Raw genomic sequence first — 57,671 nt, forward strand, 5'->3', positions numbered from 1 at the left:
GCCAAGCCGCTCGACGAGGAGCGCCTGACAGTGCTGGTCATCGGGCGTGACGGACGCGCGCGCGATCAGGTCTTCGGTGAGGAGGAGGGTGCCGGACATTATTCGAGCCAGTTTCAAATGAAAAATGCCGGCGCGGCGGCCGGCAGTCGGATTAATCAACGCAATCGCGCTTCAGTCGAACAACGTTTCGTACTGCTCGGCCGAGAAGCCGAGCGTCTTCACGCGTCCGTTCACGACGACGACCGGCCGCTTGATGATCGACGGCTTGTGGATCATCAGCGCGATCGCGCCGGCGGTCGTGCCGGCTTCGGCCTTGTAGGTGTCGGAGAGGCCGCGCCAGGTCGTGCCGCGCCGGTTGATGAGTTCGTCGAGCGACACGTCCTTCAGCCAGTCCTGCAACAGCGCGTTCGAGACGCCCGCTTTCTTGAAGTCGTGGAATTCGAACGGCACGCCGTGTTCTTCCAGCCACACGCGCGCTTTCTTCACGGTATCGCAGTTCGGGATGCCGTAGACGACCGTCTTCTTCGCCACGATCAGTCGCCTCGCAGGAGCTCGTTCAGGCCGACCTTCGCGCGCGTCTTGGCATCGACCTTCTTCACGATCACCGCGCAATAGAGGCTGTGCGTGCCGTCCTTCGACGGCAGGTTGCCCGCGACCACGACCGATCCCGCCGGAATGCGGCCATACGTGACCGAGCCGGTTTCGCGATCGTAGATTTTCGTGCTCTGGCCGAGATAAACGCCCATCGAAATGACCGAATTCTCCTCGACGATCACGCCTTCCACCACTTCCGAGCGCGCGCCGATGAAGCAGTTGTCCTCGATGATGACGGGGTTCGCCTGCAACGGCTCCAGCACGCCGCCGATGCCCACGCCGCCCGACAAATGCACATTCTTGCCGATCTGCGCGCACGAACCGACCGTCGCCCAGGTGTCGACCATCGTGCCTTCGTCGACATACGCGCCGATGTTCGTGTACGACGGCATCAGCACGACGTTCTTCGCGATGAACGAGCCGCGGCGTGCGATGGCCGGCGGTACGACGCGAAAACCGCCCGCGGCGAAGTCTTCGGCGGTGTAGTTCGCGAACTTCGACGGCACCTTGTCATAGAACTGCGTGTAATTGACGGACCCACCACCCGCCGGCATCGGCGCGTTGTCTTCCAGGCGGAACGACAGCAGCACGGCCTTCTTCAGCCACTGGTTGACGACCCAGTCGCCGTCCTTTTTCTCGGCGACGCGCAGTTGACCTTTGTCCAGTTGCTCGATCGCGTGAGCGACGGCGTCGCGCACTTCGGCGGGCGCGGCTTTCGGCGACAGCTCGGCGCGGTTTTCCCAGGCGTTATCGATGATCTGCTGAAGTTGTTGCGACATGTCGGTGGTATCGGTAAGGAAGGATGGATTTAGGCGGCACGCGCGAGCGTGCGGCAGAACTCGACGATGCGGCGCGCTCCCTCGACGCATTCGTCGACGTCGGCGACGAGCGCGATGCGCACGAACCCCTCGCCGGGATTCGTGCCGTGCGCGGTGCGCGCGAGAAAGGAGCCCGGCAGAACCGTCACATTATAGTCGGCGTAGAGACGCGCCGCGAACTCGGTATCCGAGAGGCCGGTGCGCGCGACGTTCGCCCAGAGATAGAACGCGGCGTCGGGCAGGCGCACGTCCAGCACGTCCGCGAGCATCGGCGTGACCGTCGTGAACTTTTGCAGATATTTCGCGCGGTTGTCACGCACGTGCGTTTCATCCTGCCAGGCGGCGATGCTCGCGCTCTGGAACACCGTGGAGAGCGCCGCGCCGTGGTAGGTGCGGTATAGCAGGAAGTCCTTGAGGATCGATGCATCGCCCGCGACGAAGCCCGAGCGCATGCCCGGCACGTTCGAGCGCTTCGAGAGGCTCGACAGCATCACGAGGCGCTCGAAGCCGCGCCCGAGCCGGTGCGCCGCTTCCAGGCCGCCGAGCGGCGGCGCGGCTTCGTCGAAGTAGATTTCGGAGTAGCACTCGTCCGAGGCGATGACGAAGCCATGCCGGTCCGACAGCGCGAAGAGTTCGCGCCAGTCGTCGAGCGTGAGCACGGCGCCTGTCGGGTTGCCCGGCGAGCAGACATAGAGCAGTTGCGTGCGCGCCCAGATGTCGGCGGGGACGGCCGAGTAATCGCAGGCGAAGTTGCGCGCCGGGTCGCTGTTCACGAAGTACGGTTGCGCCCCCGCGAGAAGCGCCGCGCCTTCGTAGATTTGGTAGAACGGGTTCGGACAGAGTACGATCGGCGGTTCGGCCGCGTTCGCCGACCGGCTGTCGATCACCGTTTGCGCGAGTGCGAAGAGCGCTTCGCGCGAGCCCGATACCGGCAGCACTTCGGTGGCGGCATCGACGGCGGGAAGGTGGTAGCGCGTTTTCACCCACGCCGCGATGGCCTGCCGCAGCGGCTCGCTGCCGAGCGTCGCCGGATACGACGACAAACCGCCGAGCGCATTCACGACGGCATCGCGAACGAGCGCGGGCGTCGGATGCTTCGGCTCGCCGATGCCGAAGCTGATCGGCTTGACGCCGGCACGCGGCTCGATGCCCTTGAAGAGCGCGCGCAGCTTTTCGAACGGATACGGCTGGAGTTTCTGCAGAAGAGGGTTCACGGCGAGGTCGTCGGACGGCGGCAAATGAGGACTTGGCACAGCTCGCTTGGGCGACGGCCGGAGCGGTGGGCGACCGGATGTCGCGGCACGGGACCGGGGAATCGGCGGCAGCGGGCCGCGGCTCGGGAATACCAGGAAAGCGCTCCCGCACATGACGCGGGAAAGCGTTCGATTATACAGCGGCGCATACGGGCGATTCGGACCATGCAGGCCGCCGGGCCGCGCAGAAAGCGGCTCGCCGACGTCGAGCGAGGTCCGCGGATGAATCATGGAGCAGTGAATGCAGTCGATTGAAACAGGAAGCATTGCGTCGCGGGCGGCGGTCGTGTCGGACGCGTGCGCGCACGCAGACCCGCGTCGCGGTTCTATAAACAAAAGCGAGTCGCGATGAGCCCGCGCCTCGCGAACACACTGCCCACGCTCGCGATCATGCTGGGCGCGTCCGTCTGGGGCCTCGTCTGGTATCCGATGCGCATGCTGGCCGCGCTCGGTCTCACCGGCACCGCCGCCAGCGCGACGACGAGCGCCGCCGCCTGTCTCTTCGTGCTGCTCGTGCGGCGCCGGGCGATCGCGTCGATGTCGTGGCACTGGCTGCTCGTCGCGCTCGCGCTCGCCGCCGGCGTGACGAACATCGGCTTCGTATGGGGCGCGATCCACGGGCAGGTGATGCGCGTGCTGCTGCTCTTCTACCTCACGCCCGCGTGGACCGCGCTCTTCGCGCATTTCATCCTGCACGAGCGGCTCACGCGATCGGGCGTCGCGCTGGCGGCGCTGTCGCTCGCGGGCGCGATGGCGATGCTCTGGTCCCCCGAGCTCGGCATGCCGCTGCCGGCGAATCTCGCCGAATGGGCGGGTCTCGTGGGCGGCATGGGCTTCGCGATGAGCAACGTGCTGATCGTCAAGGTGAGCCGCGTGCTGCCGGACCTGAAACCCGAAATGCGCACGGCGACCATCTTCGGCGGCGCGGCGCTCGTCGCCGCGTTCGCGACATGCTTCGAAGCGATGCCGACTCCGCCCGCCGCCTCGCAGATGGGCATGGTCGCGTTCATCGTGATCGGGCTCGGCGTCGTGCTCGCGTCGAACAACATGCTGGTGCAGATCGGTCTCGCGAAGGTGCCGGCCAATCGCGCGTCGATCATCATGCTGTTCGAACTCGTCGTGACGGCGCTTTCGGCATGGTTTTTCGCGGGCGAAGTGCCGGGCCCGCGCGAATGGGCGGGCGGCGCGTGCATCGTCGTGGCATGCGTGCTGTCGAGCTGGGTGCATCGCGACACTGCGCCCGTCGAGCCGTCTGGCGAAGCCGCCGCCAAAAAGAAATCGACACGCGCGATGGTATGATTGTGACCGCTCGCGAAGGCCGTGCCGACCCGTCAATCGGACGATTCCGCAAAGCGGTTCTAAGTCGTTGATTGCACGTGTTTCGCGCGACGGCAGCGTATTGATCGCAGCCTTGATCGCGCATCAGGCCCGAGAGCAATTCGACCGGCGACGGCCACGCCGCGCATGATCCAGAGCGCGCGAGAAGGCCCGCCGGCCCCGTATCAGAGATACGCCAAGCATTCTTTTCCAACAGCGATATCGCCGTGCGTCTGACCTCGATAAAACTCGCTGGCTTCAAGTCCTTCGTCGATCCCACGCATTTCCAGGTCCCCGGCCAGCTGGTCGGCGTCGTGGGTCCCAATGGCTGTGGCAAGTCCAACATCATCGATGCCGTGCGCTGGGTGCTCGGCGAATCGCGCGCCTCGGAGCTGCGCGGCGAATCGATGCAGGACGTGATCTTCAACGGCTCGACGGCGCGCAAGCCCGGCAGCCGGGCCAGCGTCGAACTGATCTTCGACAACGCCGACGGCCGCGCCGCCGGCCAGTGGAGCACCTACGGCGAAATCGCCGTGAAGCGCGTGCTCACGCGCGACGGCACCTCCAGCTATTACATCAACAATTTGCCCGCGCGCCGCCGCGACATCCAGGACATCTTCCTCGGCACGGGCCTCGGCCCGCGCGCCTACGCGATCATCGGGCAGGGCATGATCTCGCGGATCATCGAGGCGAAGCCGGAAGAACTGCGCGTGTTCCTCGAAGAAGCGGCGGGGGTGTCGAAGTACAAGGAACGGCGTCGCGAAACCGAGAATCGTCTGCATGACACGCGGGAAAATCTGACGCGCGTCGAAGATATCGTTCGTGAACTGAGCGCGAATCTCGAAAAGCTCGAAGGACAGGCGGTCGTCGCGACCAAATACAAGCAGTTGCAGGCCGAGGGCGAAGAGAAGCAGCGTCTGCTGTGGCTCTTGCGCAAAAACGAGGCGGGCAACGAAGCCGAGCGCCAGCAGCGCGCGATTCGCGACGCGCAGATCGAACTCGAAGCGCAGACCGCGCGTCTGCGTGAAGTGGAAGCGCAACTGGAGACGCTGCGCGTCGCGCATTACAGCGCGAGCGACGCGATGCAGGGCGCGCAGGGCGCGCTCTACGAGGCGAATTCGGAAGTGAGCCGCCTGGAGGCGGAGATCCGCTTCATCGTCGAGTCGCGCAATCGCGTGCAGGCGCAGATCGCGGCGCTCACGGCGCAGCGCGAGCAATGGCAGATCCAGGCCGAGCGCGCGCGCGGCGAAATCGAGGACGCTGAAGAAGCGCTGACCATCGGCGAGGAAAAGGCGGCCATCGCGCAGGAAACGGCGGCCGCCAAGCACGACGAATTGCCCGCGCTCGAAGGGCGCTGGCGCGACGCGCAGACGCAACTGAACGAAGAGCGCGGCGGCATCGCGCAGACCGAGCAGTCGCTGAAGCTCGAAGCGGCGCATCAGCGCAACGCCGACCAGCAGCTTCAGCAGTTGCAGCAGCGTCACGAGCGTCTGAAGACGGAAGCGGGCGGGCTCGACGCGCCCGACGAAGCGCAGCTCGAAGAGTTGCGCATGCAGCTTGCCGAACACGAAGAAATTCTCGCCGACGCCCAGGCGCGTCTCGCGGATGCACAGTCCACGCTGCCGCGTCTGGACGGCGAGCGCCGCGCGGCGCAGGAACGCGTGCAGGCCGAAAGCGCGCAGAACCATCAACTGGAAGCGCGGCTTGCCGCGCTGAAGCAGCTTCAGGAAAACGTCCAGACCGAAGGGAAGATCCAGCCGTGGCTCGACAAGCACGAGCTGGGCGGTCTGCCGCGCCTCTGGAAAAAGCTGCACATCGAAGCGGGCTGGGAGACGGCGCTCGAAGCCGCGCTGCGCGAGCGGATGACGGCGCTCGAAGTATCGAATCTCGACTGGGTCAAGGCGTTCGCCACCGACGCGCCGCCCGCCAAGCTCGCGTTTTACGCACCGCCGCCCGCCGGCCGGCCTTTGGAAACGCCGCAAGGCTTGCGGCCGCTCTTGTCGCTCGTGCGCATCGACGATCCGGGCATTCGCGCGGTGCTGAACGACTGGCTCGGCACGACGTTCATCGCCGAGGACATCGGCCAGGCGCTCGCCGCGCGTGCGCAACTGCCCGAAGGCGGCGCGTTCGTCGTGAAGGCGGGGCACATGGTTTCGCGCGTCGGCGTGGCGCTGTATGCGGCCGACTCGGAGCAGGCAGGCATGCTCGCGCGCCAGCAGGAAATCGAAAACCTCACGCGTCAGGTGCGCGCGCAGGCGCTGCTCGCCGACGAAGCGAAGGCCGCCGCCGTGCGCGCCGAGGCCGCGCACACGCAGGCCTCGCAGGCGCTCACCGATGCGCGCTCGGCCGCCGAGCGCGCGACGCAGCGCGTCCACGCGCTGCAACTCGACGTGCTGAAGCTCACGCAGGCGCACGAGCGTTACACGCAGCGCAGCACGCAGATCCGCGAGGAACTCGAAGAGATCAAGGCGCAAATCGACGAACAGCGCGCGCTCAGGGCGGACTCCGAAGCGAATTTCGAGCGTCACGACGCCGAACTCGCCGAACTGCAGGCGCGTTTCGAAGACAACCAGCTCGCATTCGAAGCGCTCGACGAGTCGCTCACGAACGCCCGTCAGGAAGCGCGCGATCTGGAACGCGCGGCGAGCGATGCGAGCTTCGCGGTGCGCGGCCTCGCGGCGAAGATCGAAGAATACAAGCGCAATATCGACACCGCGCACGACCAGAGCGAACGCGTCGCGGGCGCGCTCGAAGACGCGCGCGCCGAACTCGAAACGATCAACGAGCAGACCGCGCAAACCGGTCTGCAAGACGCGCTCGACATCCGCGCGGCAAAGGAAGAGACGCTGCACGCGGCGCGCATCGAACTCGACGACCTGACCGCGCGCCTGCGCCAGTCCGACGAAGCGCGCCTGAGCGTCGAGCGTTCGCTGCAGCCGCTGCGTGAGCGCATCAACGAATTGCAGTTGAAGGAGCAGGCGGCGCGCATCAGCGGCGAACAGTTCGTCGAGCAGTTGCAGGCGGCGGGCGTCGACGAAGCCGAGTTGCAGGCGAAGCTCACGCCGGACATGAAGCCGTCGTATCTGCAGGGCGAGGTCACGCGCCTGAACAATGCGATCGCGGCGCTCGGACCCGTCAACATGGCCGCGCTCGACGAACTTGCGGCGGCCACGCAGCGAAAGGAGTTCCTCGACGCCCAGTCGGCCGACCTGAACAACGCGATCAACACGCTGGAAGACGCGATCCACAAAATCGACCAGGAAACGCGCGCGCTGCTGCAAGGCACCTTCGACGAAGTGAACCGCCATTTCGGCGACCTGTTCCCGCGTCTTTTCGGCGGCGGTCAGGCGAAACTCATCATGACCGGCGACGAAATCCTCGACGCCGGCGTGCAGGTGATGGCGCAGCCGCCCGGCAAGAAGAATTCGACCATTCATCTGCTCTCGGGCGGCGAAAAGGCGCTGACGGCCACCGCGCTCGTCTTCGCGATGTTCCAGCTGAATCCGGCGCCGTTCTGCCTGCTCGACGAAGTGGACGCGCCGCTCGACGACGCGAACACGGAGCGTTTCGCGAACCTCGTGCGCGCGATGGCCGCCAAGACGCAGTTCCTGTTCATCTCGCACAACAAGATCGCGATGGAAATGGCCCAGCAACTGATCGGCGTGACGATGCAGGAGCAGGGCGTGTCGCGGATCGTTGCCGTGGACATGGAATCCGCGGCCGGATTCGCACAGAATGCTGGCTGAAAGACTTTGAACCCGAGCAGGCCGGAACCGCGTTCCGGCCTTACGCGCGAGGCGCGGAGTCGGCGCGCGTTGAAACCAGCGTGCGCGACAGATCGCGCGGCGCATCGCAACTAGAAAGAATGATGGAGCGTGCATGGACGAGTTGACACTCGGTTTGATCGGCGCCGGCGCCGTGGTGGTGGGCGGCGTGGTGGTTTACAACGCGTGGCAGAGCGCGAAGGTGCGTCGCAGGATGCCGCGCCCGATGCCCGAGGAAGCCGCGGATTCGCTCGCCCGTCAAGAGACGGACGAAGAACATCCGTTCATTGAGCCGGTACGGCCCGCGCGCCGCGAGCCCGCGATGGGAGAGGCCGCCGCCCACGAACAGAACGAAGCGCGCGTCGAGCCGAGTTTCGGCGGTGCGCCGATGCCCGGTGTCGCGCCGGCCGATACCGCGGTCGATCTCCAGGCCGAAGCGACGTCGACCAATGGCGAGCCGTCCGTCGAAACCGAAGGGCCGGAGTCGGAAGAGCCGATCGTGCCCGCCGCGACGACGTTCTCCTCGGCGCCGCCCGCGCTCGTGGATCGTCGAATCGACTGCGTCGTGCCGATCCGGCTGACCGCGCCGATCGCCGGCGACAAGCTCGTGCCGCTCGCGCAGCGCCTGCGCCGCGCGGGAACCAAGCCCGTGAACATCGAGGGCAAGCCCGAAGGCGAATCCGCCTGGGAGTTGCTGAAGAACGGCGCGCGCTACGAAGAACTGCGCGCGGCGGCGCAACTCGCGAACCGCAGCGGGCCGCTCAACGAACTGGAATTCTCCGAGTTCGTGACGGGCGTGCAGCGTTTCGCCGACGCCATCGACGGCGCGCCGGAATTTCCCGACATGCTGGAGACGGTCGGCATGGCGCGCGAACTCGACGCGTTCGCCGCCCAGTGCGACGCGCAGCTCTCGATCAACATCCTGTCGGACGGCGCGCCGTGGTCGGCGAACTACGTGCAGGCGGTGGCGTCGCAGGACGGCCTGCTGCTCTCGCGCGACGGCACGCGCTTCGTCAAGCTCGACGCGAAGCAGAACCCGGTCTTCATGCTCCAGTTCGGCGACACCAACTTCCTGCGCGACGACCTCACGTACAAGGGCGGTCAGATGATCACGCTCGTGCTCGACGTGCCGGTCGCGGATGAAGACATCCTCCCGTTCCGCCTGATGTGCGATTACGCGAAGTCGCTGTCCGAGCGCATCGGCGCGCGCGTCGTCGACGACCAGCGCCGCCCGCTGCCGGAATCGGCGCTGATCGCCATCGAAAAGCAGTTGATGACGCTTTACGCGAAGCTGGAGCAGGCGGGCATCCCGGCCGGCTCGCCCGCGACGCGGCGGCTCTTCAGCCAGTAAGCGTTAAGCGTCGGCGTCACTGTCGTCACCCGCCGGACCACGACATCGCGCTCCCGATCGGACTGAACCGGGAGCGCGATTTTTTGTGCGCGCGCGCACGGGCCCGCGCGGGTTGGCCGTCCGGCCGATGCCACGATTTACCGATCTTCTGAGACAATCGAACGACCGGATTTCTTCTCATTGCCACACACTCCGTCTTGCCACGCATGTCCGCCAAAACGAAAGCCGAATCCGCCGTCAAGTCGAAATCCGTGGCGCCCGTGCCGGGCGCCGAGCGGCCGGCGGAGCGCGCCGCCTGGCTGCGCGCCGAACTGGAGCGTGCGAACTACGCGTATTACGTGCTCGACCAGCCGGATCTGCCCGACGCCGAATACGACACGCTCTTCAAGGAATTGCAGCAGATCGAAGCCGACCAGCCCGATCTGATCACGCCCGATTCGCCCACGCAGCGCGTCGGCGGGCAGGTTGCGGCGGGCTTCGAGCCGGTCGTCCACGACGTGCCGATGCTCTCGCTCAACAACGGCTTCGCCGAGGAAGACATCGTCGCGTTCGACAAGCGCGTGTCCGACGCGCTCGGTTACGCGCCGGTGCAGTACGCGTGCGAGCTGAAATTCGACGGCCTCGCCATTTCGCTGCGCTACGACGACGGGCATCTGGTGCAGGCCGCCACGCGCGGCGACGGCGCGACGGGCGAAGACGTCACGGCCAACGTGCGCACGATCCGCTCGATTCCGCTGAAGCTGAAGGGCAAAAACGTGCCGAAGCGGCTCGACGTGCGCGGCGAGGCGCTGATGTTCAAGCGTGATTTCGACAAGCTCAACGCACGCCAGCGCGAGGCGGAGCAGCGCGAATTCGCGAATCCGCGCAACGCGGCGGCGGGCAGCCTTCGCCAGCTCGATCCGAAGATGACGGCGCAGCGTCCGCTGTCGTTTTTTGCGTACGGAATAGGCGTGCTGGAAGGCGCCGAGATGCCGCCGACGCACTCGGCGCTGCTCGACTGGTACGGCGAGATGGGCCTGCCGGTGAATTCGGAGCGCGGCGTGGTCGATGGCGCACAAGGGCTGCTCGATTTCTTCGGCAAGACGGGCGAGAAGCGCGACGGCCTGCCCTATGACATCGACGGCGTCGTCTACAAGGTGAACCGGCGCGAGGAGCAGGATAAGCTCGGCTTCGTCTCGCGCGCACCGCGCTTTGCGCTTGCGCACAAGTTTCCGGCGCAGGAAGCGCTCACGCAACTGCTCGCCATCGACGTGCAGGTCGGCCGCACGGGCGCGATCACGCCGGTGGCGCGGCTCGCACCGATCTTCGTCGGCGGCGCGACGGTCACGAACGCCACGCTGCACAACGAGGACGAGGTTCGCCGCAAGGACATCCGCATCGGCGACACGGTGATCGTGAGGCGCGCAGGCGACGTGATTCCGGAAGTGGTCGGCGCGATCCTGGACCGGCGTCCCGACGACGCCCGCGAGTTCGTGATGCCGACCGAATGCCCGGTATGCGGCTCGAAGATCGAGCGGCTGCCGGACGAAGCCATCGCGCGCTGCACGGGCGGCCTCTTTTGCCCCGCGCAACGCAAGCAGGCGCTCTGGCATTTCGCGCAGCGCCGCGCGCTCGACATCGACGGCCTCGGCGAAAAGATCATCGACCAACTGGTCGAGCAGAATCTCGTGCGCACGCCGGCCGATCTGTTCCATCTCGGCTTTTCGACGCTCGCCGCGCTCGACCGTTTCGGCGACAAATCCGCGCAGAACCTGCTGGATTCGCTCGAAAAGGCGCAGAAGACCACGCTTGCGCGCTTCATTTACGCGCTCGGCATCCGCCATGTAGGCGAATCGACGGCGAAAGACTTCGCGAAACATTTCGGCTCGCTCGATCCGATCATCGCGGCCACGGTCGAGGAATTGCTGGAAGTGAACGACGTCGGGCCGGTCGTCGCGGAATCGATCCACAATTTTTTCGCTGAAGAGCACAACCAGCACGTGATCGAGCAGTTGCGCGCGAAGGTGTCGTGGCCCGAAGCGCCCCCCGCGCCGAAGGCGCCGCAGGGCGCGCTGGCGGGCAAGACCGTCGTGCTGACGGGTACGCTCCCGGCGCTCTCGCGCGAGGAAGCGAAGGAAATGCTGGAATCGGCCGGAGCGAAGGTGGCCGGCTCGGTGTCCAAAAAGACCGATTACGTGGTGGCCGGGGCGGAGGCGGGCAGCAAGCTCGTCAAAGCCGAGGAACTCGGCATCCCCGTGCTCGACGAAGACGGTATGCGCAGGCTTTTGGAAGGAGTGACTCCATGATTCGCGAAATACTGAAGATGGGCGATCCGCGGCTCTTGCGCATCGCGCAACCGGTCGAGCATTTCGATACGCCGGAACTGCACGCGCTCGTGCAGGACATGTTCGACACGATGCGCGACGCGAACGGCGCGGGGCTCGCCGCGCCGCAGATCGGCGTCGACCTGCAGGTCGTGATCTTCGGTTTCGGCTATAACGAGCGCTATCCGGACGCGCCGTCCGTGCCGGAGACGGTGCTGATCAATCCGATCGTGACGCCGAATTCGCACGACATGGAGGAGGGCTGGGAGGGTTGCCTCTCCGTGCCCGGCCTGCGCGGCGCGGTGCAGCGTTACTCGATGATCCGCTATCAAGGCTTCGACCAGTTCGGCGGCGCGATCGAGCGGCTCGCGGAAGGTTTTCACGCGCGCGTCGTCCAGCACGAGTGCGATCACCTGATCGGCAAGCTTTATCCGATGCGCATCACGGACTTCTCGAAGTTCGGCTTCACCGAGGTGCTGTTCCCGGGACTCGACGCGCCGCGGGACGACTGAACGTCGCCGGAGCCTTCGGGCCGCCAGGAAAAACGCAGAAGGCCGCTCCAAAGAGCGGCCTTCGTCTTATGCGAATGTCTTTTTGCTGCCGACGTCCGGCTGGCGGAAGAGCTTGACGTGCTCCGGGTTCGCCGACGCCTGGAGCCGCCCGTCCGGCAGGCGCGCGATCACGACTTCGCCGATGCCGGGGCTCATCACGACGACTTCGTCGCGCAGCGCGAGCAGCGCGTCGAGCCGTCGTCGGCCGCTGATGATTTCGAGGCCGGTTTTCGTTTCGCGAACAATGATCTCAACTGACATGGCGGTTCTCCCCAATAACGTCTGAAGCATGAAAACGCGCCCTCCAGGCGGTAAAAAGGGCGTTACCTGCCTATCGGATGGATGACATATTTTCTTTAAACAAAATTCGAAAAAAAATCGACGCGCACGATTGGGGTGCATCCACGTCGATTTCGGTATTTGCGTCGTTTTTTCGCGACGTATTTTTGTCGGGCGGCGCGCGGTCGTTCGCGTCCTCCGCGCGGATCAGAACGTCTCGTCCGCTCCCAGATAGCGCCACTGGCCGGCGGGCAGCGCGCCGAGCGTGACGTGTCCCATGCGGATTCGCTTGAGCCCCACGACTTCGAGGCCGACCAGCTCGCACATGCGGCGGATCTGGCGTTTCTTGCCCTCGCGCAGCACGAAGCGCAGTTGTTCGCCGTTCTGCCAGCTCACCTGAGCGGTCTTGAGCGGCACGCCGTCCAGTTCCAGGCCGTGACGCAGGAGCGCGAGGCTTTCGTCGGGCAGATGCTGGTCGACGTCCACCGTGTGTTCGCCGAATTTCACGCGCACGAGATATTCCTTATCGACTTCCGAATGGCCGCCGATCAGTTGCTTCGCGACGCGGCCGTCCTGCGTGAGGACGAGAAGCCCGGTGGAATCGATGTCGAGGCGTCCGGCCGGAGCCAGCGTGCGCAGATGGTTCGGCGAAAAACGGATGCCGGAATGGTCTTCGGCCCAGTGATTCGACGGGTTGATCAGTGTGACCGCAGGTTGATAGCCGTCTTCGGCCTGGCCTGAGACATAGCCGACCGGCTTGTGCACGAGGATCGTCACCAGTTGCGACTGGATGGCGTGCGCCGCGGGCAGGATGTCGACGTTCTGGTCCGGGCGGATGCGCGTGCCGAGCGTGTCGATCACCACGCCGTCGACGAGCACCCAGCCTTTTTCGATCCACTCGTCGGCTTCGCGGCGCGAGCACAGGCCGAGTTCGGACATCACTTTCGACAGGCGCACGAGGCCTTCCTCGCCGGCGCGCGCCTGGCGGGCCGGAGAAGGGGACGTGTCGGCGGGTTTGGGCGTGGGTTTCGCCGACGGGCGGTCGTTGTCGCGACGCGGACGGTCGACGGACGGCCGCGGCGGGCGCGAATCGTCACCACGCGATTTGAACGGACGACGCTCGTCGGTATTTCCGGCGCGATCGCCGCGCGGCGCGCCACGGTCGCCGAACGACGGACGCGGACCGCGTTCACCGCCGCCAGCAGACCGCGAATCGTCACCACGCGATTTGAACGGACGACGCTCGTCGGTATTTCCGGCGCGATCGCCACGCGGCGCGCCACGGTCGCCGAACGACGGACGCAGACCGCGTTCGCCGCCGCCCGCAGACCGCGAATCGTCACCGCGCGATTTGAACGGACGACGCTCGTCGGTATTTCCGGCGCGATCGCCACGCGGCGCGCCACGGTCGCCGAACGACGGACGCGGACCGCGTTCGCCGCCGCCCGCAGACCGCGAATCGTCACCGCGCGATTTGAACGGACGACGCTCGTCGGAATTCCCGGCGCCATCGCCGCGCGGCGCGCCACGGTCGCCGAACGACGGACGCGGACCGCGTTCACCGCCGCCAGAGGATCGCGAATCATCACCGCGCGATTTGAACGGACGACGCTCGTCGGAATTCCCGGCGCGATCGCCGCGCGGCGCGCCACGGTCGCCGAACGACGGACGCGGACCGCGTTCACCGCCGCCCGCGGATCGCGAATCGTCACCGCGCGATTTGAACGGACGACGCTCATCCGTACTTCCGGCGCGATCGCCGCGCGGCGCGCCACGATCACCGAACGACGGACGCGGACCGCGTTCGCCGCCGGCCGGCCGCGAATCCGGCCGTCCCTCGCGCGGCGCGCCGGTCTTCGGTCCCGCGGGCCGCGGCCCGCCTGGTGCTTCCGCCCGCACGGGCTTGCGTCCGGCAGCGCTGCCGGAACGAACGGGGGAACGCGCCGGCGTCGCCGGGCGCGGATGTTTGGCTGTCAGTTTGACGCGCATAATTTCTCAGGCTGCGATCGCGCGCAGCAGTTCGGTTTCGACCTGAATCTGGGTCCGGTTGCTGGAAAGGCCACGGCCGTCGAGCAGGAACACGTCCTCGACGCGTTCGCCGAGCGTGTTGATCCGCGCCGCCTGCACGCCGATCCGGTGTTGCGCCAGAACCCGCGCGATCGAATAAAGGAGGCCCTGCCGGTCGTTCGCAGACACGGACAGGATGTAGTACTGGCCGCGCTCGTCGGGACGCAGGTCCACGCGCGGTGTGATCGGAAAAGTGCGCACGAGGCGCGAGAGCCGTCCCTTCGACGGCTCCGGCAAGATGCGTTCGGCCGTGAGCAGCGTGCCAAGCTGCTCCTCGACCAGATTCGCGATGTCGCGATAATGCCCGTCATGGTCCGGATGCGCGACCAGAAAGTTGTCGAGCGCGTAGCCGTGACGCGTCGTGCTCACGCGCGCGTCGAGCACGGACAGGCCGTTCTTGTCGAAATAGCCGCAGATCGCGGCAAAAAGATCCGGGCGATCCTTCACGTACACGAGCACCTGCAGGCCCGCGCCGATCGGCGACGGCCGCGCGCGCACGATCGGCTTGACGCTCTCGACGTGCTTGTAGAGCACGCGCGTCTGCCATGCGATATCGGCGGCGTCGTGACGCAGGAAATAGCCGACGTCGAGCTGGTCCCACAAGCGGCGCTGCGCGTTGTCGGGGACCGTTTCGAGCCGCAGAAGCGCAAGCGCCTCTTCCTGGCGCGATTTCAGTTCCGAATGCGCGTCGGGTTCGGCGCCGCCGAGCACGGCGCGCGTCGCGCGGTACAGGTCTTCGAGCAGCTTGCCTTTCCACGCGTTCCAGACCTTCGGGCTGGTGCCGCGAATATCGGCGACGGTCAAAAGATACAGCGCCGACAGCCGCCGCTCGGTTTTCACGAGCGCGGCAAACTGCTTGATCACTTCAGGATCGCTCGTGTCCTGCTTCTGCGCGACCTGGCTCATCGTCAGATGCTGCTCGACGAGCCAGACGATCAGCGCGCTGTCCTCGGGGCCGATGCCGTGCTCGCGGCAGAAGCGCCGCGCGTCGACCATGCCGAGCGTCGAGTGATCGCCGCCGCGGCCCTTCGCGATGTCGTGAAAGAGCGCGGCCACGTAGAGCACCCACGGACGCTCGAAGTTGCCGATGATCTGGCTGCAGAACGGATACTCGTGCGCATGCTCGGCGATCGCGAAGCGCCTGAGATTGCGCAGCACCATCAGGATGTGCTGGTCGACGGTGTAGACGTGATACAGGTCGTGCTGCATCTGTCCGACGATGCGCCGGAAATTCAGCAGATAGCGCCCGAGCACGCTCGTCTGGTTCATGAGCCGGAACGCATGCGTGATGCCTTCGGGCTGCTTCAGGATCTCCATGAACAGCCGGCGGTTTTCGGGATCGCGCCGCCAGTCGCGGTCCATCAGGTCGCGCGCGTTGTAGATCGCGCGCAGCGTGCGCGCCGAAAAGCCCTTGATGCCGCGCGTCTGTTCGTAGAGCAGGAACGCTTCGAGAATCGCGTGCGGTTCGCGTTCGAACACGTCGTCGCGGGCGATTTCCAGCATGCCCTGCTTTTCGACGAAGCGTCCCGAAATCACCCGCGTGACGCCGCTCGTCGACGGGAACAGCTGCGCCTCGACGTTCTGGATCAGGATGGTCGCGAGTTGCGTCACCGCTTTCGCCGCCCAGTAGTAGCGGCGCATCAGCTGCTCGCTCGCGCGCTTGGTCGCGGTCGCCTGGAAGCCGAAGCTCTCGGCGAGCGGCGTCTGCAGGTCGAACACGAGAATGTCCTGCCGACGCTTCGCGATCACGTGCAGGCGCGCGCGCAGCGTCTTCAAAAAGCCTTCGTTGCGGCGCAGTTCGCGCGCTTCGCGTTCGGTGATGAGGCCGCGCAGGTCGAGTTCGCGCCAGCTGCTGCCGAAGCCCGCCGCGCGCGAGATCCACAGGATGAGTTGCAGGTCGCGCAGCCCGCCCGGGCTTTCCTTGACGTTCGGTTCGAGGCTGTACGGCGTGTCCTGGAATTTTGCGTGCCGCTGGCGCATTTCCAGCACTTTCGCCTGGAAGAACGCGCGCGGATCGAGCGTCTGCTGGTAGCGCTCGCGAAACGCCTGGAAAAGCGGCGTGTCGCCCCAGACGCGCCGCGCTTCCAGGAGCGACGTGAGCACGGTCACGTCGTTACTCGCTTCGTCGATGCATTGCGCGACCGAGCGCACGCTGCTGCCGATGTCGAGCCCGATGTCCCACGCCATGCCGATGAAGCGCTCGATGCGCGCGGTGAGGTCGGCGTCGCCGGAATCGGCCGGCTTGTGGTCCGGCAGCAGCACGAGGATGTCGACGTCGGAATAGGGCGCGAGCTCGCCGCGTCCGTAGCCGCCGACTGCCACGAGCGCTGCCCACGACGGCATTTCGCAGGCGTCCCAGGCGCCGCGCAACGCGTCGTCGGTGGCGCGGGCGAGGGCGTGCATCAGCGAATCGACGTTCGAGGCGGTCTGGAAGCGCTCGAGCAACGCGGCCTTCTGCGATTTGAAAGCCGTTTTCAGCGAGTCACAGGGCGGGGCGACGGCAGTAACGCTCATGGGCGGAAAGGAGGAGGGAGCGGTTGAATGGGCGGATGGCCGCGTCGGACGTCCGCTTGCCGACGGACTGCGCGAGCGCTCTGCAGGCCGCGCGAGCGCCGGGTGGCACGGGATGCGGCGGATCGCTGTTCGGACTCGTCATGCGTTACCTCGAAAGGGGCGCGGAATCGGATTCGGTCGTATTTTGCGCGCGGCATTCCCGCGCTCGTGCCTGTATTACGCGGTCGCGGCGATGAGTTGCGACGGCGCCTGCGTTCCCGCCGAGATCGTCAGTACTTCATAGCCCGTCGGCGTGACGAGCACCGTATGCTCCCACTGCGCCGACAGACTGCGGTCGCGCGTCTTCACGGTCCACTGGTCGGGCATCGTGCGGATGTCGCGGCGCCCGGCATTGATCATCGGCTCGACGGTGAAGATCATGCCGGCTTCCAGTTCGATGCCCGTGCCCGGGCGCCCGTAGTGGAGCACCTGCGGCTCCTCGTGGAACACCTGGCCGATGCCGTGGCCGCAATATTCGCGCACGACGCTATAGCCCTGCGACTCCGCATGCTTCTGGATCGCGGCGCCGATGTCGCCGAGGCGCGCACCGGGGCGCACCTGATCGATGCCGAGCCACATGCAGTCGAACGTGGTCTGCACGAGCCGTTTCGCCAGAATCGAGCCTTCGCCGACGACGAACATGCGGCTCGTATCGCCGAAATAGCCGTTCTTGACGACCGTGATGTCGATATTCAGGGCGTCGCCGTTCTTCAGCGCCTTGTCGCCCGGAATGCCGTGACAGATCACGTCGTTCACGGAAATGCAGGTCGCCTTCGGATAGGGCGGGTAGCCGGGCGGCTGGTAGTTCAGCGGCGCGGGGACCGTTCCCTGCTCCTTCACCATGAATTCATGGCAGAGGCGGTCGAGTTCGCCGGTGGTCACGCCCGCCACGATGTGCGGCGTGATGAAATCGAGCACCTCGCTGGCGAGCCGGCAGGCGACGCGCATCTCTGCGATGTCGTGGTCGTTTTTCAGCGTAATGGACATGACTTGTCAGGAAAAATCGTGTAGGCGGCGCTTTCGCGCGAAAGCGGCATTATCGCACCTTAGCCGGTGCGCCGCATCGGGATGGCCGGCGCGCGCCGGCCTCCCGAAGGGGGTCTTCCTTTTTTGGCGCGATCCGCGCGGAGTTCCAGTCTTCGCGCTCTGCCGCGCCGCTGCAAGGATCGACGTCCTGGCCGGTGCGCGCGGCCCGGTTTTCCCTCATCCGGGCGCCTTGAGCGAGGTAATCATGGCGTGCTATACTCTTTGGCTAAGTCGATACGAAGTCTGCGTGCGTCAGAATAGTCAAAACTGACTGTTTGCCGAGGCAGCTTTCGACTTGATTCGCAAGCCGGCGCACCCAGGGTGTCCGGCGTCCGGAAAGAAAAACGGGCGCAGGATGCGGCAGCCGGCTTAAGACCCAACCCTCGCGGAGAATTTCATGGCAGTTACCATGCGTCAAATGCTGGAAGCCGGTGTCCACTTCGGTCACCAAACGCGCTTCTGGAACCCGAAGATGGCCCCGTATATCTTCGGTCATCGCAACAAGATTCACATCATCAACCTCGAAAAGACGCTGCCGCTCTACAACGACGCGCTGAAGTACGTGCGTCAGCTGGCAGCCAATCGCGGCACGATCCTCTTTGTCGGCACGAAGCGCCAGTCGCGTGACACGGTGCAGGAAGAAGCGCAACGCGCCGGCATGCCGTTCGTCAACGCGCGCTGGCTCGGCGGCATGCTGACCAACTTCAAGACGCTGAAGATTTCGATCAAGCGCCTGAAGGACATGGAGGCAGCGCTGGAATCGGGCGAAACCGAGCGCATGAGCAAGAAGGAAGCGCTTCTGTTCGAACGCGAAATGGCGAAGCTGCAAAAGTCGATCGGCGGCGTGAAGGACATGGGCGGCATTCCGGACGCTATCTTCGTGATCGACGTCGGCTATCACAAGATTGCCGTGACGGAAGCGAAGAAGCTGGGCATTCCGGTCATCGCCGTGGTCGACACGAACCACTCGCCGGAAGGCATCGACTACGTGATCCCGGGTAACGACGACGCCAGCAAGGCCGTTGCGCTGTACGCGCAAGGCATGGCCGACGCGATCCTCGAAGGCCGTGCGAACGCGGTGAACGAAGTGGTCCAGGCCGCGCGCAGCGGCGAGGGCGACGAGTTCGTCGAGGTCAACGCAGAGGCGTAACGAGCCCTGTATCCGGCAAAAAAGGGGGCTTTCTTGAAGGCCCCTTTTTTTTAGCGGAATTTCTTTTGCGCCGATTATCCGGCCGGTGCGCGGGCGCCGTGATTGCTGAAACCCCGCTGTGACCCAATTCCTGTCGCGGGCACCGAGCCGGCGGCACGTATCAAACAGACTCAAGGAGCGAATGATGGCGGCAATTACCGCAAGCATGGTGGCAGAACTGCGCGCGAAGACCGACGCGCCGATGATGGAATGCAAGAAGGCGCTGACGGAAGCCGACGGCGACATGGCGCGCGCCGAAGAGCTGCTGCGCGTGAAGCTCGGCAACAAGGCGAGCAAGGCGGCATCGCGCGTGACGGCTGAAGGCATCGTGACCGCGCACGTCGAAGGCGGCGTGGGCGCGCTCGTCGAACTGAACTGCGAAACCGACTTCGTCGCGAAGAATGACGACTTCCTCGCGTTCGGCAAGACCATTGCCGAACTCGTGGCGAAGACCAATCCGGCCGACGTCGCCGCGCTCGGCGCGCAGGCGCTCGAAAGCTCGACGGTCGACGCCGTGCGTCTCGCGCTCGTCGGCAAGATCGGCGAAAACCTGTCGATCCGCCGTTTCGTGCGCTTCGAAACCAGCAACAAGTTGGCTTCGTATCTGCACGGCACGCGCATCGGCGTGCTCGTCGAGTTCTCGGGCTCAGACGAGCAGGTCGGCCGTGATGTCGCCATGCACGTCGCGGCGATGAAGCCGGTGTCGCTGTCGTCGGACGAAGTGCCCGCCGACCTGATCGCGAAGGAACGCAGCATCGCCGAGCAGAAGGCCGCCGAATCGGGCAAGCCGGCGGAAATCGTCGCGAAGATGGTCGACGGCAGCGTGCAGAAGTATCTGAAGGAAGTGTCGCTGCTGAACCAGCCGTTCGTGAAGAACGACAAGCAGACGATCGAACAGATGCTGAAGGCTGCGGGCGCATCGGTGCAGAAGTTCGCGCTGTTCGTCGTCGGCGAAGGCATAGAGAAGCGTCAGGACGATTTCGCCGCCGAAGTGGCCGCGCAAGTCGCAGCAGCAAAGCAGGGCTAAGTCCCTTCGCGCGGCGGGCGTCGTTTCGCCGTGCGACATCGGCCTCTGGCAGCATCCGCATCACGCAGGAAACACGGCGGAACACTCGTTCCGCCCGTTCCAAGACAGTCTGCCAGGCGTCAGTTCGGCACCCAATCGTGGTATAAGGGTTAACCCTTAAGTCACTGAGTGATGCCCGAATTTGGCGCGCTTGCCGTAAATGTCGTTTCACCCCTACAGTTCTACGTTGTTGCAACCCTCCTCGGCGCGATCGGAACCTCATATGCCCACAGCCTACAAACGCGTACTCCTCAAGCTCTCCGGCGAAGCCCTCATGGGCGACGATGCGTTCGGCATCAATCGCGCAACCATCGAACGGATGGTGGCGGATGTGGCTGAAGTGGTGCGCATGGGCACCCAGCTCGCGGTCGTGATCGGCGGCGGCAATATCTTTCGCGGCGTCGCGGGCGGCGCGGCCGGCATGGACCGTGCGACGGCCGACTACATGGGCATGCTCGCCACGATGATGAACGCGCTCGCGCTGCAGGACGCCATGCGCCACGCCGGCATCGAGGCACGCGTGCAGTCCGCGCTGCGCATGGACCAGGTGGTCGAGCCGTATATCCGTCCGCGCGCCATTCGCCAGCTCGAAGAGGGCAAAGTGGTGATTTTCGCGGCCGGCACGGGCAACCCGTTCTTCACGACCGATACGGCCGCCGCATTGCGCGGGTCGGAGATCGGCGCGGAAGTCGTGTTGAAGGCGACCAAGGTGGACGGCGTATACTCCGCCGACCCGAAGAAGGATCCGGACGCGACGCGCTACAGCACGATCAGCTTCGACGAGGCAATTGGCCGCAATCTGCAGGTGATGGACGCGACGGCTTTCGCGCTGTGCCGCGACCAGAAGCTGCCGATCCGCGTGTTTTCGATCAACAAGGCGGGCGCGTTGAAGCGCATCGTCCAGGGCGACGACGAAGGCACGCTCGTCCACGTGTAAACTCTCGCGTATCCGGGCGCGGCGCGGCTCGAACGCTGGCGCCGTTTTCGCCTGCATCGCCAGCAACCCAAGGTTTGGAGGTTTAAATGAGTGTGGCTGACATTAAAAAGGGCGTCGACCAGAAAATGCAGCGGTCGATCGAGGCGTTCAAGGCCGACCTCGCGAAGATCCGCACGGGTCGCGCCCACACCGGCTTGCTTGACCATATCCAGGTCGATTACTACGGCTCGAACGTGCCCATTTCGCAAGTGGCGAACATGACGCTCGTCGATGCCCGCACGATCGGTGTCCAGCCGTGGGAAAAGAAGATGGTGCCGGCCGTCGAAAAGGCGATCCGCGACTCGGATCTCGGCCTGAATCCGGCGACGCAGGGCGAGCTGATCCGCGTGCCGATGCCGGCGCTCACCGAAGAACGCCGCCGCGAACTCACGAAAGTCGTGAAGAGCGAAGGCGAGACGGCCAAGATCGCCGTGCGCAACCTGCGTCGCGACGCCAACGAGCAACTGAAGAAGCTCGTGAAGGACAAGGAAATTTCGGAAGACGACGAGCGCCGCGCCGGCGACGACGTCCAGAAGCTCACCGACAAATTCGTCGCGGAAATCGACAAGCTGGTTCAGTCGAAGGAAGCCGAGATCATGACGGTGTAAAGACCGCGTGCGGTCCTGCCAGTCGTGCTGGCTTCATTCTGTCGATAATAAGATTCAGCGGCCATGACCTATACCAGCTCTACCGTTCGCGTGCCCGATGTCGCGGCTGTTCCGCGCCATATCGCGATCATCATGGACGGCAATGGCCGTTGGGCGACTGAGCGGCGCCTGCCGCGCGTCGCCGGACATACGCGCGGCGTCGATGCCGTGCGCGCAACCGTCGAAAGCTGCGCCCGGCGCGGCGTCGAGTACGTGACGCTGTTCGCCTTCAGTTCCGAAAACTGGCGCCGGCCGACCGAGGAAGTCACGTTCCTGATGCGCCTTTTCGTGACGGCGCTGGAGCGCGAAATCGGCAAGCTGCATGCGAACGGCATCCGCCTGCGCGTCGTCGGCGACATCGCGATGTTCGACGAACGCATCCGCGCGCTCATCCAGCGCGCCGAAACCAAAACCGCCCGCAACACGCGACTCACGCTGACCATCGCCGCCAACTACGGCGGTCGCTGGGACATCATGCAAGCAACCCGTAAGCTTGCGGAGCAATCGGCGGCGGCGGGCGAGGCGGTGCGAGTCGACGAGGATTCGTTCGCGCAGCACCTCGCGATGGCTTACGCGCCGGAGCCGGATCTCTTCATCCGCACGGGCGGCGAGCAGCGCATCAGCAACTTCCTGCTGTGGCAGCTCGCCTACACCGAGTTCTATTTCACCGATACCTACTGGCCGGATTTCGACGCCGAAGCGCTTGCGCGCGCGATCGAATCGTATGGCGAGCGTGAGCGGCGCTTCGGCCGCACGAGCGCGCAGCTCGCGTCGCAATCCCAGAAGGCCGACACCCTTTCATGCTAAAGACGCGTGTCATCACGGCAATCGTTCTGCTGGCGGTACTCGTCCCGGTCACGCTGTTCGCGCCGGTCGGGGCGTTCGGGGCGCTGATCGCGTTCGTCGTGGTGTTCGCGGCCTGGGAATGGGCGCGGCTCCTGAAGCTCGGCGGCGTCGGACCGGTCGTCTATGCGCTCGTTTGCGCGCTCGCGCTCGTTCTGAGCACGTATCTGGGCGTCGCTCCCAAGGGCCTCTTGCAGATGGCCGCGATCTTCTGGGTGCTCGCGGGGCCGTTCGCGCTCCTGCGCAAGCCGCAACTCGCGGCGGGCGCCTGGCGTTCGTTCCTCCTTTTCGCGGGCGTCGTCGTGTTCGCGGCCTGCTGGCACGCGCTCGTCGCGGCCCGCACCGTCGGCGTGGCGTTCGTGCTATCGCTTCTCCTAGTCGTCTGGCTCGCCGACATAGGCGCATACTTCGCCGGAAAAGCCCTCGGACGCCACAAGCTCGCGCCGTCCATCAGCCCGGGCAAGACCTGGGAAGGCGCCGTCGGCGGCTGGGTCGCGGTGATCGTGATCGGTTCGATCGCCGCCGCTACGCTCGCTTTCGCGCCGACCCTGTTCACGGCCTTCGTCGAGCATCTCGGCTGGGTCCGGGCGCTAGCCGCGCTTACCGTGCTGGTCGCGTTTAGCGTGATCGGCGATCTGTTTGAATCGCTCTTGAAGCGCCAGGCCGGCGTCAAGGACTCGAGCGGTCTCCTGCCGGGCCACGGCGGCGTGCTCGACCGCATCGACGCGCTGTTGCCGGTGTTGCCGATCGCGCTGCTGCTTGTCGGCTAATTCGTCGGCTAAAGAAGGATTTATGCAAAAACGTCTGACTTTGCTCGGCTCCACGGGCTCGATCGGCGAAAGCACGCTCGACGTCGTGGCGCGGCATCCCGACCGCTTCTCGGTCCACGCGCTCACCGCTCATCGCAACGGCGACAAACTCGTCGCCCAGTGCCTGCGCTTTCAACCGGCCGTCGCGGTCGTCGGCGATGCCGACACCGCCGCGCGCGTGGAGGCGCAATTGCGCGCGGCCGGCTGCAAGACGCACGTGCAGCACGGCGAGAAAGCGCTCGTCGACGCGGCGTCGGCGTCGGAATGCGACACGGTCGTGGCCGCGATCGTCGGCGCGGCGGGCCTTGCGCCCACGCTCGCCGCCGCGCGCACGGGCAAGCGCATCCTGCTCGCGAACAAGGAAGCGCTCGTGATGTCGGGGCAGATTTTCATCGACGCCGTGCGCGACAACGGCGCGGTGCTCTTGCCCGTCGACAGCGAGCACAACGCCGTGTTCCAGTGCCTGCCGCGTGAAGCCGCGATGCACGGCGGCGTGTCGAAGATCATCCTGACGGCGTCGGGCGGCCCGTTCCGCACGCGCGAGCCGTCGTCGCTCGTGAACGTCACGCCCGACGAAGCCTGCAAGCATCCGAACTGGGCGATGGGCCGCAAGATCTCCGTCGATTCCGCGACGATGATGAACAAGGGCCTCGAAGTGATCGAGGCGCACTGGCTCTTCGACCTGCCGGGCTCGCGCATCGAGGTGCTGATCCACCCGCAGAGCGTGATCCATTCGATGGTGTCCTACGCCGACGGCTCCGTACTCGCGCAACTCGGCAATCCCGACATGCGCACGCCGATCGCGCACGCGCTCGCGTTCCCGGATCGCGTGGAATCGGGCGTCGCGCAACTGGATCTCGCGCAGATCGCTTCGCTCACGTTCGAGAAGCCGGACTTCGAACGCTTCCCGTGCCTCGCGCTCGCGATCGAGGCGCTGGAAGCCGGCGGCATCGCCAGCGCCGCGCTGAATGCGGCGAACGAAATCGCCGTCGAGGCGTTTCTCGGCCGCCGTATCGGCTTCATGGCGATCGCCGAGGTGGTCGGGCGCGTGCTGGACGCGCTGCCGAACACGAGCGCCGCCACGCTCGATCATGTCCTTGCCGCCGACGCCAGCGCGCGTCGTCTCGCGAACGGCTTCGTCGACAAGCTGACATCGAGCCCAGCGAGCAATCCGCCCGTCGAGCGCATCGCGCATTGAGGCCGTCATGAACTTCCTGACCGAAATCGTTGCCTTCGTCGTTGCGATAGGCGTGCTCGTCGTCGTCCACGAATTCGGCCATTACAGCGTCGCGCGGCTGTGCGGCGTCAAGGTGCTGCGTTTTTCGGTCGGCTTCGGCAAGCCGCTCGTGCGCTGGGTCAGCCAGAAGACGGGCGTCGAGTGGACGATCGCGGCGCTGCCGCTCGGCGGCTACGTGAAGATGCTCGACGAGCGCGAAGCCGACAGCGATATTGCGCCAGAGGATCTGCCGCGCGCATTCAACCGGCAGAGCGTCTTGAAGCGCATCGCGATCGTCGCGGCGGGGCCCATCGCCAACTTCATCCTCGCGATCGCGCTGTTTTCGGCCGTATTCGCGGGCGGCGTGACCGAACCGGCTGCCATCGTCTCGGCGCCGGCGGCCGAAACGGCCGCCGCGCAGGCCGGCTTCGAAGGCGGCGAAACCGTCGTCTCGATGCGCGATGCGCAGGCCGGCGGCGATGCGCATCCGATTCGCTCGTGGTCGGACCTGCGCTGGAAGCTGCTCGATGCATCGTTCGATCACCGCAGCGTGGTGCTCACCGCGAAGACGCCCGACGGCACGTTCGACTTCCCCGTCGATGTCGCGGGCATCGGCGACCCGGACGCCGATCAGGACTTTATGGACAAGCTCGGCTTCGCGCCGGGCGGCGGCACGCTCTCGGTGGCGGGTCTGGAAGCGGGCAGCGCTGCGCAAAAGAGCGGCCTGCACGCGGGCGACACGCTGCGCGCGATCGACGGCAGGAAGGTCGAGAACGCCACGGGTTTCATCGATTACGTGCGCGGCCACGCGGGCAAGCCGGTCACGCTCACGCTTGAACGCGACGGCCGTCTCATGACCGTGACGGTCGTGCCGGATGCAAAGCGCGACGATGAAACCGGCCGCGACGTGGGGCGCATCGGCGCGGCGCTCGCGAACCAGTTGCCGAGCGTCGACGTGCGTTACGGGCCGCTCGAAAGCCTGCGCCTCGGCGTGAACCGCACCTGGGACATCAGCGTGTATTCGCTGCGCATGTTCGGGCGGATGATCGTCGGCGAGGCGTCGCTCAAGAACCTTTCGGGACCGGTGACCATCGCCGACTACGCGGGCAAGAGCGCGCGGCTCGGGTTGTCTGCGTTCGTGTCGTTTCTGGCGCTCGTCAGCATCAGTCTCGGCGTGTTGAACTTGTTACCGATTCCGGTATTGGACGGTGGTCATCTGTTATATTATTTGGTTGAAGCCATTACCGGCAAGGCGGTATCCGATCGCTGGCAGCTGGTTCTGCAACGGGCGGGCCTCGTGTGCATCGTCGCTTTGTCGATGATCGCACTGTTCAACGACCTGGCTCGCCTTATCCGTTTTTGATCCATTTTCACAAGGTCTGGCGGCGTCTCATGAGGGACCGCCGGAACTGATGCAGCTATAACACTGGGGAAGCACGTTGTTCAAACCTCATCGCTTTGTTCCTAAGACGGCTGTGGCCGCGGCACTGGCCGCAACCGGCATGGCGGCACACGCGACCACGCCTTTTGTCGTGCAGGATATCCGGATCGACGGTCTCCAGCGCATCGAACCGGGTTCAGTCTTCGCCTACCTGCCGATCAAGCAAGGCGACACGTTTACCGATGACAAGGCGTCCGAAGCGATTCGCGCGCTTTATGCAACGGGCTTCTTCAACGACGTGCAGATTGCCACTCAAGGCAACATCGTCGTGGTGCAGGTGCAGGAACGTCCGGCCATCTCGCAAATCGATTTCGCCGGCCTCCATGAGTTCGACAAGGACAACCTGACGAAGGCATTGCGTTCGGTCGGATTGTCGCAGGGCCGATCTTACGACAAGGCGCTCGTCGATCGCGCGGAACAGGAGCTCAAACGCCAGTATCTGACGCGCGGCTACTACGCCGCCGAAGTCACGACGACGGTGACGCCGGTCGACCGCAATCGCGTGTCGATCCTGTTCTCGGTGGCCGAAGGTCCGAGCGCGAAGATCCGCCAGATCAACTTCATCGGCAACAAGGCCGTGAGCACGAGCACGCTGCGCGACGAGATGCAGCTTTCCACGCCGAACTGGTTCTCGTGGTACACGAAGAACGATCTGTACGCGAAGGAAAAGCTCACGGGCGACCTCGAGAACGTCCGCTCGTATTACCTGAATCGCGGCTACCTCGAATTCAGCATCGACTCGACGCAGGTTTCGATCTCGCCCGACAAGTCGGATATGTACCTGACCATCGCGCTGCACGAAGGCGAGCCGTACAAGGTCAACAGCATCAAGCTCGCGGGCAATCTGCTCGACCGCGAGGCGGAACTCACCAAGCTCATCAAGATCAAGCCGGGCGAGCGCTTCTCGGCGGAAAAACTGCAGGCGACCACGAAGGCGATCGTCGACAAGCTCGGCGAATACGGCTACGCGTTCGCGCAGGTCAACGCGCAACCGCAGATCGACCAGGCGAACCATACGGTCGACCTCACGCTGCAGATCGAGCCTAGCCGCCGCGTCTATGTGCGGCGCGTGAACATCGTGGGCAATACGCGCACGCGCGACGAAGTCGTGCGCCGCGAAATGCGCCAGCTCGAAAGCTCGTGGTTCGATTCGAGCCGCCTCGCGCTGTCCAAGGACCGCGTGAACCGCCTCGGCTACTTCACCGACGTCGACGTGACCACGATTCCCGTCGAAGGCACGAACGACCAGGTCGACGTGGACGTGAAGGTCGCGGAAAAGCCGACCGGCGCGATCACGCTGGGCGCGGGCTTCTCGTCGACGGACAAGGTGGTGCTTTCTGCTGGCGTGTCGCAGGACAACGTGTTCGGCTCCGGCACGAGCCTCGCGGTGAACGTGAACACCGCGAAGACGTACCGCACGCTGACGGTGACGCAGGTCGATCCGTACTTCACGATCGACGGCATCAAGCGCATCACCGACGCGTACTACCGCACGTACCAGCCGCTCTATTACTCGACCGATTCGAGCTTCAAGATCATCACGATGGGCGCCGACACGAAGTTCGGCATCCCGTTCTCCGAGCAGGACACCGTGTATTTCGGCGCCGGCATCGAGCAGAACACGATGGACGTGGACTCGAACACGCCGACCGCGTACAAGAATTACGTGAACGAATTCGGCCGGGTGGTGAACAACATCCCGCTGACGGTCGGCTGGTCGCGCGACAATCGCGACAGCGCGCTCGTGCCGAGCCGCGGCTACTACCTGCAGACGAACGCCGAATACGGCACGCCGCTCGGCAATACGACCTACGGCAAGTTCGACGCGCAGTTCCAGTATTACTACTCGTTCGCGCGCGGCTTCGTGCTCGGCTTCAACCTGCAGGGCGGTTACGGCAAGGGCCTGCAAGGACAGACGTACCCGATCTTCAAGAACTACTACGCGGGCGGTATCGGTTCGGTGCGTGGCTATGAGCCGAGCTCGCTCGGTCCGCGCGACCCGTCGACGGGCGACCCGATCGGTGGCTCGCGCATGGCAGTCGGCAATATCGAACTGACGTTCCCGCTGCCGGGCACGGGTTATGACCGCACGCTGCGTGTCTTCACCTTCCTCGATGCCGGTAACGTCTGGGGCGACCCGGGACAGGGCGGTTCGGGAGGCGGCTCGAACGGCCTGCGCTACGGTTACGGTGTCGGTCTCGCATGGATCTCGCCGATCGGCCCGCTCAAGCTGAGCCTGGGTTTCCCGCTGCAGAAGCACGAAGGCGACCAGTATCAGAAGTTCCAGTTCCAGATCGGCACGGCGTTCTGACGCAATGCGTGACTCGTTTCTGCCCTTTAGTGACGTGAGGAAGACTTTGCGAACCGGTAAGCTATCGAAACATTTGGGATCGGTCCTTGTGCTGTCGATGATCCTCGGCTTCTCGGGCGTTGGCGCGTACGCGCAGGACACCGGTGCCGCACGGATCGCGGCCGTCAATTCCGACCGCATCCTGCGCGAGTCGGCGGCGGCGAAAGCGGCACAATCGAAGCTCGAGCAGGAGTTTTCGAAGCGCGACAAGGCGCTGCAGGAAATGGCGCAACGCCTGAAAACGATGTCGGACGGCGTGGACAAGAACGGTCCGTCGATGTCGCCCACGGATCGCGCGGCGCGTCAGCGTGACCTTTCGCAACTCGACGCGGACTTCCAGCGCAAGCAGCGCGAATTCCGCGAAGACCTGAACCAGCGCCGCAACGAAGAACTCGCGGCGGTGCTGGATCGCGCGAACAAGATCATCAAGCAGATCGCCGAGCAGCAGCACTACGACCTCATCGTGCAGGAAGCGGTGTACGTGAGCCCGCGTATCGATATCACCGATCAGGTGCTGAAGGCACTTGCCGCCAGCAGCGCGAACTGATCAGGAGCCGCAGACGGATGGCATCAGGTACGACATCGGCAATGACGATCACGCTCGCTGAACTGGCCCGGCGCTTCGGCGGCGAGATCGTCGGCGACGCGCAACACCGCGTCGGCAGCCTCGCCCCGCTCGACAAGGCCGACGCTGGGCAGCTCGCGTTTCTCGCGAATCAGAAATATCTGCCGCAAGTCGAGACGACGCGGGCGGGCGCGGTGCTGATTTCGGCTGCGGATCTCGAAAAAGTAGCGGCCCGCGAAGGCCTCAACTTCATCGTCACGCCGAATCCTTACGCGTATTTCGCACGCGTCGCGCAGGCGTTCATCGACCTCGCGACGCCGGCCGTCAAGCCGGGCGTGCACGAGAGCGCGTCGATCGACCCGGGCGCGAAAGTCGCGGCCAGCGCCGTCATCGGCGCGCACGTGACGGTGGAAGCGGGCGCGGTGATCGGCGAGCGCGTAAAACTCGACGCGGGCGTCGTGATCGGCCGGGGCGTGAAGCTCGGCGACGACGTTCATCTCTATCCGAACGTAACGGTCTATCATGGCTGTAAGCTTGGCGCGCGCGTGATCGTGCATGCGGGCGCGGTGATCGGCGCGGACGGCTTCGGTTTCGCGCCGGATTTCGTAGGCGAAGGCGAGGCGCGCACCGGCAGCTGGGTAAAAATCCCGCAGGTCGGCGCGGTCGATATCGCGGACGACGTCGAAATCGGCGCGAACACCACTATCGATCGCGGCGCGATGGCGGATACCGTCATCGAGGAATGCGTGAAGATCGACAATCTCGTGCAGATCGGTCACAACTGCCGGATCGGCGCTTACACAGTCATTGCCGGCTGCGCGGGCATCGCGGGCAGCACGAACATCGGGCGGCACTGCATGATCGGCGGCGCGGTGGGCATCGCGGGCCACGTGACGCTGGCGGACTACGTGATCGTCACGGCGCAGTCGGGCGTGTCGAAGTCGCTGACGAAGTCGGGCATGTACACGAGCGCGTTCCCGGCCGTGAATCACGCCGACTGGAACAAGAGCGCGGCCATCATGCGCAACCTCGACAAACTGCGCGACCGCATCAAGGCGCTCGAAGCGGCGCTGGACGAGCGCAAGAGCGAGTAGCACGCAGCTTCGACCCAAGCGGTCGTTCGAGCCGCACGAACAAGATTCAAGCAGCGACAACAGCAGAGACGACAGCATCCCAGGCGGGCCGCGCGCGGTCCGCAGTCAACATCCGCGTTTAAAAGACGCGCGAGCAGAACGATCATGAGCACAGAAAAAATCAATCTCGACATCCACAAGATTCTTACGTTGCTGCCGCATCGGTATCCGATCCTGCTCGTCGATCGCGTGCTCGAACTTGAGCCGCACAAGAGCATCAAAGCGCTGAAGAACGTGTCAATCAACGAGCCGTATTTTCAGGGTCACTTCCCGACGCGTCCGGTGATGCCGGGCGTGCTGATTCTCGAAGCGCTGGCGCAGACGGCCGCGCTCCTGACGTTCGCGGAAGAGCCGCACGATCCGGAAACGACGCTCTACTACTTCGTCGGCATCGACGGCGCGCGCTTCAAGCGCGTGGTGGAGCCGGGCGATCAGCTGATCCTGAACGTCACGTTCGAGCGGTACATGCGCGGCATCTGGAAATTCAAGGCGCGCGCCGAAGTCGACGGCGCAGTCGCCGCGGAAGCCGAACTCATGTGCACCGTGAAGAACACCGACGCGTGATCGCGGCACGGCCCGACTCGCATCGGAACACACGCAACGCAACGAACAGAACACTAGGCGAGGGCGCATGAGCAAGATTCACCCTACCGCGATCGTCGAGCCGGGCGCAGAGCTCGATGAATCCGTCGAGATCGGGCCGTATGCGATCGTCGGCGCGCACGTCGTGATCGGCGCGCGCACGACCGTCGGCTCGCACAGCGTGATCGAAGGCCACACGACGATCGGCGAAGACAATCGCATCGGCCATTACGCGTCGGTCGGCGGCCGTCCGCAGGACATGAAGTACAAGGACGAACCGACCCGGCTCGAAATCGGCAACCGCAACACCATCCGCGAATTCACGACGATCCACACGGGCACCGTGCAGGACCAGGGCCTGACCTCGATCGGCGACGACTGCTGGATCATGGCGTACGTGCACGTCGGCCACGATTGCCGGCTCGGCAGCAACGTGATCATGTCGAGCAACGCGCAGCTCGCGGGCCATGTGACCGTGGGCGATCACGCGATCGTCGGCGGCATGTCGGGCGTGCACCAGTTCGTGCGCATCGGCGCGCATTCGATGCTGGGCGGCGCATCGGCGCTCGTGCAGGACGTGCCCCCGTTCGTGATCGCGGCGGGCAACAAGGCCGAGCCGCACGGCATCAACGTCGAAGGCTTGCGCCGGCGCGGATTTTCCGCCGAAGCGATTTCGGCGTTGCGCTCGGCGTACCGCGTCGTCTACAAGAGCGGCCTGTCGCTCGAAGAGGCGAAAGTGCAGTTGAGCGAACTCGCGAAGGCCGGCGGCGACGGCGATGCGCCCGTCAAGGCGTTCTACGACTTCATCGCGGCGTCGCAACGCGGCATCATCCGCTGAACGCCGCTTCGATGACGCTGTTACCCAATCCCTTGCGTGTCGCGATGGTCGCGGGCGAGCCGTCCGGCGACCTGCTGGCGGCGTCGCTGCTCGGCGGGCTCAAGGAGCGGCTGCCGGCCGCGACGCACTATAGTGGCATCGGCGGCCCGCGCATGACGGCCGTCGGCTTCGATGCCCACTGGCCGATGGACAAGCTGACCGTGCGCGGCTACGTCGAGGCGCTCAGGCACATCCCCGAGATTCTCGGCATCCGCAACGAACTGAAGCGGCAGTTGCTGGCCGAGCCGCCGTCGGTGTTCATCGGCGTGGACGCGCCCGACTTCAATTTCGGGCTCGAACACGCGCTGCGCGACGCGGGCATTCCGACCGTGCATTTCGTCTGTCCGTCGATCTGGGCGTGGCGCGGCGGGCGCATCAAGAAAATCGTGAAGGCCGTCGATCACATGCTGTGCGTGTTTCCGTTCGAAACCGCGCTGCTGGAAAAGGCGGGCGTGGCGGCGACTTACGTTGGACATCCGCTCGCCGACGAAATCCCCATCGAACCGGACACGCTCGGCGCGCGCCGCGAACTCGGGATCGCCGAGGGCGGTCCGGTGATCGCCGTGCTGCCGGGTAGCCGCCGCTCGGAAATTTCGCTGATCGGCCCGACGTTCTTCGACGCGATGGAGCTGATGCAGTTGCGCGAGCCCGGCGTGCGCTTTCTGATGCCGGCGGCGAATCCTGCACTGCGCGAGTTGCTGCAACCGCTGGTGGAAGCGCATCCGCATCTGAATCTCACGATCACCGACGGCCGCGCGCAGACCGCGATGACCGCCGCCGACGCAATCCTCGTCAAAAGCGGCACGGTCACGCTGGAAGCGGCGCTCCTGAAGAAGCCAATGGTCATCTCGTACAAGGTGCCCTGGCTCACGGGCCAGATCATGAAGCGCCAGGGTTATTTGCCGTATGTCGGCCTGCCGAACATCCTGGCGGGGCGTTTCGTCGTGCCGGAAATCCTGCAACATTTCGCGACGCCCGAAGCGCTCGCCGACGCCACGCTGAAACAGTTGAACGACGACGCGAACCGCCGTACCCTGACGGAAATTTTCACGGAAATGCACCACGCGCTGCGCCAGAACACGGCGCAGAAGGCGGCGGAAGCCGTTGCGACGATGCTCGAATCCCGGAGGCCGCGATAATGGCGGGCGCAGCGAAAAAGCCGGCGAAGGCGGCATCGAAGCAGCGCGGCCTCAATTTCGACTCGCCGCTCGACGTCATTTGCGGCGTCGACGAAGCGGGGCGCGGGCCGCTCGCCGGACCGGTCGTCGCGGCGGCGGTGATTTTCGATCCGGCCAAGCCGAAGATTCGCGGTCTCGACGACTCCAAAGTGCTCACCGCGAAAAAGCGCGAGGAACTGTACGACAAGATCGTCGATCGCGCGCTCGCTTACTGCGTCGCCTCGGCGAGCGTCGAGGAAATCGACACGATCAACATCCTCCACGCCACCATGCTCGCGATGAAGCGCGCGGTGGAAGGGCTGTCGGTGGCGCCGACGCTCGTGAAGATCGACGGCAACCGCTGCCCGGTTCTCGCGATCCGCTCGGAAGCCGTGATCGGCGGCGATGCGCTCGTCGCGCAAATCTCGGCGGCGTCGATTCTCGCTAAGGTCACGCGCGACCGCATGCTGCTGCAATTGCACGAGATGCATCCCCACTACGGTTTCGACGCGCATGCCGGTTACGGCACGCCGCAGCACCTCGCCGCTTTGCGCGATCACGGGCCGTGCGAGCATCATCGACGGTCGTTCGCGCCGGTGCGCGAGGCGCATGCCCGCTTCGGCATCGTGTTGCCGGACGTTGCGCCGGAGGTGATCGCCGCCGCCGCCACGCTCGATCAGGACTCGGACGCCCGCGCCTTCTGACTTCTCCAACGTGAAATCCATCACCTCGCGGGAAAATCCGCTCTATAAGCGCCTGAAGGCGCTCGCCGGTTCCACGGCGCAGCAGCGCCGAAGCGGCCACGCGCTGCTCGAAGGGCTGCACCTCGCGTCCGCCTATCTCGACGCCGCCGGGCAGCCGGAGACGTGCATCGTCACCGAAGGCGCGTTGCAGCACGAGGAAGCGCGCGCGATCGTCGCGCGTATCGAGGAAAAGCGCGTGCACACGCTGCCCGATGCGCTCTTCGGGCAGCTATCGAGCGTCGTGCATGGCGTCGGCATGCTGCTTCTGGTCGAAAAGATCGACGCGCCGCTGCCGGCGCGGGTCGCGACGACCTGCGTCGTGCTCGACGGCGTGCAGGACGCGGGAAATGTCGGCTCGATCCTGCGAAGCGCGGCGGCGGCGGGCGTGCAGAACGTGTTTTGCGCGCCGGGCACGGCTTACGCGTGGTCGTCGAAAGTGCTGCGCTCGGCGATGGGCGCGCATTTCCTGCTGAATATTTTCGAGGACGTGGAGCCCGCCGGCCTGATCGCGCGGCTCGACGTGCCGGTGACGATCACTGATTCGCACGGCGCACAGGCCATCTACCACAGCGATCTATCGGGCGAACTCGCGTGGGTGTTCGGCAACGAGGGCGCGGGCGTGTCGCAGGCATGGCGCGATGCCGTGACGCATCGCGTGACGATTCCGCAGCCGGGCGGCATGGAGTCGCTCAACGTGGCGGCCGCGGCCGCCGTGTGTCTTTTCGAGCAATGCCGCCAGCAGCGCGGCGCGTGAGCCTCAGTAATACGACGGCCGCTCCAGTTTGATTTCCTGAAGGATGGTCGTCGCGATTTCCTCGATGGACTTGTGCGTCGAGGACAGCCACTTGACCCCCTCGCGCTTCATCATCATTTCCGCTTCGTTGATCTCGTAGCGGCAGTTCGCAAGCGCAGCGTACTTGCTGCCCGGCCGCCGCTCATTGCGGATTTCCGAAAGCCGCTGCGGATCGATCGACAGCCCGAACATCTTGTCGCGATGTTCCAGAAGCGGCGTCGGCAGCTTGCCGCGCTCGAAATCTTCGGGGATCAGCGGGTAATTAGCGGCTTTTACGCCGTACTGCATCGCGAGATAGAGACTCGTCGGTGTCTTGCCGCTGCGTGAGACGCCCACCAGGATCACGTCGGCCTCGGTCAGATTGCGGTTGCTCTGGCCGTCGTCGTGGGCGAGCGAGAAGTTGATCGCCTCGATCCGGTTCTTGTATTCCTCGGTATCCGCGTTCTGATGCACGCGCCCCATGGCGTGCGTCGACTTGATTTCCAGTTCGTGTTCGAGCGGCTCGATGAAGGTCTGGAACATGTCGAGCACGAGCGCATTCGAGGCCTTCACGATCCGGTTCGATTCGCTGTCGACGAGCGTAGTGAAGACGATCGGGCGGCGCCCGTCGAGCGACACGGCCTCGTTGATCTTCTCGACGGTCGCAAACGCCTTGTCGCTTGAATCGACGAACGGCAAGCGCACGAGCCGGAATTTCTGGTCGAACTGGGAGAGGATCGAGTGCGCGAAGGTTTCGGCAGTGATCCCGGTACCGTCGGAGACGATGAATACGGATGGCGGCATCGGTGAAGAGGGAACGAGAGTGGGCGACCGCGCTCAAATCGATACGCATTTCATTGAGCGGACTAAAAGCCTACTGAACAGGGGCGATGTGTGCCGGCGCACCGTGAACGGCGATTAAGCTGCGCATTTGTCGGCCCGGCAGAACATTTCAAGAGCCAGCACGGTAGAATAGCGGCAACCTGTTCGATAAGCAATTGCGAACAATTTGATATCGAATTTCGTCGTTTCCGCCCGATTCGCGCGATTTTCCTGCAGATCGGCGTCGTTTCGAGCAAATAATGATCGACTCGACGCATGTCCGAACCGCGTTTTTTGGCCGCTCCGGACTATTTTGCGATAGCTCATCAAACAGGTTGTGCAAGGTACGGCACGCGCTTTCAACGGGCGCGGCCGCACGAGAGCCCGCTTGCATGATCGAGAATTTCATCCACCTCAGGGGCTTGTATGACTAACGCAGTCAATGTTGCGAAAGATGTCGCAAAGGATCAGGCGTATGTAGTTCCATTCGAGCAGTTGCGAATGACCGATGTCGAAATCGTCGGCGGCAAGAACGCGTCGCTCGGCGAGATGATCAGCCAGCTGGCGAGCGCCGGCGTGCGCGTGCCGACGGGCTTCGCCACGACGGCATTGGCGTTTCGCGATTTTCTCAATCACAACAATCTGACCGAGCGCATCGCGAAGCGCCTTGAAACGCTCGACGTCGACGACGTGAAGGCGCTGGCCGAAGCCGGCAAGGAAATTCGCCAGTGGATCGTCGATGCGCCGATGCAGCCGCGCCTCGAAGCCGACATCCGCGCGGGCTTCGACACGCTGCAAAACAGCTCGCCTGAAGAGCTGTCGTTTGCCGTGCGTTCGTCGGCTACCGCCGAAGACTTGCCGGATGCGTCGTTCGCGGGTCAACAGGAGAGCTATCTGAACGTGGTCGGCGTCGAGGACGTGCTCGACCGCATGAAGCACGTGTTCGCGTCGCTCTACAACGACCGCGCCATCTCCTATCGCGTCCACAAGGGCTTTACGCACGCTGAAGTCGCGTTGTCGGCGGGCGTGCAGCGCATGGTCCGCTCGGACGTGGGCGCCGCGGGCGTCATGTTCACCATCGATACCGAATCGGGTTTCAAGGACGCCGTGTTCATCACGTCGAGCTACGGCCTCGGCGAAACGGTCGTGCAGGGCGCGGTCAACCCGGACGAGTTCTACGTCTTCAAGACCACGCTCGCCGCGGGCAAATATCCGATCATCCGCCGCTCGATCGGCTCGAAGCTCATCAAGATGGAATTCACGAAGGCGGGCGAAGAAGGCCGCGTGAAGACCGTCGACGTGGCGCACGAGCAGCGCAACCGCTTCTCCATCACCGACGACGACGTGATCGAACTCGCGAAGTACGCGGTGATCATCGAGAAGCACTATCAGCGTCCGATGGACATCGAGTGGGGCAAGGATGGCCGCGACGGCAAGATCTTCATCCTGCAGGCGCGTCCGGAAACCGTGAAGAGCCAGGCGGCCGGCAAGGCCGAGATGCGCTTCAAGCTGAAAGGCCAGTCGAACGTGCTCGCCACCGGCCGCGCGATCGGCCAGAAGATCGGCGCGGGCCCGGTGCGCGTGATCCACGATCCGTCGGAAATGGAACGCGTGCAGCCGGGCGACGTGCTCGTCGCCGACATGACCGACCCGAACTGGGAACCGGTGATGAAGCGCGCCTCGGCCATCGTGACGAACCGCGGCGGGCGCACCTGTCACGCGGCGATCATCGCACGCGAACTGGGCGTGCCGGCGGTCGTCGGCTGCGGCGACGCCACCGACGTGCTGAAGGAAGGCGCCCTCGTGACGGTCTCGTGCGCGGAAGGCGACGAAGGCAAGATCTACGACGGCCTGCTCGAAACCGAGGTCACCGAAGTCCAGCGCGGCGATCTGCCCGAGATTCCGGTCAAGATCATGATGAACGTCGGCAATCCGCAGCTCGCGTTCGACTTCTCGCAATTGCCGAACGCAGGCGTCGGCCTCGCGCGGCTCGAGTTCATCATCAACAACAACATCGGCGTGCACCCGAAGGCGATTCTGGAGTACCCGAACATCGACGCGGACCTGAAGAAGGCGGTCGAGAGCGTCGCGCGCGGTCACGCATCGCCGCGTGCGTTCTATGTCGACAAGCTGACCGAAGGCATCGCCACGATCGCGGCGGCGTTCTATCCGAAGCCCGTGATTGTGCGTCTGTCGGACTTCAAGTCGAACGAGTACAAGAAGCTGATCGGCGGTTCGCGCTACGAGCCGGACGAAGAAAACCCGATGCTCGGCTTCCGCGGCGCGTCGCGTTACATCGCCGACGACTTCGCCGAAGCGTTCCACATGGAATGCATCGCGCTCAAGAAGGTGCGCGAGGAAATGGGCCTCGATAACGTCGAGATCATGGTGCCGTTCGTGCGCACGCTGAAGCAGGCGGAACGCGTGGTCGGGCTGCTCGAGAAGTTCGGCCTGAAGCGCGGCGTGAACGGCCTCAAGCTCGTCATGATGTGCGAAGTGCCGTCGAACGCGATTCTCGCCGAAGAGTTCCTGCAGTTCTTCGACGGCTTCTCGATCGGTTCGAACGACCTCACGCAGTTGACGCTCGGCCTCGACCGCGACTCGGGCATGGAACTGCTCGCCGTCGACTTCGACGAACGCGATCCGGCCGTGCAGTTCATGCTGAAGCGCGCCATCGAAACGTGCCTGCGCCTCGACAAGTACGTCGGCATCTGCGGCCAGGGTCCTTCGGATCACCCGGACCTCGCCGAATGGCTCGCGAAGGAAGGCATCAAGTCGATGTCGCTGAATCCGGACACGATCATCGATACGTGGCAGACGCTCGCGAAGGCGTTGAACAAGTAAGCAGGCATCACATGGCGGCCTCGCGATAGCTTTTTCGAGATGGCTGCCGTGCTATAAACACCCCGGATATTCCGGGGTGTTTTCGTTTGGAGACTGGCATGGCCTCAAGCGGACTTTTCTGGTGGATCGTAGCCGGCGCGCTCGTGGTGATGGAGCTGTTCACCGGCACGTTCTATCTGCTGATGATCGCGCTCGGTTTCATCGCGGGCGGGCTCGCGCACTGGTTCGGCGCGACGCTCGACGTGGAACTCGCGGCCGCAGCGGGCGTGGCGCTGGTCGCCGTCGTGGTATTGCGCCGCTCGCGCTTTGGCAACTGGAAGAAGCGTGACGCTTCGCGCGACGTCAACGTGAACCTCGACATTGGCGAGACGCTGCAGGTGAACGAATGGCACGAAGGCCATGCGCGCGCGATGTATCGCGGCGCGCAATGGGATATCGAACTCGCGCCGGGGGAAACCGAGGGCGCGGGCTGGTACCGGATCACGGCGATGCAGGGCAACCGGCTGGTCGTCGCGGCGAAGCGTGGATAACAAGGAGCATGAAATGGATGTGACCATAGTCGGGGCAATCCTGCTGGTGATCGTCGTAGTGATCGCCGCGCAGACCATCAAGATCGTGCCGCAGCAGCACGCGTGGGTGCTCGAGCGCCTCGGCCGCTATCACGCGACGCTCACGCCCGGTCTCACGATCGTGCTGCCGTTCATCGACCGCGTGGCCTACAAGCATGTGCTCAAGGAGATTCCACTCGAAGTGCCGAGCCAGGTCTGCATCACGCGCGACAACACGCAGTTGCAGGTGGACGGCGTGCTGTATTTCCAGGTGACCGACGCGATGAAGGCGTCCTACGGCTCCAGCAACTTCGTGTACGCGATCACGCAGCTTTCGCAGACGACCTTGCGCTCCGTGATCGGCAAGCTCGAACTCGACAAGACCTTCGAGGAACGCGACTACATCAACCATTCGATCGTCACCGCGCTCGACGAAGCGGCGTCGAACTGGGGCGTGAAGGTGCTGCGCTACGAGATCAAGGACCTGACGCCGCCGAAGGAAATCCTCCACGCGATGCAGGCGCAGATTACCGCCGAGCGTGAAAAGCGCGCGGTGATCGCGGCGTCGGAAGGGCGCAAGCAGGAGCAGATCAACCTCGCGTGGGGCGCGCGCGAGGCCGCGATCCACAAGTCCGAAGGCGAACGGCAGGCGGCGATCAACCAGGCACAGGGCGAAGCGTCGGCGATTCTGGCCGTCGCCGAGGCGAACGCGCAGGCGATCGAAAAAGTCGGCGCGGCCATTCAGACGGGCGGCGGCATCGACGCGGTGAACCTGAAGATCGCGGAACAGTATGTCGGCGCGTTCGGCAACCTCGCGAAGCAGGGCAACACGCTGATCGTGCCCGGCAATCTCGCGGACATGAGTTCGATGATCGCCTCCGCGTTGTCGATCGTGAAGGGCGACGGCGGCAGCGGCGTGATTCGCAAGAGCTAAAACAAAGGGCGTCGACCGCTGCGGTCGACGCCCTTTTTTCATCCACGACGCGACTGGATCAGCGCGTCGATGTGCGCATAATGCGCGCCTTTTCGCGTTCCCAGTCGCGCTTCTTCTCGGTTTCGCGCTTGTCGTGCATCTTCTTGCCCTTTGCGAGACCGATCTCGCATTTCACGCGCCCACCTTTGTAATGAAGATTGAGCGGCACGAGCGTGTGGCCGCGCTGCTCGACTTTGCCGATCAGCTTCGAAATCTCTTCCTTGTGCAGAAGCAGCTTGCGCGTGCGCACAGGGTCGGGGTGAATGTGGGTGGAGGCTTCCGGCAGCGGGCTGATGTGCGCGCCGATCAGATACAGCTCGCCGTCACGGATGATGACGTAGCCTTCCTTGATCTGCGTGCGGCCGGCGCGGATGGCCTTGACTTCCCACCCTTCAAGCACGAGCCCGGCTTCGTAGCGATCTTCGATGAAGTAATCGAAGAAGGCTTTTCTGTTGTCGATGATGCTCATGAATGGAAAGTGCCCAACTCGTTTAAAATCCTGATTTTAGCAGCGCGGCGCCGGACGGGGCCGAACCTTGCCTGTAACGTCTGACGATGCAGGCCGCGATGCTTCCCACTCTTGCCACTGTGTTGCGCCCTTTATGGCAGATGTCCAGAAAACCGTATTGATCCGCCACTCGGCGGAACAGATGTTCGACCTCGTCACCGACGTTGCCGACTACCCCAATTTCCTGCCGTGGTGCGGCGGCGTCGAGATTCTCCGCCAGGACGAAACCGGCATGGAAGCGAAGATCGACATCAACTTCAAGGGAATCAAGCAGCACTTCGGGACGCGCAACACGCAGAAGCGGCCGACCAGCATCGATATGGAGTTCATGAGCGGCCCTTTCAAGAAGTTCACGGGCTTTTGGCGCTTCACGCCGTTGCGCGCCGATGCGTGCAAGATCGAATTCGCGCTGCATTACGAGTTTTCGAACGTGATTCTGGAAAAGATCATCGGGCCGGTGTTCAGCCACATCGCGAATACGTTCGTCGATTCGTTCGTCAAACGCGCCGATCAGAAGTACGGCAAGGCATGAACATGCGCATCGATGTCTGCTATGGCCTGGCCGGAGCGCAAAGCTTCCTCGCGACGCTGGATCTGCCCGAAGGCGCCACCGTGCAACAGGCCATCGACGCGAGCGGCGTGCTTTCGCGCCATCCCGAAGTCGATCTGACGACGCAGAAGGTCGGTGTGTTCGGCAAGCTCGCGCCGCTCGATGCCGTGCTCGCCGATTTCGATCGTGTCGAGATTTACCGGCCGCTCAAGGTCGATCCGAAGATGGCGCGTCAGCGGCGCGTCGAGAAGACGCGCAAGGCAGGGTCGATCGAAGGGCGGAAGTGGCAGTCGAAGGACTCGCGGTAGGGCGCCTTGGCGTCCCGCTGCCCGTAAGAAGGCCGTTCCGGCTTGCACCGGAACGGCATTTTTTCGTGGACGCCAAGCGTCAGCGCTTAAGTTTCGCGAACGCCGCCGCCATTGCACCGGCCGGCTCCGATTCGCGACGATTATTGCCGCGTACGTCGCGCGCGCTGCCGCCACCGCCGCCGCCGCGCCGGTCCTGCGCGCCGCGCTGCGAACCCGTTCCCGCGCCCGCCGCGGCGTTGGCCGGAGCGAAATCGTCGTCGAGTCGCATCGTGAGCGCAATGCGCTGGCGTTTCACATCGGTTTCGAGGACCTTGACCGTCACCACCTGACCCGCCTTCACGACTTCGTGCGGATCCTTGATGAACTTCGTCGACATCGCCGAGACGTGCACGAGCCCGTCCTGATGCACGCCGATATCGACGAACGCCCCGAACGCCGCCACGTTCGTCACGACGCCTTCCAGCACCATGCCCGGCGTGAGGTCGGAGATTTTCTCGACGCCTTCGCGGAACGTCGCCGTCTTGAACTCGGGACGCGGGTCGCGGCCCGGCTTCTCCAGCTCAGAAAGGATGTCGCGCACCGTCGGCAGCCCGAAGCGGTCGTCGACGAATTCCGCCGGCGAGAGGCCCGAGAGCGACTCGCGCTTGCCGAGCACATCGGCGACATGTTTGTTGATCTTCGCGAGAATGCGCTCGACGACCGGATACGCCTCCGGATGCACCGACGAGCGGTCCAGCGGATTCACGCCGTTGTTGATGCGCAGAAAGCCGGCGGCCTGCTCGAAGGTTTTGTCACCGAGACGCGGCACCTTCTTCAGATGCTCGCGCGACGGGAACGGCCCGTTGGCATCGCGGAATTCGACGATATTGCGCGCGAGCGTCGCGTTCAGCCCCGACACGCGAGCGAGCAGAGCGACCGACGCCGTATTCGCATCGACGCCGACCGCGTTCACGCAATCCTCGACGACCGCATCGAGCGAGCGCGCGAGTTCGCGCTGATTCACGTCATGCTGATACTGGCCGACGCCGATCGCTTTCGGCTCGATCTTGACGAGTTCGGCGAGCGGGTCCTGCAGGCGCCGCGCGATCGACACGGCGCCGCGCAGCGACACGTCCAGTTCCGGGAACTCCTTCGCGGCGAGTTCGGACGCCGAATACACCGACGCGCCCGCTTCCGACACGACGATCTTCTGCAACTTCAGTTCCGGATGCTTCGCGATGAGTTCGCTCGCGAGCTTGTCGGTTTCGCGCGAAGCCGTGCCGTTGCCGATGCTGATCAGTTCGGCCTGCGTCTGCGCCGCGATGCGTGCGAGCTTCGCGAGTGAGCCGTCCCAGTCGCGGCGCGGCTCGTGCGGGTAGATGGTGTCGGTGGCGAGCAGCTTGCCCGTGCGATCGACGACCGCGACCTTCACGCCGGTGCGCAGTCCCGGATCGAGGCCGATGACAGCTTTCGGACCGGCGGGCGCGGCGAGCAGCAGATCCTTCAGATTCCTCGCGAACACGCGGATCGCTTCGGCTTCCGCTTCCTCGCGCAATTGCGTCAGCAAGTCGTTTTCGATGCTCGGCTGCACCTTCACGCGCCAGCACCAGCGGCAGACGTCGGAAAGCCATTTGTCGGCCGGGCGCCCCTGGTTCGCGATGCCGCAATGCTGCGCGATCATGGCTTCGCCGGGATGCGGCACCTGCGCGTCGAGTTCTTCGCCGAGGCCGAGCTTCACCATCAGCACGCCGGCATTGCGTCCGCGAAAGAGCGCGAGCGCGCGGTGCGACGGCACGGTGCGGATCGTCTCGCTGTACTCGTAGTAGTCGCGGAATTTCTCGCCTTCGTCGCCCTGTTTGCCGTCGACCACCGTCGACATCACGCGGCCCTGGTTGAACAGGTAATCGCGCAGCTTGCCGAGAATCTCGGCCGTTTCGCCGAACTGCTCGGAAAGGATGTCGCGTGCGCCGTCGAGCGCGGCCTTTACGTCGGCGACGCCTTTCTCCGCGTCGACGAACTTCGCGGCTTCTGCTTGCGGATCGAGCTTCGGATCGGCGAGGAGCGCGTCCGCGAGCGGCTGCAAACCGGCTTCGCGGGCGATCTGCGCGCGGGTGCGGCGCTTCGGCTTGTACGGCAGATACAGGTCTTCGAGAACCTGCTTGCTGTCCGCGCCTTCGATCGCGGCGCGCAGTTCGTCGGTGAGCTTGTCTTGCTCGTCGATGCTGTGGATGATCGACGCGCGGCGGTCTTCGAGCTCGCGCAGATACAGGAGCCGTTCTTCGAGATTGCGCAGTTGCGTATCGTCGAGATTACCGGTCACTTCCTTGCGATACCGGGCGATGAACGGGACGGTCGAGCCTTCATCGAGGAGTTGCACGGCTGCGGCGACCTGGCGCGGCTGGACGCTCAACTCCGTGGCGATGCGCTGTACGATCTTGACTGCTACGGTTTCCGTCATGGGTTTCTGCACTGCCTGCTGGCTCATCAAGGGCGTCGGTGCGCGCGTAGCGGACTCGCGCGAGGCGCGCGGGAGCTTTGGGGCACGAGCACGCCGGCCGGGTTGGTGAAGCGGGGCATTTTGCCATAAATGCCGGGGCGTCCCGGCGCGCGGTGATAGAATTTCGGGATCGTTCAAGCCGCTTGCCCATCACGTTGCCGACCTCCCGCCTGATCCACGTCCCGCCGAGCGTATCGTCCGCGAGCGCATCGAAAACTGCCGTCGCATCGTCCTTTGCCCTGCCGTGGCGGGCCGTCTCGCCGGCTGTACGGCGAGCCGCCGCGCTGGGGTCGTCGCTTGCCGTGCTGGTCGTGACCGCAGCGATGCCGGCGCACAACGCGCTCGCGCAGACCTCGAAACCGAAGCCGATCGATCCGACTACGTCGGTGAGCGTGAGATCGCTCGACGAATCGGCGGAGGCGGACAATGCGTCGGTGCCGAGCGCGGATTCCGGCTTCGACGGCCGCCAGAAGGCGCTGAACAAGCGCACCGAAGCGAACGACTATCGGTATGGCGTCGCGCAGCACGACTGTTACAGCACGTTCTTCGTGAATCACTGCCTCGACAAGGCGCGCGACCAGATGCGCGTGGAGCAGCGCAGCATCCGCACGGAGCAACTCGCGCTCGACGACGAACAGCGCGTGCAGCATGCGAAGGAGCGCGACCAGCAGGCGGCGATCAAGCGCGCGCAATTCGATGCCGACGCACCGCAGCGCGCGGCGAACGAGAAGGCGAACGAGACGTCGTTTGCCGAGAAGCAGCGCCAGAACGAACTGGCAGCGGCGCAACGCAACGCCGAGGCGCCGCAGCGCGCCGCGAACGAGGCCGCGTATCAGCGCAAGCAGGCGGACTACCAGAAGCAGCTCGACGAAGCACGCGCACGCGGCGCGCAGGACGCACGCGATCGCGAGGCAAAGGCGGACCGCTATGCCGAAAAGCAGCGGCAAGCGGAGCTGCACAAGACGGAAGTCGAGGCGCGCCAGAAAGAAGCGGCGGCCAAGCAGCAGCAGAAGGCGCTCGAGGCCCAGCAGGAGCAGCAGCGTCAGCAACAACTGAAACAGCAGCAACAGCAGCAGCAACAGAACAAGTAGCACCGTCGGGCCGGACAGCAACCTCGGGCGATGCCGCGTCTCGATGCATGTCGACGTGGATAGCGCCGTGATGTGAGGAGGCGAGCATGCAACAGCGTTTGACCAACACGCCAGGCGTGACCGTGGATGCAGCCATGATCCGCGATCGCATCGCGCAATTGCAGACCGAGCATCACGATCTCGATACGCTGATCGGCAAGATGGCGACCGTGCCCGGCATCAACGACCTGGAGCTAAGGCGCCTGAAAAAGCGCAAGCTCAAGGTGAAAGACACCATCATCCTGCTGCAATTGCAGCAGGAACCGGACGCGCACTGACGCCGCGCATCGACCGTGCATCGCGCGCGCTCCGGCATTCGCAGGAACCGCTTGCCTTGAACTCACCCGCATCCCCGTCGCATACGACCGCGACCCCGAACGCGACCCCGGACGACGCCATCGCGCCGCTCGTCCTCGCGGACAAGCGCCGCGCCGAACTCGATTCCATCTTTTCTGCCGCTGGCGTGCTCGCAAGCGCCATCGACGGCTATCGTCCGCGCGCGTCGCAGATCGACATGGCGCGCGCCGTGGCGGCCGCGATGGAAGCGTCGGGCCGCGCGATGCCCGAGCCCGCCATGTTCGAGGCGCAGCGGCGCCCCGCGCGCAAGCTCGGACCGTCGGATGCGCCGAAGTCGAGCGTCGACGAGCAGCCGGACGAAGTGGGTATCGCGACCGCGAAGGCGGCGATCGACGGCGGCGAAAACACGCTGATCGTCGAGGCGGGCACGGGCACCGGCAAGACCTACGCGTATCTCGTGCCGGCGATGCTGTGGGGCGGCAAGGTCGTCGTCTCGACGGGCACGAAGCACTTGCAGGACCAGCTGTTCCAGCGCGACATCCCGACCGTGCGCGACGCGCTCGCGGTGCCGGTATCGGTCGCGATGCTCAAGGGCCGCGCGAACTACCTGTGTCACTACTACCTGCAGCGCACCGCGGACAACGGCCGCCTGCCGACGCGCCAGGACACCTCGCATCTGCAGGACATCATCCGTTTCGCGAAGATCACGCGTACCGGCGACAAGGCGGAGCTGGCGAGCGTCTCCGAGAATTCGCCGGTCTGGACGATGGTCACGTCCACCCGCGACAACTGCCTCGGCCAGGAGTGCCCGCATTACAAGGAATGCTTCGTCATGCAGGCGCGCCGCGAGGCGCAGCAGGCGGACATCGTCGTGGTGAATCATCACTTGTTCTTCGCCGACGTCATGCTGCGCGACACCGGCATGGCCGAACTGCTGCCGACCGCGAACACCATCATCTTCGACGAAGCGCATCAACTGCCCGAGACCGCGACGCTCTTCTTCGGCGTGACCGTCTCGACGACGCAATTCCTGGAACTCGCGCGCGATACGGTCGCGGAAGGCCTGAGCCACGCGCGCGACGCCGCCGACTGGACCAAGTTCGGCGCGGCGCTCGAACGCGCGGCGCGCGACGTGCGGCTCGCGTTTCGCGAGGATTCGGTGCGCATGTCGCTCGGCCAGCTCGCCGACGATCATCCGCTCTTCGAAGCGCTCGACACGCTCGAAACGCACCTCGACGCGCTCACCGCCGCGCTCTCGGCGCACGCGGAGCGGGCGGAGTCGCTTCAGGCGCTCGTGCGCCGCGCGCGCGAGTTGCAGACGCTGCTCGCCGGCTGGACGGCGCCGCCGACGTCGACGGAACGCGCGGTCGTCGAGAACGAAGAAGCGGCGAAGGAAGCCGCGAAGGCCGATCCGAACGAGATGGTGCGCTGGATCGAGGTGTTTTCGCACACGGTGCAGTTGCACGAGACGCCGCTGTCGGTCGCGCCGATCTTCGCGAAGCAGCGCGCGGGCGTGCCGCGCGCGTGGATTTTCACGTCGGCGACGCTTTCGGTGCGCGGCGACTTCACGCACTACGCCGCGCAGATGGGCCTGAACGCGCGCCGTTCGATGACCCTGCCGAGCCCCTTCGACTATCCGACGCAAGGGCTGCTTTACGTGCCGCGCAACCTGCCGCAGCCGTCGTCGCCGCAATTCACCGATGCGGTGTTCGAAGCCGCGCTGCCGGCGATCGAGGCCGCGGGCGGCGGCGTGTTCGTGCTGTGCACGACGCTGCGCGCAGTGGACCGCATCGCGAACCGTCTGCGCGATACGATCGAGCGGCGCGGCTGGGAGACGCCGCTCTTGGTGCAGGGCGACGCGAGCCGCACCGAACTGCTCGATCGCTTTCGCGCATACGGCAACGCTATCCTCGTCGGGAGCCAGAGCTTCTGGGAGGGCGTCGACGTGCGCGGCGACGCCTTGTCGCTCGTCGTCATCGACAAGCTGCCGTTCGCGCCGCCGGACGATCCGGTGCTGTCGGCGCGGCTCGAAGCGCTGACGAAAAAGGGCCTGAGTCCGTTCGCGGTGCATCAGCTGCCGCAGGCGGTGATCACGCTCAAGCAGGGCGCGGGCCGGCTGATTCGAGCGGAGACCGATCGCGGCGTGCTGATGATCTGCGACACGCGTCTCGTCGACAAACCTTACGGGCGACGCATCTGGCAAAGCCTGCCGCCGTTCAAGCGCACGCGCGAAATCGACGTCGTGCGCGAGTTTTTCGCGAATCCCGCAGGCGACGCGCTCGCGGAAGAATAAAAAAACCCGGCTTTCGAGCCGGGTTTTTCGTCGGACCTTCGCTTCGGAACGCCGCGCTTACCAGATCTGATACCAGGGCTTCTCGGTGCCCGCGCGGCGCTTGCCGGTCACGTACGGGCTTTCGGGAAACGTGGCGGCGAGCACGCGCTTGGTGTCGTCGGCGAGTTGCGGCTGGTCGAGCTTTTGGTACGACAGCATCATGATGTGCAGCGCGTCTTCTGTTGCCGGCGCGTTCTTGTATTCGCGGATGGCGAGCTGCGCGCGGTTGATGGCCGCCACGTAGGCTCCGCGACGATAGTAGTAATCCGCGGCGTGCACTTCGTGCGACGCCAGCGCGTTCACGATATAGCGCATGCGCTGCGCGGCGTCCGGCGCATACTTGCTGTTCGGATAGCGGTCGACGACGACCTTGAACGCGTCATACGACTCGCGCAGCGACTTCGGGTCGCGCTCGCTCATGTCCTGGCCGGAGAAGCGGCCGAAGAGACCGAGGTCGTCGTTGAAGTGGATCATCCCCTTCAGATAGTAAGCGTAGGAGATTTCCGGGTGATCGGGATGCAGCTTGATGAAGCGGTCGATGGCCTGGTCGGCGGCGGCCGTTTCGCTGTCCTTCCAGTTGCAGTACGCGACGTTGATCTGCGCCTGCTGCGCGAAATGGCCGAACGGGTCGCGGCCTTCGAGCGCTTCGAAGTACTTCGCGCACTTGCCGTAGTCGCTGCCGGACAGCGCGTCCTGAGCCTCCGTATATAATTTGTTGTTATTCCAGGTTGCCGTTTCGTCGGTCTTCTCGGGCAGGCCGTGGCAACCCGCGACAATGGCAACGCCAGCGGCCAGCGCCAGATACTTGATCGATTTCTGCATCGACTGTTTGGTGGTGTAGAGGGCTCGCATCAGTGCTTGCATTTCCTAGCTATTTCCCGGCTTTCTGTCTAAATGACCCGCTCAAGTACTCGTCGTACCAAAGATCGCAACGAAGATTATAGCCGAAGCGCTTCGCCCGACGACGCACGTCCGGACGATTCAGCCGACGCCGACAGCCGCGCCGCGCCGCCCGTCGAGGGCTCGGCGAGCCCCGTGCCGACGATGCTCGCCGAGCGCCGCGCCGATGCCGAAACGCCGCGCATCGCGCGCGTGCCCGACGAATTCGCGGGCGAACGGCTCGACAAGGTCCTCGCGAAAATCTTCCCCGAATTCTCGCGCAGCCGCCTGCAGGGCTGGATCGAGGCCGAGCGCGTGCAGATCGACGGCGCGCCGGCGAAGGTCCGCCAGCCGGTGCCGCTCGGCGCGACGATCACGCTCGTGCCCGACCTGCTCCCCGAGCAGCTCGCGTTCACGCCGGAACCGGTGCCGCTCGACATCGTCTACGAGGACGATGCGCTCGTCGTCATCAACAAGCCGGCGGGCATGGTCGTGCATCCGGCGGCGGGGAACTGGAGCGGCACGCTGCTCAACGGCCTTCTGTACCGCTACGGCGAGGCCGCCGCCGGTCTGCCGCGCGCGGGCATCGTGCACCGGCTCGACAAGGAGACCTCCGGGCTCATGGTCGTCGCGCGCACGCTCGAGGCGCAGACGATCCTCACACGCCAGTTGCAGGCGCGCACGGTGAAGCGGCGCTACGTCGCGCTCGTGTGGGGCACCATGCGCGACGAAGGCACCATCGACGCGCCGATCGGCCGTGACCCGCGCGACCGCACCCGCATGGCGGTGGTGGAAAGCGCGTCGGGCAAGCCCGCGCGCACCCATTTCCGGACCATCGACCGCGCGCTCTGGCACGGCCAGCCGGTCTCGGCCGTCCATTGCGATCTCGAAACCGGCCGCACGCATCAGATTCGCGTGCACTGCTCGCACGCCGGGCATCCGCTACTCGGCGACCCCGTGTATGGGCGCGCGCGCGGCAAGCGCTCAGTCACGCCGCTGCCGAACGGCTTCGAGCGTCAGGCGCTGCATGCGTGGCGGCTCGGGCTGGTTCATCCGGTGTCGGGCAAGGATGTGCACTGGCGCGCGGACGTCCCCGAGGACATTGCGATCCTGGCCGCCGAGCTGGGCCTCGGGCGCGACGCAGAAACCGATCTCGACGACGATGACGACGATTTCCCCGAGGTGGTCGAGATGGATGAAGCCTATGAGGACGAAGACTACGCAGGCGATGACGAGGACGACGAAGAATGAACGAACCGCGTGCATTGCTTGCCGATGATTGTCTGTGGCCCGGCTGGCACGCGTCGGGCGTGTCCGCGCGCGTGCGCGCGCTCGCCACGACGCGCAACGGCGGCGTCAGCGCCGCGCCGTTCGGCGGCGCCGGCGCGGGCGAGGGCGGTCTGAATCTCGGACGGCACACCGGCGATTCGCCCGAAGCCCTGCGTGAAAACCGTCGCCGGTTGCTCGCGCTCACTGGGACGCCGGCCGCCGCGTGGCTGGAGCAGATTCACGGCGCGGACATCGCGGAAGCGGGTGCGGTGATCGATCGCACCGTGACCGGCGCGGACCCGGTGCGCGCCGATGCGAGCGTGACGAATCGCGCGAATGCCGTGTGCGTCGTGATGGTCGCCGATTGCCTGCCGGTCTTGTTCTGCGACGAAGCGGGCCGCGCGGTCGGCGCGGCGCACGCGGGATGGCGCGGACTGGCCGCGGGCATAGTCGAGAAGACGGCGGGACGCGTCGCGTCGCTCGCCGGCGCCGACGCGTCGGCGCTGCATGCGTACCTCGGACCGGCGATCGGGCCCTCGGCGTTCGAAGTCGGCGAGGACGTGCTGGACGCGTTCGTCTCGGCCGCGGCCGCGAGCCAGCGCGATAGCACCGCCGCCGCGTTCCGCCCGATGCGGTCGAAAGGCAAGTATCTCGCCGATATCTACGCGCTCGCGCGTTTGCGCCTCGCGAACGCGGGTATCGACGGGACGCGCGTGCACGGCGGCACCCACTGCACGGTGACGGAGCGCGAGCGCTTCTATTCGTATCGGCGGGATCGCACGACCGGTCGCATGGCGGCGATGATCTGGCTCGCCGACTGAACAGCGCATCGCGAAGCGTGCAGTGCAAAGGCCGTCGCCGGGCACCCCGCGACGGCCTTTTTTTCATGCACCCGCGTCCGCCGCGCCGAGCGTTTTTCTGCAGTGCTCGCTGATTTTTTGCTGTGCTGCAATATGTCCGACATTTGGCCGTGTGTCGCACGCCGATTCGCCCGCGCCCTTATATAAAGGCAAAGTTCGATCAAGGAGCGCAACGATCGCATGGGGGAAAACGATAATTAAAAAATTATCGCACTGCGGCAAAATCGGGGCAAAGCATTGACATGCCTGATGCTCGGGAGCAAGAATGTTCCCGTAACACTCCGAAATCAGGCACGGCGTGGCAAGGTCCGCTTCCATCGCGCACTCGGCGCACCACTTGCGCGCTGGTCATGGCGAGCCCGGCGGCGCCTGCATCAGCAATCCAGTCTTTCGAGACTCACAGGTCAAAAGCGGGTATGGCTGCCTCTAAAACATCCTCTACATCTTCCCGCTCAGATGCCACCGATGCGACTTCGGAGGCCGCTCGTCCCGCTGACATGGCGGGCATGCAGCAAGTGTTCGAGCAGTGGCTGAACGCGTGGCGCTCCGTCGCCGATCCGGCGCAGTGGACGCAGTTCACTCAGCAGATGAATGGCGGCAACGGCAATGCTGCCGGCAATGGCGCCGCGGCGAATCCGTTTGCCGCGTTCGCGGTAGCGCAGGGCGCCACGCCGTTCGCGATGCCGCCGCTGCCGGACTTCGCGAAGCTCGGCACGATGCCCGATTTCTCGAAGCTCGCGGGCCAGATGCCCGGATTCGCGGGCGGGTTTGCGCAGATGCCCGGCATGCCTTCTATGCCGCCCATCCCGAACGCGGCGCTCGCGCCGGAGCGCCTCCAGCAGTTGCAGGCCGACTATTCGCGCGACGTGGTCGAGTTGCTCAAGCAGGCGGGCGCGCAAAGCATCGATCCGGCGGCGCTGAAGGATCGCCGGTTCAGCACGACGGCATGGCAGTCGACGCCGGCCTACGCGTTCACCGCCGCGTGGTATCTGCTCAACGCGCGCTATCTGCAGGAACTCGCCAACGCCGTCGACACCGATCCGAAGACCCGCGAACGCATCCGCTTCACCGTGGAGCAGTGGACCGCCGCGGCCTCGCCGAGCAACTTCCTCGCGTTCAATCCGGAAGCGCAGAAGACGCTCATCGAGAGCAAAGGCGAAAGTCTCTGGCAGGGCATGATGAACCTGCTCAACGACCTGCAGCGCGGCAAGATCTCGCAGTCGGACGAGTCGCGCTTCGTGGTGGGCCAGAACATCGGCGCGACCGAAGGCGCGGTCGTCTTCGAAAACGATCTCGTGCAGCTGATCCATTACAAGCCGCACACGTCGCAGGTGTTCGAGCGGCCGCTTCTGATCGTGCCGCCGTGCATCAACAAGTTCTACATCCTCGACCTGCAGCCGGAGAGTTCGCTCGTCGGCCACGCGCTCGACGCGGGGCATCAGGTGTTCATCCTGTCGTGGCGCAACGCCGACCAGTCGGTCGCGCACAAGACTTGGGACGACTACGTGCAAGAGGGCGTGCTCGAACCGATCGAGATCGTCAAGCAGATCACCGGCCGCGAGCAGATCAACACGCTCGGCTTTTGCATCGGCGGCACGATTCTCTCGACCGCGCTCGCGGTCGCGGCGGCGCGCGGCGAACATCCGGCCGCCTCCATGACGCTCCTCACCGCGATGCTCGATTTCTCCGACACGGGCGTGCTCGACGTCTTCGTCGACGAGGCGCACGTGCAGATGCGCGAGCAGACGATCGGCGGCAAGAACGGCGCGCCCGCGGGTCTCATGCGTGGCGTCGAGTTCGCGAACACGTTCTCGTACCTGCGTCCGAACGACCTGGTGTGGAACTACGTCGTCGACAATTATCTGAAGGGACGCACGCCGCAGGCGTTCGACCTGCTGTTCTGGAACAGCGATTCGACCAACCTGCCCGGCCCGATGTGCGTCTGGTATCTGCGCAACACGTATCTGGAAAACAGGCTGCGCGAGCCCAACGCGCTCACGACCTGCGGCGAGGCGATCGACCTGTCGCGCATCGACGTGCCGACCTTCATCTACGGTTCGCGCGAGGACCATATCGTGCCGTGGGCGTCGGCGTATGCGTCGGCGCCGCTCCTCAGCGGGCCGCAGACGTTCGTGCTCGGCGCGTCGGGACATATCGCGGGCGTGATCAATCCGCCGTCGAAGAACAAGCGCAGTTTCTGGATGATCGACTCCGAGGACAAACGCCTGCCCGCCGATCCCGACGACTGGCTCGCCGCCGCCACGGAACATCCGGGCAGCTGGTGGCCCGCGTGGACTAACTGGCTCGACGGCTACGCCGGCAAGAAGACGAAGGCGCCGGCGTCGCTCGGATCGAAGCACTATCCCGTCATCGAACCCGCGCCCGGGCGCTACGTGCTGCAACGCGACCATTGAGCCGCCCGGCGCCTGAACGGTGCATCGGACAGCAGGTTCCGCGCACCGAGCTTGAAGAGTCCGCTTTAACATTCGAAGCCAAAGGAAACTGTTATGACTGACGTAGTGATCGTATCGGCCGCGCGCACCGCGGTCGGCAAATTCGGCGGGTCGCTTGCGAAGATCGCGGCGCCCGATCTCGGCGCTGCCGTCATTCGCGCGGTGCTCCAACGCGCCAACCTGAAACCCGAGCAGATCAGCGAAGTGATCATGGGCCAGGTGCTGACGGCCGGTTCGGGCCAGAATCCCGCGCGCCAATCGCTCATCAAGGCGGGCCTGCCGAACTCGGTGCCCGGCATGACGATCAACAAAGTCTGCGGCTCGGGCCTGAAGGCTGTGATGCTCGCTGCCAACGCGATCATCGCGGGCGACGCGGAAATCGTGATCGCCGGCGGCCAGGAGAACATGAGCGCGGCGCCGCACGTGCTGCCGGGCTCGCGCGACGGCTTTCGCATGGGCGACGCGAAGCTGATCGACTCGATGATCGTCGACGGCCTGTGGGACGTCTTCAACCAGTACCACATGGGCACGACGGCCGAGAACGTCGCGAAGGAATACGGCATCACGCGCGAGGAGCAGGACAAGTTCGCGGCGCTGTCGCAGAACAAGGCGGAAGCCGCGCAGAAGACGGGCCGCTTCGACGACGAGATCGTTCCCATCGAGATTCCGCAACGCAAGGGCGAGCCGCTGAGATTCGCCACCGACGAGTTCGTGCGCCATGGCGTGACGCCCGAAGCGCTCGCGGGCCTGAAGCCGGCGTTCTCGAAGGAAGGCACGGTGACGGCCGCCAACGCGTCGGGCCTGAACGACGGCGGCGCGGCCGTGATCGTGATGTCGGCGAAGAAGGCCGAAGCGCTCGGCCTGACGCCGCTTGCGCGCATCAAGGCCTACGCGAACGCGGGCGTCGATCCGAAGGTGATGGGCATGGGCCCGGTGCCGGCGTCGAAGCGCTGCCTGGAACGCGCGGGCTGGTCCCCGAGCGATCTCGACCTGATGGAAATCAACGAGGCGTTCGCGGCGCAGGCGCTCGCGGTGCACAAGCAGATGGGCTGGGATACGTCGAAGGTCAACGTGAACGGCGGCGCAATCGCGATCGGACACCCGATCGGCGCGTCCGGCTGCCGCATTCTCGTCACGCTCCTGCACGAAATGCAGAAGCGCGACGCGAAGAAGGGTTTGGCGTCGCTGTGCATCGGCGGCGGCATGGGCGTGGCGCTGGCACTCGAGCGTCCGTAAGAAGGACTTGGAGACAGACAGTCAGGGCAAGCGGGACGCGGCCGAAAGACAGTGGCCGCTTACCGCATAACAAAACGGAGTGAGGAATGACGAAGCGCATAGCGTATGTGACGGGCGGCATGGGCGGCATTGGCACGAGCATCAGCCAGCGTCTGCATAAGGACGGCTATACGGTCGTCGTGGGCTGCGGCCCGAACTCGCCGCGCCGGGTGAAATGGATCGAGGAGCAGAAGGCGAACGGCTTCGACTTCATCGCGTCGGAAGGCAACGTCGGCGACTGGGAATCGACCAAGAACGCGTTCGACAAGGTGAAAGCCGAAGTCGGCGAGATCGATATTCTCGTGAACAACGCCGGCATCACGCGCGACGTCGTGTTCCGCAAGATGACGCACGAAGACTGGACAGCCGTCATCGACACCAACCTGACGAGTCTTTTCAACGTCACGAAGCAGGTCGTCGACGGCATGGTCGAACGCGGCTTCGGGCGGATCATCAACATTTCGTCGGTGAACGGCCAGAAGGGCCAGTTCGGTCAAACGAACTATTCGACGGCGAAGGCCGGCATCCACGGCTTCACGATGGCGCTGGCGCAGGAAGTGGCGACCAAGGGCGTGACGGTCAACACGGTGTCGCCGGGCTACATCGGCACGGACATGGTGAAGGCGATCCGTCCGGAAGTGCTGGAGAAGATCGTTGCGACGATTCCGGTGCGACGTCTTGGCCGGCCGGATGAAATCGGCTCGATCGTGTCGTGGCTGGCATCGGAAGAGTCGGGCTTCTCGACTGGCGCGGACTTCTCGCTGAACGGCGGTCTGCACATGGGCTGACGGGCGGCGGCAGCGTGCGGCCTGGAACCGCGCGCTGCCGCCACTTGCCGGAAAACGAACGGCGGCAACGCACTTTGCAATCACGCAAGACACGTTTGCTGCCATCGCAGTAAGGTTTTGCGTTTAAAGGCGTTAAATGACCACTACTACTACAAAGAAACCCGCCGAACGACTCATCAAAAAGTATCCAAACCGTCGGCTGTACGATACGGAAACGAGCACCTACATCACGCTTTCCGACGTGAAGCAGCTCGTGCTGGATCAGGAAGACTTCAAGGTCATGGACGCCAAGTCCAACGATGACCTGACCCGAAGCATCCTGCTGCAGATCATTCTGGAAGAGGAGAGCGGCGGTCTGCCGATGTTCTCTTCGGTGATGCTGTCGCAGATCATTCGCTTCTATGGGCACGCGATGCAGGGCATGATGGGCACGTATCTGGAAAAGAACATCCAGGCGTTCATCGACATCCAGCAGAAGCTGACCGACCAGAGCAAGGGCCTCTACGATGGCAACGCGCTCAATCCGGAAGTCTGGTCGCAGTTCATGAACATGCAGGCGCCGATGATGCAGGGCATGATGACGAGCTACATCGAGCAGTCGAAGAACATGTTCGTGCAGATGCAGGAGCAGATGCAGTCGCAGGCGAAGTCGATGTTCAACACATTCCCGTTCCCCACGCCGACGCCGCCGTCGACGGAGAAGAAGTAAGCGAATTTCGCGGGCAGCGCGATCCGTGCCGCGCGCGCGGCGGTGGGACGCGCCCGCCGCGCGCGGCCGGGGTCGCGGCCGGCCGTGCCCGGCTTCCCGTGCCGCAGGCGGTTCGGCCCGGCACGGTACAATATCGGCTTTGCAGCGCGGCGCGCCGGGGCGGATCATCGTCCGGCGGCGCAACCTGCGGCAGTGCCCGACAGCGCGTCCTGACAGGCGTTTTCCGGCACTGCGCGCCACCGCGCTCGTTAGCTATGTACCTCGATCGGCCTCGCGCCCGCCGGTTCCATGCCCGAACCAGGTACTCACACCGCCGGACCATCTATGTCGCACATTTCCTCCCAGACCGCCCCTAAAGTCGGCTTCGTTTCGCTCGGCTGTCCGAAAGCCCTGGTCGATTCCGAACAGATCATCACGCAGCTGCGCGCTGAAGGCTACGAAATCTCCGGTACTTATGATGGCGCCGACCTCGTTGTCGTCAACACTTGCGGTTTCATCGACGAAGCCGTGCAGGAAAGCCTCGACGCCATCGGCGAGGCCCTCAGCGAAAACGGCAAGGTGATCGTGACGGGCTGCCTGGGCGCGAAGAAGAGCGCGAGCGGCACGGGTCTCATCGAGGAAGTGCATCCGAAGGTGCTGGCCGTCACCGGTCCGCACGCGACCAACGAAGTGATGAACGCGGTGCACACGCATCTGCCGAAGCCGCACGATCCGTTCACCGATCTCGTGCCCGCCGCCGGCATCAAGCTCACGCCGCGCCACTATGCGTACCTGAAGATCTCCGAAGGCTGCAATCATCGCTGCACGTTCTGCATCATCCCGTCGATGCGCGGCGATCTCGTTTCGCGCCCGGTCGCCGACGTGATGCTCGAAGCGGAGAACCTCTTCAAGTCGGGCGTGAAGGAACTGCTCGTGATTTCGCAGGATACGAGCGCATACGGCGTCGACGTGAAATACCGCACGGGCTTCTGGAACGGCAAGCCGATCAAGACGCGCATGACGGATCTCGTCGGCGCGTTGGGCGAACTCGCCGCGCAATACGGCGCGTGGGTGCGCCTGCACTACGTGTACCCGTATCCGAGCGTCGACGAAGTCATCCCGATGATGGCCGAAGGTCCGCTGAAGGGCCACGTCTTGCCGTATCTCGACGTGCCGTTCCAGCACGCGCATCCCGAGGTGTTGAAGCGCATGAAGCGCCCGGCCAACGCCGAGAAGGTGCTCGAACGCGTGCAGGCGTGGCGCAAGATCTGTCCCGACCTGACGATCCGCAGCACCTTCATCGCGGGCTTTCCGGGCGAGACTGAAGAGCAGTTCCAGACGCTGCTCGACTTTATCCGCGCAGCCGATCTGGATCGCGTGGGCTGCTTCGCCTATTCGCCGGTCGAAGGCGCGAGCGCGAACGAACTCGACGGCGCACTGCCCGACGAAGTCCGCGAGGAACGTCGTGCGCGCTTCATGGAACTCGCCGAGGAACTGTCGGCGGCGCGCATGAAGCGCAAGGTCGGCAAGACGCTCAAGGTGCTCGTCGACGAAGTGAACAGCGATGGCGGCATCGGCCGCACGGCGGCGGACGCGCCCGAGATCGACGGTGTCGTCTACATCGCGCCGGCGACGAAGGCGTCGAAGCGCTACAAGGCCGGCGACTTCGTCTCGGTGAAGATCACCGGCGCCGACGGCCACGATCTGTGGGGCGAGGTGTGACCATGACGCAGACGCCGCAAGTCCTCGCGCTCGGCGAGGCCATGATCGAATTCAACCAGTCGAAGGCGGGCGAGCCGACTTACCTGCAAGGCTTCGGCGGCGACGTGTCGAACTTCCTGATCGCGGCGGCGCGGCAGGGCGTCTCGACGGGCTTCGTATCCGCGGTCGGCAATGACCAGTTCGGGCAATTGCTGCTCGACCTGTGGCGCACGGAACGCGTCGATACCTCGACGGTGCGCATCGACGCGAATGCGCCGACCGGCGTCTACTTCGTGTCGCACGGCGCGAGCGGGCATCGCTTCGATTATCTGCGCGCCGGGTCGGCTGCGAGCCGCTATGCGCCGTCCGATCTGCCGCTCGATACGATTGCGGCCGCGAAGGTCGTGCATCTGTCGGGCATCAGTCTCGCGATCGGCGTCTCGGCCTGCGACGCCGCGTTCGCCGCCATCGACCACGCGCGCAGTCACGGCGTGAAGGTGAGTTTCGATACCAACCTGCGGCTCAAGCTCTGGCCGCTCGCGCGGGCGCGCGCGGTGATGCTCGAGGCGATCCGCGCATCCGATATCTGCTTGCCGAGCTGGGACGACGTCACCGATCTGACCGGCTTGACGGACAAGGATGCCATCGTCGACTTCCTGCTTGCGCTCGGGCCGAAGGTCGTCGCGCTGAAGCTCGGCAAGGAAGGCTCGTACATCGCGACGCCGGGT

51 protein-coding genes (2 of these 51 running past the window's edge) are annotated in these 57,671 nt (G+C 64.9%); 37 read left to right on the plus strand and 14 right to left on the minus strand.

What is annotated here, in order from left to right; translation table 11 throughout:
- From dapE to dapC, 4 genes are all read right to left on the minus strand, one after another.
- Positions 1-99, minus strand: the 5' portion of a protein-coding gene (dapE, locus tag QCE48_RS06535; protein WP_309785619.1) for a succinyl-diaminopimelate desuccinylase. It extends 1,041 nt beyond the left edge of the window; only the first 99 of its 1,140 coding nucleotides appear in the window; the start codon lies at positions 97-99; its stop codon lies off the left edge, out of view.
- 72 nt (positions 100-171) lie between these two features.
- Entirely contained in the window at positions 172-531 is a 360-nt protein-coding gene (locus QCE48_RS06540) for an ArsC family reductase (RefSeq protein ID WP_309785618.1), read from the minus strand.
- A gap of 2 nt (positions 532-533) precedes the next feature.
- Entirely contained in the window at positions 534-1,373 is an 840-nt protein-coding gene (gene dapD, locus QCE48_RS06545; RefSeq protein WP_309785617.1) for a 2,3,4,5-tetrahydropyridine-2,6-dicarboxylate N-succinyltransferase, read from the minus strand.
- Positions 1,374-1,402: 29 nt separating this feature from the next.
- A complete protein-coding gene (dapC, locus tag QCE48_RS06550) occupies positions 1,403-2,626 on the minus strand; it encodes a succinyldiaminopimelate transaminase (RefSeq protein ID WP_309785616.1) in 1,224 nt (407 codons plus the stop codon).
- 387 nt (positions 2,627-3,013) lie between these two features.
- On the opposite strand from dapC, the gene QCE48_RS06555 reads away from it, so the two are divergent.
- From QCE48_RS06555 to def, 5 genes are all read left to right on the plus strand, one after another.
- Positions 3,014-3,964, plus strand: a complete 951-nt coding sequence (locus tag QCE48_RS06555) for a DMT family transporter (RefSeq protein WP_309785615.1) — start codon at positions 3,014-3,016, stop codon at positions 3,962-3,964.
- A gap of 245 nt (positions 3,965-4,209) precedes the next feature.
- Positions 4,210-7,728 carry a chromosome segregation protein SMC gene (gene smc / locus QCE48_RS06560; RefSeq protein ID WP_309785614.1) on the plus strand — a complete coding sequence of 1,173 codons (3,519 nt, stop codon included), beginning with the start codon at positions 4,210-4,212 and terminating at the stop codon, positions 7,726-7,728.
- A gap of 133 nt (positions 7,729-7,861) precedes the next feature.
- On the plus strand, positions 7,862-9,097 hold the full coding sequence (locus QCE48_RS06565; RefSeq protein WP_309785613.1) for a cell division protein ZipA C-terminal FtsZ-binding domain-containing protein: 1,236 nt from the start codon (positions 7,862-7,864) through the stop codon (positions 9,095-9,097).
- 206 nt (positions 9,098-9,303) lie between these two features.
- Positions 9,304-11,382, plus strand: coding sequence for an NAD-dependent DNA ligase LigA (gene ligA / locus QCE48_RS06570; RefSeq protein WP_309785612.1), 2,079 nt, complete (start codon positions 9,304-9,306; stop codon positions 11,380-11,382).
- Complete coding sequence (def, locus tag QCE48_RS06575; RefSeq protein ID WP_062639549.1) at positions 11,379-11,912, plus strand: peptide deformylase; 534 nt, start codon at positions 11,379-11,381, stop codon at positions 11,910-11,912. The genes ligA and def overlap by 4 nt, the downstream gene beginning before the upstream one ends.
- A 66-nt stretch (positions 11,913-11,978) precedes the next feature.
- Here the strand turns inward: def and QCE48_RS06580 are convergent, their stop codons facing one another.
- From QCE48_RS06580 to map, 5 genes are all read right to left on the minus strand, one after another.
- On the minus strand, positions 11,979-12,212 hold the full coding sequence (locus QCE48_RS06580; RefSeq protein ID WP_087630453.1) for a hypothetical protein: 234 nt from the start codon (positions 12,210-12,212) through the stop codon (positions 11,979-11,981).
- 225 nt (positions 12,213-12,437) lie between these two features.
- A complete protein-coding gene (locus QCE48_RS06585; protein ID WP_309785610.1) occupies positions 12,438-13,187 on the minus strand; it encodes a pseudouridine synthase in 750 nt (249 codons plus the stop codon).
- Positions 13,169-13,969, minus strand: coding sequence for a hypothetical protein (locus tag QCE48_RS06590; protein WP_309785609.1), 801 nt, complete (start codon positions 13,967-13,969; stop codon positions 13,169-13,171). The genes QCE48_RS06585 and QCE48_RS06590 overlap by 19 nt, the downstream gene beginning before the upstream one ends.
- Positions 13,970-14,225: 256 nt before the next feature.
- Positions 14,226-16,811 (minus strand): [protein-PII] uridylyltransferase, encoded by a 2,586-nt coding sequence (locus QCE48_RS06595; protein ID WP_309785608.1) that lies wholly within the window; start codon positions 16,809-16,811, stop codon positions 14,226-14,228.
- Between the two features lie 216 nt (positions 16,812-17,027).
- The gene (gene map, locus QCE48_RS06600) at positions 17,028-17,837 is read right to left on the minus strand and encodes a type I methionyl aminopeptidase (RefSeq protein WP_309785607.1); all 810 of its coding nucleotides are present in this window, start codon (positions 17,835-17,837) and stop codon (positions 17,028-17,030) included.
- Positions 17,838-18,273: 436 nt separating this feature from the next.
- Between map and rpsB the strand changes: the two genes are divergently transcribed.
- The 16 genes from rpsB to QCE48_RS06680 all read left to right on the plus strand — a co-directional run bounded on the left by rpsB (position 18,274) and on the right by QCE48_RS06680 (position 34,224).
- Positions 18,274-19,026 carry a 30S ribosomal protein S2 gene (gene rpsB / locus QCE48_RS06605; RefSeq protein WP_309785606.1) on the plus strand — a complete coding sequence of 251 codons (753 nt, stop codon included), beginning with the start codon at positions 18,274-18,276 and terminating at the stop codon, positions 19,024-19,026.
- A gap of 184 nt (positions 19,027-19,210) precedes the next feature.
- Entirely contained in the window at positions 19,211-20,092 is an 882-nt protein-coding gene (gene tsf, locus QCE48_RS06610; protein ID WP_309785605.1) for a translation elongation factor Ts, read from the plus strand.
- Positions 20,093-20,354: 262 nt separating this feature from the next.
- Complete coding sequence (gene pyrH, locus QCE48_RS06615) at positions 20,355-21,068, plus strand: UMP kinase (RefSeq protein WP_309785604.1); 714 nt, start codon at positions 20,355-20,357, stop codon at positions 21,066-21,068.
- Between the two features lie 86 nt (positions 21,069-21,154).
- A complete protein-coding gene (gene frr / locus QCE48_RS06620) occupies positions 21,155-21,715 on the plus strand; it encodes a ribosome recycling factor (protein WP_309785603.1) in 561 nt (186 codons plus the stop codon).
- A 63-nt stretch (positions 21,716-21,778) separates the two neighbouring features.
- Complete coding sequence (gene uppS, locus QCE48_RS06625) at positions 21,779-22,561, plus strand: polyprenyl diphosphate synthase (RefSeq protein WP_087630445.1); 783 nt, start codon at positions 21,779-21,781, stop codon at positions 22,559-22,561.
- Positions 22,555-23,367 carry a phosphatidate cytidylyltransferase gene (locus QCE48_RS06630; RefSeq protein WP_309785602.1) on the plus strand — a complete coding sequence of 271 codons (813 nt, stop codon included), beginning with the start codon at positions 22,555-22,557 and terminating at the stop codon, positions 23,365-23,367. Before uppS ends, QCE48_RS06630 begins: the two co-directional genes overlap by 7 nt.
- A 22-nt stretch (positions 23,368-23,389) precedes the next feature.
- A complete protein-coding gene (locus tag QCE48_RS06635; RefSeq protein WP_309785601.1) occupies positions 23,390-24,604 on the plus strand; it encodes a 1-deoxy-D-xylulose-5-phosphate reductoisomerase in 1,215 nt (404 codons plus the stop codon).
- 7 nt (positions 24,605-24,611) lie between these two features.
- A complete protein-coding gene (gene rseP / locus QCE48_RS06640) occupies positions 24,612-25,985 on the plus strand; it encodes an RIP metalloprotease RseP (protein WP_309785600.1) in 1,374 nt (457 codons plus the stop codon).
- 76 nt (positions 25,986-26,061) lie between these two features.
- Positions 26,062-28,374: an outer membrane protein assembly factor BamA gene (bamA, locus tag QCE48_RS06645; protein WP_309785599.1), complete on the plus strand. Its 2,313-nt coding sequence runs from the start codon at positions 26,062-26,064 to the stop codon at positions 28,372-28,374.
- A 46-nt stretch (positions 28,375-28,420) separates the two neighbouring features.
- A complete protein-coding gene (locus QCE48_RS06650; protein ID WP_404982675.1) occupies positions 28,421-28,960 on the plus strand; it encodes an OmpH family outer membrane protein in 540 nt (179 codons plus the stop codon).
- A 41-nt stretch (positions 28,961-29,001) separates the two neighbouring features.
- Entirely contained in the window at positions 29,002-30,072 is a 1,071-nt protein-coding gene (gene lpxD, locus QCE48_RS06655; RefSeq protein ID WP_309788252.1) for a UDP-3-O-(3-hydroxymyristoyl)glucosamine N-acyltransferase, read from the plus strand.
- Between the two features lie 144 nt (positions 30,073-30,216).
- Entirely contained in the window at positions 30,217-30,675 is a 459-nt protein-coding gene (gene fabZ / locus QCE48_RS06660; RefSeq protein ID WP_087630438.1) for a 3-hydroxyacyl-ACP dehydratase FabZ, read from the plus strand.
- Between the two features lie 67 nt (positions 30,676-30,742).
- Positions 30,743-31,531: an acyl-ACP--UDP-N-acetylglucosamine O-acyltransferase gene (gene lpxA, locus QCE48_RS06665; RefSeq protein ID WP_309785598.1), complete on the plus strand. Its 789-nt coding sequence runs from the start codon at positions 30,743-30,745 to the stop codon at positions 31,529-31,531.
- Positions 31,532-31,542: 11 nt separating this feature from the next.
- Positions 31,543-32,709, plus strand: coding sequence for a lipid-A-disaccharide synthase (gene lpxB, locus QCE48_RS06670; protein ID WP_309785597.1), 1,167 nt, complete (start codon positions 31,543-31,545; stop codon positions 32,707-32,709).
- On the plus strand, positions 32,709-33,431 hold the full coding sequence (rnhB, locus tag QCE48_RS06675; RefSeq protein ID WP_309785596.1) for a ribonuclease HII: 723 nt from the start codon (positions 32,709-32,711) through the stop codon (positions 33,429-33,431). Before lpxB ends, rnhB begins: the two co-directional genes overlap by 1 nt.
- A 10-nt stretch (positions 33,432-33,441) precedes the next feature.
- Positions 33,442-34,224 carry an RNA methyltransferase gene (locus QCE48_RS06680; RefSeq protein WP_309785595.1) on the plus strand — a complete coding sequence of 261 codons (783 nt, stop codon included), beginning with the start codon at positions 33,442-33,444 and terminating at the stop codon, positions 34,222-34,224.
- A 3-nt stretch (positions 34,225-34,227) separates the two neighbouring features.
- On the opposite strand, the gene QCE48_RS06685 is transcribed toward QCE48_RS06680, so the two are convergent.
- Positions 34,228-35,046, minus strand: a complete 819-nt coding sequence (locus QCE48_RS06685; protein WP_309785594.1) for a pyruvate, water dikinase regulatory protein — start codon at positions 35,044-35,046, stop codon at positions 34,228-34,230.
- Between the two features lie 444 nt (positions 35,047-35,490).
- Between QCE48_RS06685 and ppsA the strand changes: the two genes are divergently transcribed.
- From ppsA to QCE48_RS06700, 3 genes are all read left to right on the plus strand, one after another.
- Positions 35,491-37,908: a phosphoenolpyruvate synthase gene (gene ppsA, locus QCE48_RS06690; protein WP_309785593.1), complete on the plus strand. Its 2,418-nt coding sequence runs from the start codon at positions 35,491-35,493 to the stop codon at positions 37,906-37,908.
- Between the two features lie 98 nt (positions 37,909-38,006).
- Positions 38,007-38,438, plus strand: a complete 432-nt coding sequence (locus tag QCE48_RS06695) for an NfeD family protein (protein WP_309785592.1) — start codon at positions 38,007-38,009, stop codon at positions 38,436-38,438.
- 13 nt (positions 38,439-38,451) lie between these two features.
- Positions 38,452-39,390 carry an SPFH domain-containing protein gene (locus QCE48_RS06700; protein WP_309785591.1) on the plus strand — a complete coding sequence of 313 codons (939 nt, stop codon included), beginning with the start codon at positions 38,452-38,454 and terminating at the stop codon, positions 39,388-39,390.
- 58 nt (positions 39,391-39,448) lie between these two features.
- On the opposite strand, the gene smpB is transcribed toward QCE48_RS06700, so the two are convergent.
- Complete coding sequence (gene smpB, locus QCE48_RS06705) at positions 39,449-39,898, minus strand: SsrA-binding protein SmpB (RefSeq protein WP_062639572.1); 450 nt, start codon at positions 39,896-39,898, stop codon at positions 39,449-39,451.
- A gap of 133 nt (positions 39,899-40,031) precedes the next feature.
- Here smpB and QCE48_RS06710 point away from each other — a divergent pair, with 133 nt between their 5' ends.
- Both QCE48_RS06710 and QCE48_RS06715 read left to right on the plus strand, forming a co-directional pair.
- Positions 40,032-40,469: a type II toxin-antitoxin system RatA family toxin gene (locus QCE48_RS06710; RefSeq protein WP_116561710.1), complete on the plus strand. Its 438-nt coding sequence runs from the start codon at positions 40,032-40,034 to the stop codon at positions 40,467-40,469.
- Positions 40,466-40,795 carry an RnfH family protein gene (locus QCE48_RS06715; protein WP_309785588.1) on the plus strand — a complete coding sequence of 110 codons (330 nt, stop codon included), beginning with the start codon at positions 40,466-40,468 and terminating at the stop codon, positions 40,793-40,795. The genes QCE48_RS06710 and QCE48_RS06715 overlap by 4 nt, the downstream gene beginning before the upstream one ends.
- A 79-nt stretch (positions 40,796-40,874) precedes the next feature.
- Here the strand turns inward: QCE48_RS06715 and QCE48_RS06720 are convergent, their stop codons facing one another.
- Complete coding sequence (locus tag QCE48_RS06720) at positions 40,875-43,232, minus strand: Tex family protein (RefSeq protein ID WP_309788251.1); 2,358 nt, start codon at positions 43,230-43,232, stop codon at positions 40,875-40,877.
- Positions 43,233-43,414: 182 nt separating this feature from the next.
- Between QCE48_RS06720 and QCE48_RS06725 the strand changes: the two genes are divergently transcribed.
- The 3 genes from QCE48_RS06725 (at position 43,415) to QCE48_RS06735 (ending at position 46,991) form a co-directional block, all read left to right on the plus strand.
- Positions 43,415-44,362: a colicin transporter gene (locus QCE48_RS06725; RefSeq protein WP_309785587.1), complete on the plus strand. Its 948-nt coding sequence runs from the start codon at positions 43,415-43,417 to the stop codon at positions 44,360-44,362.
- Positions 44,363-44,448: 86 nt separating this feature from the next.
- Positions 44,449-44,679, plus strand: a complete 231-nt coding sequence (locus QCE48_RS06730) for a DUF465 domain-containing protein (RefSeq protein ID WP_309785586.1) — start codon at positions 44,449-44,451, stop codon at positions 44,677-44,679.
- A 56-nt stretch (positions 44,680-44,735) separates the two neighbouring features.
- The gene (locus tag QCE48_RS06735) at positions 44,736-46,991 is read left to right on the plus strand and encodes an ATP-dependent DNA helicase (protein WP_404982669.1); all 2,256 of its coding nucleotides are present in this window, start codon (positions 44,736-44,738) and stop codon (positions 46,989-46,991) included.
- 57 nt (positions 46,992-47,048) lie between these two features.
- Here QCE48_RS06735 and QCE48_RS06740 read toward each other — a convergent pair whose 3' ends face one another.
- Entirely contained in the window at positions 47,049-47,882 is an 834-nt protein-coding gene (locus tag QCE48_RS06740; protein WP_404983314.1) for an outer membrane protein assembly factor BamD, read from the minus strand.
- Between the two features lie 42 nt (positions 47,883-47,924).
- Here QCE48_RS06740 and QCE48_RS06745 point away from each other — a divergent pair, with 42 nt between their 5' ends.
- Together QCE48_RS06745 and pgeF are read left to right on the plus strand one after the other, a co-directional pair.
- Positions 47,925-49,160 carry an RluA family pseudouridine synthase gene (locus QCE48_RS06745; protein WP_309785584.1) on the plus strand — a complete coding sequence of 412 codons (1,236 nt, stop codon included), beginning with the start codon at positions 47,925-47,927 and terminating at the stop codon, positions 49,158-49,160.
- Complete coding sequence (gene pgeF / locus QCE48_RS06750) at positions 49,157-49,999, plus strand: peptidoglycan editing factor PgeF (RefSeq protein WP_309785583.1); 843 nt, start codon at positions 49,157-49,159, stop codon at positions 49,997-49,999. The genes QCE48_RS06745 and pgeF overlap by 4 nt, the downstream gene beginning before the upstream one ends.
- Before the next feature lie 63 nt (positions 50,000-50,062).
- On the opposite strand, the gene QCE48_RS06755 is transcribed toward pgeF, so the two are convergent.
- Positions 50,063-50,356, minus strand: coding sequence for a hypothetical protein (locus QCE48_RS06755; protein ID WP_309785582.1), 294 nt, complete (start codon positions 50,354-50,356; stop codon positions 50,063-50,065).
- A gap of 98 nt (positions 50,357-50,454) precedes the next feature.
- On the opposite strand from QCE48_RS06755, the gene phaC reads away from it, so the two are divergent.
- The 6 genes from phaC to QCE48_RS06785 all read left to right on the plus strand — a co-directional run.
- On the plus strand, positions 50,455-52,452 hold the full coding sequence (phaC, locus tag QCE48_RS06760) for a class I poly(R)-hydroxyalkanoic acid synthase (RefSeq protein WP_309785581.1): 1,998 nt from the start codon (positions 50,455-50,457) through the stop codon (positions 52,450-52,452).
- 93 nt (positions 52,453-52,545) lie between these two features.
- Positions 52,546-53,727, plus strand: a complete 1,182-nt coding sequence (locus tag QCE48_RS06765) for an acetyl-CoA C-acetyltransferase (protein ID WP_309785580.1) — start codon at positions 52,546-52,548, stop codon at positions 53,725-53,727.
- An 86-nt stretch (positions 53,728-53,813) separates the two neighbouring features.
- Positions 53,814-54,554 (plus strand): 3-ketoacyl-ACP reductase, encoded by a 741-nt coding sequence (locus QCE48_RS06770; protein ID WP_087630421.1) that lies wholly within the window; start codon positions 53,814-53,816, stop codon positions 54,552-54,554.
- A 136-nt stretch (positions 54,555-54,690) separates the two neighbouring features.
- On the plus strand, positions 54,691-55,263 hold the full coding sequence (phaR, locus tag QCE48_RS06775) for a polyhydroxyalkanoate synthesis repressor PhaR (RefSeq protein ID WP_062638806.1): 573 nt from the start codon (positions 54,691-54,693) through the stop codon (positions 55,261-55,263).
- A 324-nt stretch (positions 55,264-55,587) separates the two neighbouring features.
- Positions 55,588-56,964, plus strand: coding sequence for a 30S ribosomal protein S12 methylthiotransferase RimO (rimO, locus tag QCE48_RS06780; RefSeq protein ID WP_309785579.1), 1,377 nt, complete (start codon positions 55,588-55,590; stop codon positions 56,962-56,964).
- A gap of 2 nt (positions 56,965-56,966) precedes the next feature.
- On the plus strand, positions 56,967-57,671 hold the 5' portion of the coding sequence (locus QCE48_RS06785) for a sugar kinase (protein WP_309785578.1). It continues 222 nt past the right edge of the window; the window shows 705 of its 927 coding nt (coding positions 1-705); it begins with the start codon at positions 56,967-56,969; the stop codon falls past the right edge of the window.

The sequence above is a fragment of the Caballeronia sp. LZ024 genome (assembly GCF_031451455.1).
Classification (GTDB): domain Bacteria; phylum Pseudomonadota; class Gammaproteobacteria; order Burkholderiales; family Burkholderiaceae; genus Caballeronia; species Caballeronia telluris.

Excerpts from the sequence above, each read along its gene's own strand:
- lpxB (WP_309785597.1), top strand. The coding sequence starts at position 31,543 with ATGACGCTGTTACCCAATCCCTTGCGTGTCGCGATGGTCGCGGGCGAG.
- rseP (WP_309785600.1), top strand. The coding sequence starts at position 24,612 with ATGAACTTCCTGACCGAAATCGTTGCCTTCGTCGTTGCGATAGGCGTG.
- lpxD (WP_309788252.1), top strand. The coding sequence starts at position 29,002 with ATGACGATCACGCTCGCTGAACTGGCCCGGCGCTTCGGCGGCGAGATC.
- frr (WP_309785603.1), top strand. The coding sequence starts at position 21,155 with ATGAGTGTGGCTGACATTAAAAAGGGCGTCGACCAGAAAATGCAGCGG.
- QCE48_RS06580 (WP_087630453.1), bottom strand. The coding sequence starts at position 12,212 with ATGTCAGTTGAGATCATTGTTCGCGAAACGAAAACCGGCCTCGAAATC.
- QCE48_RS06755 (WP_309785582.1), bottom strand. The coding sequence starts at position 50,356 with ATGGAAGCGGACCTTGCCACGCCGTGCCTGATTTCGGAGTGTTACGGG.
- pgeF (WP_309785583.1), top strand. The coding sequence starts at position 49,157 with ATGAACGAACCGCGTGCATTGCTTGCCGATGATTGTCTGTGGCCCGGC.
- QCE48_RS06685 (WP_309785594.1), bottom strand. The coding sequence starts at position 35,046 with ATGCCGCCATCCGTATTCATCGTCTCCGACGGTACCGGGATCACTGCC.
- rpsB (WP_309785606.1), top strand. The coding sequence starts at position 18,274 with ATGGCAGTTACCATGCGTCAAATGCTGGAAGCCGGTGTCCACTTCGGT.
- QCE48_RS06695 (WP_309785592.1), top strand. The coding sequence starts at position 38,007 with ATGGCCTCAAGCGGACTTTTCTGGTGGATCGTAGCCGGCGCGCTCGTG.
- rimO (WP_309785579.1), top strand. The coding sequence starts at position 55,588 with ATGTCGCACATTTCCTCCCAGACCGCCCCTAAAGTCGGCTTCGTTTCG.
- QCE48_RS06590 (WP_309785609.1), bottom strand. The coding sequence starts at position 13,969 with ATGAGCGTCGTCCGTTCAAATCGCGCGGTGACGATTCGCGATCCGCGG.
- QCE48_RS06595 (WP_309785608.1), bottom strand. The coding sequence starts at position 16,811 with ATGAGCGTTACTGCCGTCGCCCCGCCCTGTGACTCGCTGAAAACGGCT.
- map (WP_309785607.1), bottom strand. The coding sequence starts at position 17,837 with ATGTCCATTACGCTGAAAAACGACCACGACATCGCAGAGATGCGCGTC.
- QCE48_RS06745 (WP_309785584.1), top strand. The coding sequence starts at position 47,925 with ATGACCCGCTCAAGTACTCGTCGTACCAAAGATCGCAACGAAGATTAT.
- QCE48_RS06770 (WP_087630421.1), top strand. The coding sequence starts at position 53,814 with ATGACGAAGCGCATAGCGTATGTGACGGGCGGCATGGGCGGCATTGGC.
- uppS (WP_087630445.1), top strand. The coding sequence starts at position 21,779 with ATGACCTATACCAGCTCTACCGTTCGCGTGCCCGATGTCGCGGCTGTT.
- dapD (WP_309785617.1), bottom strand. The coding sequence starts at position 1,373 with ATGTCGCAACAACTTCAGCAGATCATCGATAACGCCTGGGAAAACCGC.
- QCE48_RS06720 (WP_309788251.1), bottom strand. The coding sequence starts at position 43,232 with ATGACGGAAACCGTAGCAGTCAAGATCGTACAGCGCATCGCCACGGAG.
- rnhB (WP_309785596.1), top strand. The coding sequence starts at position 32,709 with ATGGCGGGCGCAGCGAAAAAGCCGGCGAAGGCGGCATCGAAGCAGCGC.
- ppsA (WP_309785593.1), top strand. The coding sequence starts at position 35,491 with ATGACTAACGCAGTCAATGTTGCGAAAGATGTCGCAAAGGATCAGGCG.
- smpB (WP_062639572.1), bottom strand. The coding sequence starts at position 39,898 with ATGAGCATCATCGACAACAGAAAAGCCTTCTTCGATTACTTCATCGAA.
- pyrH (WP_309785604.1), top strand. The coding sequence starts at position 20,355 with ATGCCCACAGCCTACAAACGCGTACTCCTCAAGCTCTCCGGCGAAGCC.
- phaC (WP_309785581.1), top strand. The coding sequence starts at position 50,455 with ATGGCTGCCTCTAAAACATCCTCTACATCTTCCCGCTCAGATGCCACC.
- QCE48_RS06565 (WP_309785613.1), top strand. The coding sequence starts at position 7,862 with ATGGACGAGTTGACACTCGGTTTGATCGGCGCCGGCGCCGTGGTGGTG.
- QCE48_RS06730 (WP_309785586.1), top strand. The coding sequence starts at position 44,449 with ATGCAACAGCGTTTGACCAACACGCCAGGCGTGACCGTGGATGCAGCC.
- def (WP_062639549.1), top strand. The coding sequence starts at position 11,379 with ATGATTCGCGAAATACTGAAGATGGGCGATCCGCGGCTCTTGCGCATC.
- QCE48_RS06630 (WP_309785602.1), top strand. The coding sequence starts at position 22,555 with ATGCTAAAGACGCGTGTCATCACGGCAATCGTTCTGCTGGCGGTACTC.
- QCE48_RS06765 (WP_309785580.1), top strand. The coding sequence starts at position 52,546 with ATGACTGACGTAGTGATCGTATCGGCCGCGCGCACCGCGGTCGGCAAA.
- QCE48_RS06710 (WP_116561710.1), top strand. The coding sequence starts at position 40,032 with ATGGCAGATGTCCAGAAAACCGTATTGATCCGCCACTCGGCGGAACAG.
- QCE48_RS06740 (WP_404983314.1), bottom strand. The coding sequence starts at position 47,882 with ATGCGAGCCCTCTACACCACCAAACAGTCGATGCAGAAATCGATCAAG.
- lpxA (WP_309785598.1), top strand. The coding sequence starts at position 30,743 with ATGAGCAAGATTCACCCTACCGCGATCGTCGAGCCGGGCGCAGAGCTC.
- ligA (WP_309785612.1), top strand. The coding sequence starts at position 9,304 with ATGTCCGCCAAAACGAAAGCCGAATCCGCCGTCAAGTCGAAATCCGTG.
- QCE48_RS06715 (WP_309785588.1), top strand. The coding sequence starts at position 40,466 with ATGAACATGCGCATCGATGTCTGCTATGGCCTGGCCGGAGCGCAAAGC.
- QCE48_RS06700 (WP_309785591.1), top strand. The coding sequence starts at position 38,452 with ATGGATGTGACCATAGTCGGGGCAATCCTGCTGGTGATCGTCGTAGTG.
- QCE48_RS06555 (WP_309785615.1), top strand. The coding sequence starts at position 3,014 with ATGAGCCCGCGCCTCGCGAACACACTGCCCACGCTCGCGATCATGCTG.
- fabZ (WP_087630438.1), top strand. The coding sequence starts at position 30,217 with ATGAGCACAGAAAAAATCAATCTCGACATCCACAAGATTCTTACGTTG.
- QCE48_RS06635 (WP_309785601.1), top strand. The coding sequence starts at position 23,390 with ATGCAAAAACGTCTGACTTTGCTCGGCTCCACGGGCTCGATCGGCGAA.
- phaR (WP_062638806.1), top strand. The coding sequence starts at position 54,691 with ATGACCACTACTACTACAAAGAAACCCGCCGAACGACTCATCAAAAAG.
- tsf (WP_309785605.1), top strand. The coding sequence starts at position 19,211 with ATGGCGGCAATTACCGCAAGCATGGTGGCAGAACTGCGCGCGAAGACC.